The sequence below is a fragment of the Pseudoalteromonas sp. MSK9-3 genome (genome assembly GCF_003590335.1).
In the GTDB taxonomy this organism is placed as follows: domain Bacteria; phylum Pseudomonadota; class Gammaproteobacteria; order Enterobacterales; family Alteromonadaceae; genus Pseudoalteromonas.
In genome coordinates, this window is record NZ_MIET01000042.1 from 1 (window position 1) to 57,671 (window position 57,671).

The window sequence follows — 57,671 nt, forward strand, 5'->3', positions numbered from 1 at the left end:
TTTCGGTATTCTGCCACTTTGAGATGGCACTATCACTTAGCCAAATATTGATGTTACCGCGTTGAACCAAAGCACGGTTGTACTGTGACCAATTCCTAATTTTCTTCTTCATTTCGCATCATGGGTTAAGGCATTTAATGATCTGATCGCACCAAACCAAAGAAGTTCAACTATTTAGGAAACAACGCCTTTTCTATTCCAAAACCCTTATCCAAACCTGAGGTTATTTAACTTGAGCTATTCAATAAAGTAGCTCGCAGATTTATTAAAAATCAAACGTTTCTGCATCGTTTTACACATATTATTACAAAGCAAGAATCGGAATTTACCTCAATATCAGAAATACGATGAAAAACTTAATCTATGAAGGCGGTATGACTGAGAAAAGCCTTAGCAGACGACTTCTATAAACCTGCCCTATTCCTACTTTAATAAAAAGTAGCGGCCACTTCAGGGAGCGTTCGCTCCTTCCCTTCCTTATTCTTGCGCTAAGACGTTATGGCAAAGCGAAAGCTCCTCACGAAGGGGTGAGTACTAATGCAATTATGTGCATCTAATAGCACAAGTTTATTTTATATTAGTTTACGATAGGAGTACTCACTATGAGATCACGTAACCATTCTGATCCTAAAGATAATAATGCAGATATAGCTGAGAAAAAACAATCAACCACTTCTCATAACGACAAAACAAGTTCTACATCTACATTGCCTCAGCAAGGCATTGTGATGGTTTTTATTGGTAAGTGGGCCATGCCTACCACTGTCGTATTGGTACTTATTACATGCTTATCCGGATATTACCTTGATGTTGAGGCCTTTACGCCCGTTGTGGGGATGATAGCCCCGGTGATCATGGCATTAATTATGGTGGTTAAAGAAATATTGATTGGAAAAGGAGGGAATGAAGCTAAGACTGATGATCATAGTGAGCATTATCAAATCGAAAAAGAACTTGAGCTGGCCAAACTGGCGTTGGAAGAGCAAAGGTATGTGCAAGAACAGGCTGAAAAAGCAAGGCAGTTTGATTTATCGCAGGCGGCCACCAAAGATGTGGTAGAGCTTGCACGTGAAATGAACATGCAATTGGTAGATATTATGAAAAAAGACACTCCCCCGCAGAAACAAAGTGTACATATTGAATGCTGTGAAAAAAAAGACAAGAAAAATAAGGGTCATACCAATAGCTCACCTTTTTCAAAGTAAACTAATGTTTAGGCTTATTGCGCCTGTTATTAGCCCAATACTTTTGTATTGGGCTTTTTTGGTTTTAGTAAGCGGGGTAGTAGTAATCAATAAAAAGGAAAATAAACGCAATGATCAGGGTGAATTGTAAGCAATCTATGAGTAGTAGCTGTGCTAAATAACTCCTTTAGTAACTGATTTATTCTCAGTTTATTTGGTTATAAAAGATATCTTATTTCTGTCCTTAATTACGATTTGTTAAATTGTGTGCGTGTGTTGTTTTTATAGTGTATTAGTTTTGTTCAAGTTTTTTGTTATTTGTTTGTTCGATTGTTGCAACTTTGTGTTTTCTTTTCTTTGGTGATTGTTTTTTTATTGGGGACTGTTAGGTTATTAATGTAATTGTCCCAATAAACGGGTTGAATTTCGATCTATTATAGCCTGATATGTTTTTTTTATGTTCTTTTTATTATTTATTTTAGTATTTTATGATCGAGAACAATTATTAGAATAAATCATGGGTTTTAGTTATAAGTTATATTCATTATTAAAGCTTATGGGAGTAAAATCATAAGCGCTTTTATAATCTAATAGAAAGGAAGTATAAGCGCTGTCATGTTTTATAAAGAAACACAAAAAAATCAGTTTAAAAGAGCGTTGTTTGGCCCTTTTACACTTGATAACCGATCCCAGACACTAAAGATTGATAATACTTTGGTTAAAGTTGAGCCGCTCATTTTTGAGTTGCTTGTATACTTTATGCTCAATCCTGATCGAGTGATTTCTAGAGACGAGCTGGGAGAAAAAATTTGGCAACAAGAGTTTGTAGATAACAATTCAATCAATCGCGCGATCTCAGAATTAAGGAGGATTCTATCGCATGATGCATTGCCTGAAAATGCTATCAAAACTCATTACAGAAAAGGGTACAGTTTCAATATTGATGTAAAGTTTGACCCACAAAATATACTTGATTCGATGCATGGAGGTTTACGGGCTTTAACACGCCACAACGTTCAAATATTTCTACTACTATTATTGCTCATAGTTTTACAGTTGGTGATATACCTTTAGCGTTCACAATGACTTTTTTAACTAACTTTAAATATTAATATTTTCATAAAAGAGGCCTTTGGCCTCTTTTTTTGTTTGTTTTTTAGTCCATAAGCTTTTCCTAAGGCAAAATTGTCATGTCATAAGCAAAAATATGCCCTTCATAAGCGACATTTTTGTTGCATTAAGCAATCTTGTGCCCGTCGAAATTTGAGCCACTTTTTATTCAAATATTACAAAGAGCACAACACTATGGAACAACAATTTGTTGATAGAAGAGCGTCGTTGTTAGCTAATAAAATTGCCCGTACCAACTTATTTATGCAGCGACAAAACATTCAAAAAGTCCCTGTGACATTTGCCGGTGAGCAGCTTGATTTTATTCGCTTAGCAATGGTTGATGGTATAAACGAAGATGCTTTAAGAACCATTGATTTTCATCAGCGCTGTATTGGTGCCGACATTGATAATGGCCGTCAATACTGGTGTATGAAAAAAGACGATGAAATTATTGGCCTATCGGGGTTTCATTATCGATTATGGGATCCTAAAAGTATCGTATGGGGAGGGTGGTTTGTTGCTCAACCTAATGCGTCGGCGATGACCAAAATCGCGATGCTATTAGATACCTTAAAAGTGTTACTAGAAGAGACCGATTATAAGCAGCTCTACATAGAAGTATTTGCAGATACAACCCAATCGAACATTTTAGGGATATATCAATCTTTACTGTTTACGGAGCTGTCTCGTTTTGAAAACTTCTATGGGCCACAGCAAGATATGGTGGTGATGAAGCTAGAGCTTGATGAGCTGCGTCAACATTGGTTATCACTGACCAGTGCTCAGTTACAGGTACAGTAGCTGTGTTGATCTTGTATGTGGAGTCTGGGGCAGGCTCAAGAGCATTGGCATTAACCATGCAACAGCGATTGCAGCAACGTGGTGAGCCTTCTACGCTGGTGTCGTTGTCTGAAATTTTACCGGTTTGGCTAACTAAGCTGTTGTTTGATCAATACTATGACTGGTGCTTAGAGGGTAAGCAGCACCATAGCAAATTATACGGTAGTCGTTGGTTTTATCCTGCATTGTATAAGCTATTACCACTGATGTTATGGTTTAAAGGCAATGACAAAAAAGCCAAAGCGAAAGCGTTATTCACCCAGCATCAACAAGTTTTAGCATGTAGTTATTACGGGGCATTTTTTGCGCGTTACTACTGTAAAAAACTGGCTATTAAGCGCCCTATTCATGGGGTGTTAGGTGATTACAGTATTTCATCTGGTTGGCAGACCCCTGTCGATAATTTATTTGTGTCGCATGCTTATGACAACGCTGTTTTTGAGTGGCACAAAACGCGCAAAACCCCCGTGCATGCCAGTGGGATCCCGGCGCACATTCTTGATGATAAACAAGTACGGTGTACGCAACTTGGCCGTATTTTATTGTGCGGTGGGGGTTGGGGCTTGGGGATCACACCGACCACAGTGCAGACATTACTCAATGCTCAAAAAATTACCCGATTACAAGTGGTTTGTGGACAAAATGCATCACTTGAGCAGCAGCTTACAACGATGTTCAGTGAAGATATAGCAACAGGCCGCTTAGAAGTGTTGGGTTTTGTTGATGACTTAACGCATTTATATCAAGAAGCGGAAGTATTAATCACTAAATCGGGCGGGATCACCTTAACCGAAGCATCGTTAACCAATACATGTGTGGTTGTGAGCTCTGCGTTGCCGGGACAAGAACAGCATAATCGAGACGTATTCAAAAAAGCCAAGGCCGTCGTAACGGCGCAGTCACCCGAGTCATTACTTGCGGCGGTTGTCAGGCTCATTGGTAACACCGAAGAAAAACATATTTTAACTAATAATGCCGCTGCATTAGTGCGTCACGATGCGCCTGATTACATCTGCAATGTGCTTTTAAACCATCACCAGGAGAACCGTCATGTGGACTAAAAAAGCCACGCATTTAGAAACTGCCGATTTACCTCAGGGGCACCTGAATTTTATCGAGCGTAACCCAAGCTTTATTAAACATCACAGAGCCAGCTCTGAACGTGTTGCGAATGCGCTATCTCGCTATGCGGAATCAGAAGTAGTGGAAGAGCAGAATATTTGTAAGTTGGTCGTTAAAATGACCAGCAGTTGTAATTTACGCTGCGAGCAGTGCTTTCAATGGCGTGAAGGCGGCTTTCATAATGGCCTCGATCCGACGGCGATTCCTTATGATGAAAGTGGTAACTTGTTTGATTTTATCGACCGCAATAAGTGCGACATTATTTTAACGGGTGGTGAGCCTACATTACACCCTGATTTTCCTAAGTTCTTTAGACGTTTAGCAGAAGCTGGGTGTTTTATTTATATCTGTACCAATGGCTTGCTGATAAAGCGTTATTTTGAGTTATTCAGTGAATTTTCAGATCAGCTCGCATTTTTAATCTCGATTGATGGCCCAGGTGAAATCCATGATTCTATTCGTGGTAAAGGCACTTTCAGAAAAACCATTCAAGGTATTGAAATGCTGGCCAAGGGCAAAAAAGAAGAGGGTAAAGGCTGGCTGATTGGGGTTGAAAACACCTTGATGGCAAAGAATCTAGACCAATCAATTGAGTTACTGCAAATTTGTGAAAAACATGGCGTAGACTGGATGATTTTCAATCATTTGTGGGTTGTAGATTTATTTGCCCGCAGTGAATATCACAAGTTTTGTGAAGACTATGACGTGGTGCCGAACTCGTATACGGGTTTTGATATGGGGGATTTTAGTCCTGAATATATCGAAAAGGTGATTGCCACACTGAGTGCATTACGTGAATACCCTGCACAGATCCCAGTATTGTTTGGGCCCGATTATAGCGATGATGAATTGCGTAAATACTACCGAGGCAAGATGCCAGCCCGTGAAAACTACTTAAAAATGGGCGTGAAATTAGACGTTGATATCGGTGGTAAATTGGTCATGACTAAGCAGTTTCCAGATTTGGTTTTTGGCAGTGTATTAGACGACACCTTAGAAGATTTAATGGCTTCTGATGCATACCAGCGTGCAGCCAAATCTATGAGAGAGGGCTCATTACGTGTGCTCAATGCCTGCCCTGATGCGCATAACTTTTTAGTTTAGGGGCATTGATGTTATCGGTCATAGTGCCTGCGCATAATGAAGCGCCTGTGTTGTCAAATACACTGGCGTTCATAGTTGCACAGTTAACCTCAGAAGATGAACTCATCGTTGTGGCTGATACCTGTGGTGATAATAGTGCTGAAATTGCCAGCACTTTTACGCCACGGGTGTATTGCGAACAACTTGGTAGTGCGGCCCTCGCCCGTAACTTAGGCGCCGAAAAAGTAAATAATCCCATATTGGTGTTTGTTGATGCGGATACACAGTGCGCGGATAACTATTTTTTAGCTATTAAAGCGGCAGTGTTACGCGGTACAGACTATGGCTGTGCTCCGCTACTGAGTGACTCAGGCCATTGGCTAGGAAACAGGGTGGCAAAGGGCATCAATAAATTCAATCAGCGCCATGGTACTTTTGGCGGAAACTGCTTTGTTAAAAAACGCTTATTTACACAACTAAGCGGATTCAATGGCGCGCTGAAAAAAGGTGAAGACACTGATCTAGGGGAGCGACTGGGTGAATTAGGAGCTTGCTTTGGTTGGTTAGACGACAGCCATATTGTGCACAATGAGCGCAAGTTCAAAGAGCATGGGTATTTCCGCTATTACAGTAAATTATGGTTAGAGTCTGCGTTGTGGCAGCTTTGCCCAAGTTGGTATCAACGCTTTGTGGGAATTAAGTCATGATCACGGCATTTAAGTTACTTTTTGCAGATATAAATGGCCGTTTGATGGCAGTCAGTGCTATCAGTGCCATTACCACATTGGGTATTGTACACAGCATTAATATTGCGCTGCAAAGTGCGTATCACGATACGCAAAGTTTATATCAAAGTGGCTTGGTATTTAGTGTGGCGTTTATTGCCTACTTTACTACGCAGCTGTTTTTTCAACGCCGTACCTTAACACTCACCGAAAACACCATTATGCGGGTGAGGCTTGCGATTTTAGATGCGGTACGCAGTGCAAAGCTTGCCAACGTTGAAAAATTAGGCCCGCAAACGATTTTATCTGCCATTGCGTATGATGCGAATGTGATGAGTCAGCTTAATCGATTTGTGGTGGTCAGTGTTGGTCAGCTATTTACCGTGGTGGCCGCGTTGTTGTACTTGTGCGTGGTATTGCCGGTGGGGGCGCTGATCGCGTCGGTCTTGTTTGTACTTGCGGCATTGGCATACAAATACCGATTGAGTGCAATTGAGCAAGCCATGGCTGATGGCCGTCAAGCCGAAGATGGCTTTTTTGGCGCGATGCATAGCTTACTCACCGGCATAAAAGAGAACAAACAAAACCAGCAGCGCAGTGATGCGTTGTTTGACGATATATCAGAGCAAGCGCATAAGGTCAGAGACAATAAAGTCTGGGCCGATACGCGCTTTATTAACAATCAAATGATTTTGATGGCGACCATGTATTTAGTGGTCGCGGTGGTGGTGTTTATCGTGCCGTTTTATGGTGTGCTAAGCCCTGAGCAGCGTATGAGTTTTGTGATCATCATTTTATTTTTGGTGAGCCCCTTTCACAGCAGTATGGAGTTATTTAGGGTGCTGGCGCAACTGCGCGTGTCTAAAGCCACCTTAGATAACTTGTATGAACAAACTCAGCAAGCCAAAGAACCAGTTGCTGAAATAAATACTGCATTTAACTGCTCGGTAAAAACCTTGAGTTTTGAACAAGCCCACTTTCAATACGACAGCGATGGTGCTTTTAATATTGGGCCAATCAATTTTAGCGTTAATGCCAAAGAGATCATTTTTATCTCTGGAGGAAATGGCTCGGGAAAAACCACGTTACTGAAAATGTTAACGGGCTTGTATGCGCCAACGCAAGGCAACATACGCTTAGATGGCAAGGTGTTAGAACAAGCTCAGTATGCACACGGCTATCGACAATTATTTGCCACTGTATTCGCCGATAGCATGGTATTTAAGCCTTTTTATGGGGCGCAAAATACCGATAAAGCAGTGCTATTACACTGGCTGAATCAAGCTAAGTTGGCAGACAAAGTGCACTGGACAGATCAAGGGTTTTCAACCACAGAGCTTTCGACGGGGCAACTTAAGCGCCTTGCTTTAGTACAAGCTTTAATGGAAGACCGGCCCTTTTTGGTATTGGATGAATTTGCCGCCAACCTTGATCCTGAGTTTAAGCACACCTTTTACCATTTATGGTTACCACAACTAAAAGCCGCAGGAAAAACAGTGTTCGTGATCACGCACGATGAGCCCTATTTTTCGGTGTGCGACAAACATTATTTAATGCGAGAAGGGCAGTTACATCCGTATCTTTCTTCTGGGCAATCACTTATTAATGCAATATAGAGCAATGAGCTGATGAGTTATTCTTTATCTTGGTTACACCAAAATACCGGCGCGAATACCACCGCGATATTAGTGCCATTTTTCAATGAAGCGGGCGACAGCGAACATTTTAAACAGCGCCTTGCTTATTTTGATGAGTTGGCAAATTCGTTGCCAGAACAAGTTGATATTATTCTCATTGATGATGGGTCAAATGATGCGCCGGCAAATTATGTACAGCAAAGTTATAGGCGCTTGAGTGTTGCTCAAGTAAGCCCGAACGGGCAAAAGATTGGTGCTTTACAGCGCACTATCGATGAGTTGAGCCACGACTATATTATTTTTACTGACTTTGATACTGAGCTTGAAAACTTAGCGTGTTTAGAGCAAACGTATGAAAAGTTAGCCGCGGATGATAACTGCATGGGCTGTTATTTTAAAATGATGCCGATTGCTAATCGAAAACCGGTGGTGCAGTTTCAAGTACTAGAATATGCCTTAGAGCGTGCCGCGTATCATTTTAACGCCCATGAAGGCAGTGTGCCCATTATGCCTGGCGCGGGCTGTTTGTATAAGCGACCTATCATTAAAGCGTTATTGGCTCAGCACAGTGGGCTTCGCAGTGGTGAAGACCGAGAAACCTGTTTATTGGGTATAGAGCAAGGTTACACGGTTTTTTACGAGTCAGATGTGGTTGCTATGACGGCACCGCCACAATCTTTTTGGGCGCTCTACCAACAAAGAGTGCGTTGGTCGCGTGGTTTTATTGAAGTGGCCATAAATAAAAGTGACTTTTATAAACAACAAATGCGCAGCAAAACCATTCTTGGGCGTCGCCATTTACTCGATATTATTTCGGTGAGTACCTTCTTAATTGCTCCCTTGTTATTGCTACTGATGTTTAATGTGAGCGACACCGTAGGATGGTGGCTTTTGGCTATATGGAGCGCAATTGGTATCGCTGAAACCTATTCAGTATACCGGGTAGCCAAGCAAGAATTTAAACAAATCCCGCAGCACCGCTGGCAATTACTATTGATGCCATTTGCGCGTTTGATGTTGGAGGTGCCCACTTGGTGGAGCGTGACCAGCACTATGGTTTGGCAGCGGCTTCGTCGTGGGAGGGTATCATGAGTGAGCATCTAGCTGTGACTGAGTTGAGCCCTGCGGCAGGGGAGTATGATTGTGTTTATAGCTTAGGCATGGACTGCCGGCCTCGTCATATTATGAAACATCTTGACTTAAAAAGTCGACGAGGCCCATTTGATTGGATTGGCGGTCGCTCAGTGGCGGCGTTAATAGAGGCGCTGCAGAGCCAATGTCAGCATGTGCTCACAAAAGAGCACTTAGAACCTTACGATACCTTATGCCAAGAATACAAAAAGTATTGGGATCCGGTGTCACAGTTTTTATCAACCCATGACTTTGCGCTAATCGATGGTGACTTAGAGCGAGAGTACCCGGCATTTAGGGCTAAGTTTGATGGGATCAGTGCGCGATTTTTCACTCATATTAAGCATAGTAAACGGGTGCTGTTTTTTTTAAGCGTTGGAATGGAAAATCATCCTGATTTTGAACCTGAGTCGATAGCCGAACTGGTGGTGTTGCTACCAAAATTACAACGCTGTTTGACCGCTTTATGCGCCGGTGAAGCCACCTTGTTAGTTGCCACATATTATGAAGAGTTGGCACAGTCTGTTATGCCGAATATTCACTTTGCAATTAAACACAGCTTTACGACGGATACACCCTGGATGGAAGGGGCTGAATACCAATTATGGGAAAGCATGTTAGCAGGTGTGTGTGTGCCGCAAGATAACACGCAAAACCTTTTTGGCTCAGCGTTTAGCCATTGTGATAACAGCGGCTGAGCAAGTCTTCAGTCTACAGGCAGTTTTTAATCAGATTTTTCAAGGAAAATAGGGATAGTAAGTATGAAAAGTGATAATGCACCACTGGTGATTTTAGGCATAAACGGCGTGTATCATGAGTCGTCAGCAGCAATCGTGATTGATGGTAAAACACAATTTGCCATAGAAGAAGAGCGTTTGAATCGTGTTAAACATGCCAAGCCCGCAGGGCTAGATAACCCGCATGTGTTGCCCCACAACGCCATTGCGCAGTGTTTGAAGTTTGCTGATATTACCTTACAAGAAGTAGACATCATTGCATTTTCGTTTAACCCTGCAAAACGCCTAGCCAAGCACCGTAATTTGGTTGAGCCTAGTGAGCCCGGTAGCTGGGGCACCGCTACGGCTGAACGCGCTTATTTTGAAAAGTTGATGACGGTTCCGCGCCAACTTGCTGAGCAAGGGTTTGCCGGGCAATTTATGTGGGTAGATCATGAAATGGCCCATGCTGCATCGGCATTTTACCCTAGCCCCTATGAACAAAGTGCGATAATTTCAATCGACGGCATTGGCGAGTTTGAATCGGCCTCAATAGGGTATGCGCAAGGCAATAACATTCAATTTACCCACCATATAGACTATCCAAATTCGATTGGTTTTTTATGGGAAAAAATGGCCAAGTATTTAGGCTTTTCTGAATACGATGCCTGTAAAGTGATGAGTGTAGGGTCGTTTGGCGACAGCGCTCGTTATAAGTCACAAATGCAAACGTTACTTTACCCAGAAGGGTTTGGCTTTGCGGTCGATGCCGACAAACTGTGTTTTAGATTAGAAGATTACAGCCAGTTAGAAGTACTTTTTAACGTAGCTCAACGTGACATGCATGACCCACTTTTGCCTGTACACCATGATATTGCCGCAGCACTGCAAAGTGTGACCAGTGATATTCTTTTACATTTAGCGCAATCAGCACATGAATTAACGGGCAGCAACAATTTATGCATGGCAGGTGGCGTGGCACTAAACTGCGTGGCGAATACGCGATTATTTGAAGATGGCCCGTTCGAAAATTTATACATTCAACCGGCTGCAAACGACGCTGGAACCGCTCTAGGTGCCGCTTTATGGGCCTATCATAGTGTGTTGCAACCAAATACACGAGTAGCACAGCCGGAACATACTTATTTAGGTGCACGTTTTAGCGACGAAGAAATACTCGCCGTGCTTGATAATGCCGAGGTGTCTTATACCAAGCACGACAATTTAGCCGAGCAGGTTGCGCCATTATTAGCGCAAGGCAAAGTGGTGGGCTGGTTCCAAGACGCCATGGAGTTTGGCCCAAGAGCCCTGGGTAATCGATCTTTATTGGCCGATCCGCGCGACCCAGAAATGGTAAAGCGCTTAAATCGGTTAGTAAAACACCGTGAAGATCACCGGCCTTTTTGCCCTTCAGTGTTAACGGAGTATGCCGATCAGTGGTTTGATATTAAAAAAGTTGCAGAAGCATCTCGATATATGTTGATGGCATACCCCGCCAATAGCCAATTAAAAGACCAAATTCCAGCCGTGGTGCATGTGGATGGCACATCGCGTATTCAGCGCGTCGATAAGGTCAGTAACGCCAAGTACCATGCGTTGATAAGCGAATTTAATCGCCTCACGGGTGTACCCATGCTCCTTAATACGTCATTTAACGACCGAGAGCCTATTGTGTGCACGCCGCAAAATGCTGTGAATACATTGATGCGGACCAAAATTGACTATTTAGCGATTGGGTCATATTTGGTAGTGAGTGAGTCGAAAGCGCGTGAGGCCGACGTAACAGCGGCACAAAGCGTTGAAATTTAACGATGTGGGTGACTTGTAAAAGTGACCCATTTTTTAGGCCGGATAAACCGCGCGTTGTTTGTCTGGCGATGATGAAATTGTATTGTTCTGAGTAGAAGTATTATGCCTAAAATGTCAAAGCAGCCCGAGCATCCTAGTGAGGTCAATCACCGCCATGTAACACTTGATCAGTTGGTGTTAGATATTATGACGCAAAACCCAAATGGCCTAGCGATAGTGAGCCAGCGATGGCAGTTTAGCTTTGCACATTTAAGGCAGCAAGTTGCACAATGCTTGAGGTTAATGGATGACAATTTGGTGTGCCATACTCGCCCAATTGGCATTTATAGCAATGATAAGCGGGTTGTTTTGGCAAGTATGCTGGCCTGCATTATCCGTCGTACGCCGTTTGTCTGTTTAGACCCAAGCTTTCCGCAATTGCGCACTGACTATATGTTAGAACATAGTCGAGCTGGCTGGGTATTGACTGACTGTCAGCATTTGACCTTTAGTGCGCCCAGTTTGTATGTGCCGATCACGGAGCCTGACAAAGATCATGATAGTTTGTCGTGCTTAGTGGGGCAGAATATTGCGTGGGGACGGCATCAGCATGATTACAAATACCAAAATGAAGCGGACTTGGTCGCCTACATTGTGTATACCTCAGGCACGACCGGGCAGCCCAAAGGCATTGAAATATCTCGGGCGAGCTTAGCGCACAAACTAGAATTCGCACGTAACTTTTATTCTCTGAGTGAGTCAGACCGTTCATTATGTATGGTGTCGTGCTGTACAGATACCTTTATTCAGCAATGCATGATGACGTTACTCGGAGGGGCCAGCTTGCACTTTAGTGACCGCTCTTTGGTTGACCCAGAAGACTTTGTACAGTTTTGTCAGTTGCACCATATTACGTTTACCGATCTAGCCCCTAGCTTTTGCTTATCGTTATTAAGTGATGAACGCGCCACCATGTGGTGGCAGTATTTATCACTTAAAATATTGGTGCTCGGTGGTGAAGAACTTAACCTCAGTATTGTTAAAAAGTGGCATACGCTGGGCTTGTTTACTCGGTGTCGTTTGGTGAATGAGTACGGGCCCTCTGAGGCGACAATTACTTCTGCAATTCATGAAGTACAGCCTGATGACAGGCATTTAAACCGTATTCCAATTGGCCATGCTGTGGGTGATAGTCAGTTACTTGTGCTTGATAAGGCTGGGCAACCGGCTAGTGAAGGAGAGTTATACATTGGCGGTACCGGGCTTGCGATTGGGTATTTACATGATGAGGCTAAAACCCAAGAAAAATTTGTTGAACTTCCCAGTGGTAATGGCTTTACGCGGTACTATCGAACGGGTGATTTGGTTAAGCAAGATAATACAGGTTGCTTAACGTTTTTAGGCCGATTCGATAATCAAGTACAAATCATGGGGCAACGTATTGAGCTAGACGGCATTGAGGCGGTGCTTGAGAAGTACCCACAAGTAACGTTGAGTGCGGTTATTTGCTTTGAAAGCCAACTTATTGCTTATGTAACCTGTGCCACCGAATTAGACCATGCGCAACTGCGAGCGCATTTACACGCTCAGTTACCTGCGTACATGCAGCCAAACCTCATAGAAGAGTTGCATGATTTACCTCTGACACCCATAGGTAAAATCGATAAAAAAGCATTGTATGCCAAGTATGAACAATTGGCAGACGCACGGCGTACTCTGGAACAATTGGCGCAAGAACACCAGCCAAATACGGTATTGAGTGCAATTGCGGGTGTGTTAAATATTCCCATAGCAGAACTCAATACATCGCGCAGCTTTAGAGACAACGGCGGCGACTCACTGCGAGCATTAGCAGTACAGGCGCGCTGCAAACACAGTGATGTGCCGGTAAAAATATGGCAATTGCTGTCTGACTCACCATTAGGCTCATTACCACAAGCGCACTCGGAGCAGCAACACAGTAAATTTGATAGCGCACTACTCAATTACGCCCTGCCCAATAAACTTTCTATGATTGAAAACCCAGAATTGGCTAAATGGTTAGTGACCTTCAGTTTGTATTGCGTACAGGCGTTTGAGGTAAAAAAAATCACCACCGTATTGAACATACTGCTGCGTAAATACCCAAGCTTAAGATTGTGTTTTAACACACACCCTGAGCCATCTCAGCAGCTCACTTCGTTTACGCAAGTGGGATATCATTCATTAGATTGTGAAAGCGACACTGAATTTAAAACCTTAGTCACACAACGCTTTAGTGCACACGTTGCGCAAATGGGCGTTAGCGATAATTTGTTGACTGTGCAGGTGTTTGATAGTGCATTTGGGCAATATATTTGCTTTGCGATTAATCATATGCTGGTGGATGATGTGAGCTTAGCGCAGCTATCGAGCGATATGATGGTGCTGCTGCATTCGCCAGAACAATTTTGTCGAAAAACCGATTTAGGGTTATTTCATTGGCAAAAACAGTTACATGATATTGCGCTAGAAGGCGGCTTTAATGACCAAGCTGATTACTGGCTTAATGCCCTTGATCATGCATCGGTGTTTTTTGCGCAGCTAAATGGTCGAATTGAGCAAAATACCCGCAGCGCGCAGTATGTAGCTAAAAAAACGGTATTTTCAGCCACTCAAATGGCCGACATTCGTACGCAATTAGCAGCGCAAGGAGTAAACATTGTACATGGCGTGTATGCGGCATTAGCCGAGACTTTTTATTGGTTAACCGGAGAAAGTGAGCTGTTGTTATCACAAGATGTACATGGGCGTACTTACCAAGCAGGGTGTGTGGATGTTAGCCAATCAGTTGGGTGGTTTGCTAACAGTGTGCCGTTGTTAATTACGCGCCACGCAAACCCTTCATTACAGCTAACACAGGCAAAGCAAGATGTGGCGCAGTTACCAAATGGCGGCCATAGCTTTTTACAGCTCCTTTATTTTGCCCAGCATCACACCTTGGCGGAAAAAATAAAAACAGCACGGCCTTATGTACATGTGGTATATGAAAACAATGCCTTGTTTAATCTCGACACGCTATTTGAATCAGCCCGCCTTGGGATCAGCGCGGATAAGTTGCTTGACGAGCTGATGTTATCGCCTGATGAGGTGTTGTATCACTTAGTACAAGTGACAATCACTGAATGTGAAAATGCAGGTTTGAGTATCAGTTTTAAAGCGTCAAAACATATTTTAAATGAGCAGATCATTGAGCGCATGTTACATAATACCGTGGCTGCACTGACGAAATTGGTGTAGTTGAGGGGGGATGTGTTTATTGTGTTGTATTGTGTTGGCTCGTTGAGAAATTGTAGCGAGATAGGCGGCGTATAGTTGTGAGTTTTTATTTTAGGGATATAGGGTGGGCGTTCACCTGCAAAAAATGGCCCGTGGTTACGGCTAAAACTGATAGATAGTTGTTTTAAATTGCAGTGATACGGTATTGGTATCGAGTAGGCCTCATTAAAAAAGTGCCGATAATGGACTCGTGACACAGTTAGCACCGCGTTCTAAAACATGGGTGTAAATCTGTGTGGTTTTTACATCACTATGACCTAGCTGTTCCTGTACAGTTCTAATATCAGCACCACTTTGTAGTAAATGGGTTGCAAAAGAGTGCCTCAATGTATGGCAGCTAACATTTTTGGTGATTAGTGCTGTTTTAGCTGCGCTTTTAATGGCCTTTCGTCAGCTCCTAAAATGTAGTTGGTCGCGCATTTACATTAGTAGAAACTGAGAAGTGTCTTATTTTTATCTAGTTTTTATACGTGGTGCACTTGCATGTTGAATTCGGGTCTGATCATACAGACCCAGAGAAATTCAATGATTTAGGAAACAACGCGATATTAGCTTAAATTTAGGTAATTGTGGACACAAGGGTGGCATTCATGTAGGTTGTCCCTGTAAAGATAACATTAAATATAAGGAATATGAAATGTTGAATAAAAAAGTGGTACTGTTTGCCTTATTGTCTTCGTGTGCTTCAGTACAAGCTAGTAGTGGGTATTGGCAAGAGACAACTGTTTGTGATTATAAAATAATACAAGTTCAAGAAAAGTTCACCCAGTGCTCTTGGGGAGGCCAACTCAATGGTTTTGCAGGTAATCAGTATTACGATGATGGTTGGGTTGAAGTTACTAAACATTTTAATTCTCATACATCATGTGCTAATTCTATCACGCACACAGTAAGAAAAGGCGGAGGGAGCTCAACTCCTGGCTATAGTTTATCTGGAACATTACACTTATTTGAAAGTGAGCTTGGTTATAATCAAGTTAATAAAAGAGTCAAAGATGAAAACTCTTGTCGGATTGAAAGAGTTTGGATTAGCTGTGATGGCCCTTATACTTGTGAGTAAATAATTCGTATTAACTCTAGGGTGTGTTGATTTTTCACATTGGTAATCAACACATAATACAAGCCAAAGCGACCATACGTTTATAATTTGCTTTGAGCTTATCGTACCGAGTTACTATCGCTCGGTACTTCTTTAATTTTTCAAAGGCATTTTCAACTAAATGCCGATACTTATATAAACAAAGTTAAAGTGGCATATATGGACACTCCCAGTAGACCTTGTTGATCAAATAGCTAACTACTAATCAACTTCTCAGTTTTGGCTCTGTTGCTGATATTTGGGCATACCTAGCCCAGTCATTTTATTTATTGCCTTCACTTTAATCATCGTTTCAGTATGTTGGCTATTATGTTGGCACAGAAACCTTAACTGACATATATGGACACTCACAGTGTGTCAAACAAAATTGTGATAGTAGACACCCAACGTAAGTAAAAATTTAGTAGACACCCAACGTAAATCAATTGTCATACGACGTTCAGCATTGACTTTTGAATAGATGTCACTTATTGCTAAAAAGAAAAAGTTTGAAGCAGCATCATCATCCCCTGATTAGCCTTGTGAAGTATGCAAAATCGAGGTCTTACGATTTATTCAAATGAAGAGGCAATGAAATTAGCACGAACGAGTTAGTAACTGAGCTTGCTGAATTAAATCAACGGGTTAACTTGCTTAAGTGTTCGGGCTAGAAAAGAGCGTGTGTGGTAAAAATATCATTGATAAATCAGCGAAAATTAGTTCTAATGGCAGGATAAAACGTACTGAGTAGTTCAGGGATGGTTTAAGCGCGAAAGATAAGCTGATAAAATAGGCGTAAGGCACCTCATGCCACTAAAAGCAAATTCCCATAACATAAATAACATCAACTCTGACACATCGAGCAGTTAGCGGCTCAGTCCAACAAGCGATTATGCAACATAAACAACGTGCTGCATAAATACTAAATAGTTATATTTTCGGGAGCTCTGTGTGAAGCTTTATATCATTATACTTACTTTGGTTCTTACAATAACCGGCTGCGCAACGACAAGCCCAAGATGTGAACTACCAAAAGCATCTTCTTCATCTAACGAGACGACACTTGTTATATATCGCCCAGATGCTTTCTACGGCATCTTATATTCAACTCCATTTTCTATCAATGGGTGTCGAGTTAATGATCTTTCAAACGATAGTTATCATGTTTATAAAGTTCCTGCTGGAGTTCATAAAATTGCTGCGGAAGAAAAAGCATATGCTAATGGAGGTGATGGTGTAGTTTCAGGTACTTTTGAAGAGGGTAAGGTTTATTATATTCACTACTCTATGGCAGCAGGTGATTTTTATAGTATTGCAGGTGCAGTTGGATTCACTACGACTACCCAAATGGGAGTAGTAACCAAAGAATATGCATACAAGGTAATGCCTAAATTAGCTGAGAAGAAAATATAACAAATAAGGATAGGTGTCGCGCAGCCGACACCTTATCTGGGTGTTGAACAAGCCCGAAGAGCTTGATTTTAGCTGAAGCTGATTTTAGCTGACACCCATCCAAAATAGATTGCTCATGTTGGGTTTTTCGTCTCAAAAATCAACAAAATTTTTGGGTGGACCCCACTTGTTACCTGTTTATTTTTTAATGACAAAATAATATGGCCCATTTCTCGACTGATGGCGGTCTACCTCACTTTATGTTTTTTATCCTCGATTACTAAAACTCTCAGGCAGGCAAGCCTCTAATAAGTATCTTTTATTGCCCGATAAACCGCCTGAAACGGACTCAATATGTGACGGCTATAGGAAGAGGGAGCCAATAAGCAGTTTATTCCTTATCAGTACTTACTCATAAATGGTTCGCTTATTGTTTGGGTTCGGGGTTTGATTTACTGCCTAAATTATTGCATCACGATACCTGAGAAGCTCAATGGCTTAGGAAAAAAGAAAAATAAAAAGTGTAAGGATTTCTTTTAGATCACCACTAATTGAAAAAGCAGGCAAAAGTTAAAGGGTATTGTAATGAATCAGATAGCAGAAAAGATGCAAAAAAGTAAATTGTTTCAACGTATTTTGAAGGTTGGGTTAGTCTATGTTGTTTTGGAGGTGATCGTGGCATTCAGTGCTGTTTTCTTTGTGGCGCATAAGATCATAACCTAAATAGTATGAATCTTGACTTTTTGTACCCAAATTTACTTTCATTTAAAAAATGATAGCGAGTCAACAATAATAAACAATGGATTTACCCATTTATAAAACTTATCAGTAAAGTATGGATAAAGATAAATTAATCAATAATTTTTGGCCTCGTCTTTCACGAATTGCGTCAACTTATGAAGTTATACCTGAATTACGACAGGAGCTTGTACAGGAAATGGCAATAGCAATATGGCAGTCATTAAATAGCTTTCGTGGTGACAGTTCAGTAGAGACATTTATGTATAAAGTTTCGCATAATATTGGGGTTAGTCATATAAAAAAACAAGTGAAACAAATAAGAACAACCAATGAAGATTACAACATTTTGAACACTCCTTCGTTAGAGCAAAAAGCAACTAATGAGCAAAATTTAAAACGTTTAATGAAAGCCATTTGGCAGCTTCCATTAATTCAAAGACAAATTATCACTCTATATCTTGATGGCGTAAAACAGCAAGATATCGCTGAAATTGTCGGAATGAGTGAAAATAATATAGCAGTAAAAATAAGCAGAGCTAAGAAATTACTAGCACAATTAATGTCTAATGGTTAAGTGTTGAGTTTTATACTGGAGTACAAATTATGAAAGATGATTTAGATTTAGAGTCTTTAACTGCAGCTTGGCAATCTCAAAGTGCCAATGAGCAACTTACGCAGACACAGATAAAAAAGAAAATACTGAAAAAGCGAGTAAGCTTACTGTCTATAACTATGATTGAATTAGGTATTATTATTTCGGTAACTTGGCTGTTAGTCAAGGCATTTAGCGAATCTTGGGCGCTATATGTAAAAGCAGGTCTATTTTTTTCATTCTTAATAGGCGTTATTACCTTTATATATATGTCTAAGAGCCGATTAAATAGTTATCGCATGGTACATGTTTCAACGTCTGTGAAAATTGATTATGAGGAAAAAGTGAGCTTAGAAGCACTAAAGCGTGGTAAGTATACCAAATATGTTATTGCAATTTTTTCAGGTATGTTCATTACTTCTTTTACTTACGAGTACTTTTATCTCGGGTTTACTATGAACGATTTGTTATGGCGTTATTCTTTTAGTGTTGCTTGGTTGATGTGTGCTTGGTTTTTAAATTCTAAAGTAATAAGTAGGAATGAATTTTTTCTAAATAAAATAAAGTAATTTTTCTGTAAGGTTTAATGAAAAATATCCACTGTATATATAGAGCTTAATTTAAAGTTAAATAGTGGAGTTTTTATGAGATTTTTAGAATGTATTACAACAGCGGTATTCCTATGCTCTTCATATTCAGGATATGCTAACCAAACATCGAATTACGCTATAAAATCTTTTAGCAATGCAAATATTGTTGACGTCAATAACGGCGCTATTATCGAAAATAGTTTTTTAGTGCTAAATGGAGACACGATTGAGTACGTAGGCCAAACGTTACCAAAGCGGTATTTGCATCTCGATACCTTAGATGCTCAAGGTCAATACGTTATGCCAGGGTTAATTGATACACACGCTCACATTTCGTTGGGTGAAGTTACCTTAAAAGAAACACGAGGTAGACTTGCTATCAATGCGAACAGTAGTGATGAATTGTCAAAATGGAATGCGAAAGAGCTGTTACGCTGGGGAGTAACCTTTATTAGAAACCCTGGTGGAAGCAGCATACACAACCTGAAGTACAAGCAAGAATTAGCAGCTGGAAACATTATTGGTCCTAAAGCTTTAATTGCAGGAGAAATAATTAATCGAGGTGAATTTGATGGTTTAACTATTGATATAAATAAGAATATGTCATTACAAACCGCTATTGGGCAACAGAAAGACGCGGGTATTGATATTATCAAATTGTATGCAGGTTTAAGTGATCAGCAGGTCAAAGAGGCCATAAAGATTGGGCATAAATTTGATATGAAAGTAATTGGTCACCTCGAAGAAGTAAGTTGGACTGATGCAGCAAATTGGCAAATCGATGGGTTAGTCCATGCAATGCCTATTTCATCAAAGCTGCTTCCTAAAGAAGCAAAAGAACAATACGAAAAACATAGTCGCCCCGGCGCTTTTGCTCATTTCGAATGGTATGAAAGTGCTGATCTAAACTCAATACCTATGCTAGAACTCTACCAAGCTTTACGTGAGAACAAAGTTCACGTAGACCCTACATTAATCGCGTTTAAAAATAGTTTTTATGGTGATAGCCAACATGTTATAGGGCATCCAAATCTTAAACACGTACATCCAGAGTTACTTAACAATTGGAAAACGTTCTTTACTTTTAACATAGGCTGGAAACCAGAAGACTTTAGCCGAGCAAGAAAAGTATGGCCAAAGGTTTTGAGTTTCGTAAATCGGTTATACAAAGAGGGCGTGCCATTAACAATAGGTACTGATTTGGGTAATCCATGGGTGATCCCTGGCTTCAGCGTTCATCAGGAAATGCAACTATTTGCTGATGCTGGTATCCCTAATAGTGATATTTTGAGGATGGCAACAATTAATGCGGCCGAGCAACTTAATATTGCTGAGCACCACGGTTCTATTGAACAAGGGAAAGCTTCTAATTTATTATTCCTAAAAAATAACCCACTAGAAAATATCGCTAATACAAAAACCATCACGAAAGTTTTTCTCGCTGGTAACTTAGTAAATGACCAGTTCGATCAATAAGTACGTTTTTTAATAAAAATGAGCAATCAGGTGGTTATATTTAAGAGAAGCAACTATCTAATCGTGCCCTTGTACTTTATCTCTCGATAAATAGATAATTGGTACTAGAGAGGAGGAATAATACAGTGCTACATTCACCTAGCTTACAGTTGATTTTTTATTTACACAATAATGATTACTGTCTGTTTATAATGACTGATTTATAAAAGAATCTAAAAAGACATATATGGACACTCCCAGTGTGTCAAACAAAATAACTCTGGCGGGGTAGAATAAATCACCTCGTTTTTTCACTTCGTCGCTTCCACTATTTGACGTTTGATCCATTTGCAATAACGCGTTGCTCTGACATATACCCGGGCTTAACTGTTATTTCAGTGCCCCTAATGAGCTTCTAGCCTATACGGCCTAATTTGGATACTTATATATCGTGTCTTTGTCGGTGCCTTATGTATGCGTATGAGTTCAACTTTAGGTGTGTTTTTTATTGTATGGACATTCGGTAATAAAATTTATTTTAGATATAAAACATTGAACTTAATTCAAAAAAGTTCAATCATAGGGCCAAAAAATAATGGCTGACGTCAGACTCATGATTCGTTTGATAGCGCTCATATAAAACTTGGATTGCTTTGTTATATTATGAACATTAAATATATTTTTGTTAGCATTACATCAGTACTCGCTTTGTCGGTATGTTCTCACTTTTTTGCAATTGGTCACAACTTAGCTTGGGTTGGATTCACTGAGCCGCAACAGTTCTTTTTATTATTGTTAAGGTTACTGTTTTTATCACTCATCGTAGAGCGCATTGTTGAGTTATACGTGATTGCTTATCGGCAGCCAGGAAAAATTAAACTCGTAAATAGAATTGATAATGGAGACACAGCTGATCGGGTTGTAGCGACAGAGTTACTCGCTAGCTACCGGGCAGAAACAACAAAACAAGCCGGCATTGTTGGGTTTTTAATAGGTTTAACGATGGGATTAGTTGGAATACGTATTTTTTCAGATGTGTTTTCTTTTTCTGGGATCCCTACTTTACAGCTCATTTTGTTCAATGCATTTGAGTTATTTACGATGGGAGCACTCATGGCTGGTGGGTCTAAAGGAATAAATAAAATTGTTAGCGGTATTGAAGCATTTGCTAGTATAGGTAAACACAAGTCAGTGCGATCTGATTGAATAATCGCCATTCTTATTTTTTAACGGGAAAATTTAAAAAACACCCAACGTAAATTGGTTATGGCACGAGAACCTGCATTAATTTTTGATTGGGTGCCATTTACGACATTTACTTTAATATTAAACCAATCAAAAGCTGTAGTTTTATGAAATATTTTAGAAAAATGATTGAGCATTATATTCCGGTCAATGATGAAGAGTGGGCTTATGCTTGCGGAATGTTTGATATAAAACATGTTAAAAAAGGAACAATGGTCCATCACGCAGGTGACGTGTTTAGTGAAATATGGTTTATTAAACATGGGTTAGCCAGATCATATTTAAGTGATATGAATGGCAAAGAACATACTTGGCAACTTTATTTTCGTGGAAAAAGCAAACATGGGTTAAACCATTTTATGGATGATAGTGTTAGTTTTTCTGAAAAAACAGGGTCAATGCTTCACTTTGAAGTTCTTGAAGATTCTGTTTTTTATGTTGCGTCACTGGTAGATCTTAATAAGTTTATATCACAAGAAAAGAAGTGGGAGCGTTTGGCGCGAATATGGATACATGACACGTATTATTGTGCAACATATAAACGTGTCCTTTCACTCATGTCGGAGACTGCTGCCCAAAGATATGATCGTTTGCTCGACGAATACCCTTTTATATTTGATCAAGTTAAATCCTATCATATCGCTTCTTTTCTCGGTGTTGCTCCCCAGACATTGAGTAAATTAAAAAATGAATCTAGGTGAATGAAGTTTAGTATTTCGTTGCTTACCATGTGTTTTTTCAATGGAGAGTAACAATGAATGCTTGTAAAAAATTAAAAAGCAAACATGAACAAAGTTCCCCGCTTAACGCTGGCAAGGTTTGGAATATGAGTAGCGCTATTGCACCTAGTGTTATACATATATGGGGAATATCATGCTAGAACTTACACAAATAGGTGAGCAACTCATCTTTATTGGCATTGCCTTTTTCCTCGTCGGTTTGATACAAGGTGCTTTGATACCTGCGGTTAAAAATTCTCGGATGGCTCTGTCGGGTCACTTGACTGCTGTTCAGTGTGGAATGGCTCTGGCTATCTTTGGTGTTATCTGGTCTCTGGTTGTGCTGCCTTTATTTGTGGACATTTTTGTGGCGTATGGTTGCGTGGTAGGATTCATCCTTATTTGGTTGGGAATAACGATTGCGTCTGTAACAGGGGCAAGTAAAGCCCTTCCAATCGCTGGCGCTGGGTTTTCAGCAAAGGTTACTACCGAATTTACGGTTAAGATTATGGTGCGTACAGGGTCACTGCTATCACTAATCGCGTGTACTACGTTAGTTTTTGGCTTACTGCCAACACTTGGGTAGTTGTAATAAATGTATAACAAAGCTATCAAACGGACTGTGATCTTCCCCTATCTCGGTTTTTGAGCTTGGTGCAAGCGCCGGTTTAGCCCATAAGTGCCCTGGTTATCGGTTGATGGCGGCGTTATATCTAAGAGGTAAAATTATGTCTATTAATTTAATAACTGAACACTCTTGGTGTGATATTCTAAAAATTCAAGAGGAGGCTTATCTAGAAATTGAGCCCGAAGATGTAGATATTCTCAAAAGTAAATGGCTTTTATCACCTAACACTTGTACAGTGTATAAAGAAGGTGACACTATTTCAGCCTATTTATTAGCACACCCGTGGCCAAGTGAAATACCTCCTAAATTACATGAAAAATCCCCTATAACTGCTAGTTTAAATTTGTACTTACACGATCTAGCTTTAGCGAGAGAATCAAGAGGCAAAGGGATTGCAAAAAAATTGGTGACCAACCTAGTTGATATAGCCAAAGCACAAAGGTTCAATAAAATACTATTGGTTGCAGTTCAAAATTCAAGTGGTTTCTGGAGTAAGTTTGGTTTTAAAAATCTGCCAGATGCAGTAATTTGCCCAAGTTATGGTCATAATGCAAAACTAATGGCATTAGAGCTAAAGGCATAACGTACGATCAGAGGCCACTTGTTATGTCGTGATCATGTTTAATTTTCTTAAACCTATAGGCGGGCTAGTCAAACTAGCACGCAGTCAGAATATAATTGATAGGGCGTTTAAAGTTAGGTGTTATTAAAGACTTAAAAGCACCGAGTAATATGGTGATAGTTCGAAGCGATAGGTGGATTGGCTAAGTAGACTTAATGTTCGAATTCAATATCGAAGTGATGAAGATAAAATACACCTTCCCAAAAAATTGACTGCTTTTTATTCATTATCTGTCTGGGCTTCTCATATTATGTTTCCATTAGAATATTCATCATTTTCTCATGGTGGTTTAAGAAATCTTTTGTAATTTTATAGTGTTCAGTATCTTCATAGGCAACTTCAGAAATACCAGAATCCGAGAACTGGTATATTTTCGCTCTAGGATAGGCCAATAGTATTGGAGAGTGGGTTGCTATAATAAATTGAGAGTTTTTTTCTACTAACTGATGGATCGCAGATATGGCAGCCATTTGGCGTGCCGGTGATAATGCGGCTTCAGGTTCATCCATAATGTATAGGCCATTGCCTCTTAGTTTATTTGTGAGCGTTGCCATAAATGATTCACCGTGTGATTGCTCATGTAAAGACTGACCTCCGTATCCTTGCAAGTACCCTGTTTCGTCCATCATAGTAGCGACATTGTAAAAACTTTCTGCACGAAGGAAGTAACCATCTTTAGGGTGCTTAAAGCTTTTAATAGACTTGATCTGCCCATGAAGTTCAGAGTGAGTTTGGCTCGTAGAGAAGAGTGAGTTTTTTGTTCCTCCTTCAGGGTTGAAGCCTTGAGCTACGGCGATGGCCTCAATGAGTGTTGATTTACCTGCACCATTTTCTCCAATGAAAAAAGTAACATCAGGATGAAATTCTAGGCTTTCTAGCTCCTTTATGGCTGGAATACAAAAAGGGTAACTATCGAAGTTTTCAATTTTATCACGTTTGAGTTGGATCTCTCTGATATATGGTTTGTCTTCTAGGTTCATATGGTCCTTTAGAGTCTAGGTATTTGGTGGTTTTTAACGGTATTTTAGGTGAAATAGAATTAAAGCAATGTGCCAGAAAAGATGCATATTTTTTGTATTAAATTGCTGTTCTATAAATTTGGCGGCTAGGGTACGCTATGTCAGTGTTACCGGCAACAAGATTAAATTTAGAGAGGAGTATATGGATTTTCCCAGTATGCCAAAAAAATAACTGTAGCGGGGTAGAGTAAATTGCTTCGTCTTTTTCCGCTGTCGTCGTTACTATGGGAAGTCCATTGTTTATGTCTTTACCTATTAGATCTTCTATGAGGTTGACTAAATAGGCTTGATGTAAGTAAAGTCACTAAAAGTAAATATCTGTAGCAAAAATAGCTCCATCCCTGACGTGCTGAGCAGGTGGTAGCTAGATACAATGCGCGATTATTCAGCATAAATACTAAATAGTTAGGTGAATAGGTGAATATGAAGCTGAGATTGCTATTCGTTGTTTTGATTCTAAGCCCATTGGTTTTTTGGTTCGGATACAAACCTATCCGTATATTGGCGCCTGAGCTTAATGGCGTGGATTGTGTTAGTGCTACTATCTGTATTGAGGCGTCCTCAAAACTTGATACTGCATCAGAACTTTATGCATCAGCACATGCATTCACTGAAAAACAGGTGACCTCGTTTGAGAACAACCCTAGAGTCATTTTTTGTTCCACCCCTTCGTGTTTTAATTCATTTGGCTTTAATCAAATGAGAGCCGCAACGTTGAGCACGTTTGGGATTATTATTGGTCCTAGCGCTTGGGATTCTAGTTTTCTTTCTCACGAATTTATTCATCACTTACAGCATGAAAAACTGGGCAACTTAGAGGTATGGTTTGATACTCCTCAATGGTTTATGGAAGGGATGGCTTATTCTCTCAGTGACGAACGTGAAGTTTTAGGTGAGCCATGGGAAAGTTATCGTGAGAAGTTTACGCACTGGAGCGAGGGCTCTAATGCTCGTAATTTCTGGCAAAGTGCGCGTTCGTTATAGGCTTATATAGCAAAACAACTAACTACATACGTAACATTTAGCTGGTACTAGAGTCTCGCTACTACACGTACCGGTTGGTAGCGTAGGCATTCCCTTTATTACTTTCAGAGCATGAGGTGCAAACCCCAATATAAACACCTACTTGTCGAAACCAATGAGGTCGCGCTTAATGAGTGTTTTGACTATACCCCATCAATCGCATATTAGGTTTTCTATGGGTGTACGGCCAAAGCCAGTTGGTCGCATTTTTTGTACTTATTTAATACTTTAAAATATATTTAAGTTTAAATGCTTTTTCATTGTTATGAAGAAATAAACTTGAATATTTTAAATGTATATTTTAGTCTTACGACGACGCTTAATAGATAAAAAGGAGAAATAATGAAAAAATTAATTGGGTTAATTACGTTACTGGGATTTACTTCCTTTGTAAATGCGAGTGATACTTTTGTTGTTACCACGAAAATCTATAATGGTGAAAATTTAGTGAGTTCACCGACATTGACTGTGAGCCCTAAAGAGGAAGCATTAATTTCAGTTGATGATTTATATAGCTTTGCACTTAAGGTAACTCCTGAGGGAGAGTCAACAGTGAACCTCAGTACTAAGCTGAAAATCGATGGGGAAAGCATATCTCCATCTATAGTTGTGGAATTAGACAAAGAAGCAAAAGTCAGTGTTGGTAATACAGCACTTTCAGTGATGGTCAAAAAATTATAATATGCATAATTTTCCTTTTTTATTTATGAAGTTTTAAAAAAATAAGTAGCCACTTTTCTAGTGAAAAGATACTTAGTAAATCTCTTATCCCCTTATAAATATAGCTTCGAGACGCTTGGTTTTTTAAATTTCTTATAATGGGATTTGTGTTTGTAATGTTAGTGTTAGGCTTGTTATTAGTAATGTTACCTATAAATTATTTTTAATTACCCTTTGTTTTTTTACTGAAATTAGTTTTGGGAAGCTCTTATAATGAAAGGATTTGTAATAGATGAAGCGCCTAAATTTGGGATTGAAATAAACCCAAACTGCCAGGTTGAATTAATAAAGTTTGGGAAAGAAAATAACCTATTGTTAATTATTGATGATTTACTCTGTGATCCGGAGTTATTTGTTTCCTATTATGCTGCTGATAAAGAGTTCTCTACAGCAGAGAAATCAGGTAATTTTTACCCAGGCATTCGAACTCCAGCACCTAATTTTTATATAGACAGTGTCTTTAAACTACTTAGCCCAATGATCAGTCGTTACTTTAATTTACCCGGAGCTTATCCTAACTGGATTAGTAGTGACTTTTCATTATTGACCTTACCACCTGAGCGCTTAAATACTAAGCAAAGTATTCCTCATTTTGATGTGTTGGGCCCACGACAACTCGCTGTCTTGCATTACCTTTGCGATGAAAAGCAAGGTGGCACTAGTTTCTATCGACATAAGCAGACGGATTTTGAAGTTATAAATAAAGAACGTTTTGAGCAATATCGAAATCAAATTAGAGCTGAATTGACTGAGTATAAACCAACTGGGTATGTGAGCAGTAGTACAAATTACTTTGAAAAAATATTTACGGTTCCGGCAAAATATAATCGTTTAGTGGTTTATCAATCTCAGGTACTCCACTCAGTCCAATTTGACTCGCCATCATTACTTAATGATGTAATTAACGGTCGCTTGACGGTCAATACATTCATTAATTATTAGGTGATACGGCGTTGTTTCCTAAATAATTGAACTTCTTTGGTTTGGTGCGATCAGCTCATTAAATGCCTTAACCCATGATGCGAAATGAAGCAGAAAATTAAAAATTGGTCACAGTACAATTGTGCTTTGGTTCAACGCGGCAGCATCAATATTTGGCTAAGTGATAGTAAAGACTTTAGCTGATATCCACCCAAAACAGATTGTTTATGTTGGGCTTTTCGTCTTAAAGTTAACAAAATTTTTGGGTGGGTGTCAGTTTTAGTAGTTTATTTGATGACTTTTTATTAGCGTTATATGGTGTTCACCCGTTTTAACAGACTCTTTCAGATTGTTCATACAAAAAATTATAACCCTATTGACTACGTTTGTAATCGGTCGTAATCTGAGCTTTCTAATAAATACGGTTTAAGAGGGCTTTTTCATGGTGAGATTTATTGCATTAAGTGTTGTTATAGGGATTTGTACTTTTAGCGTGTTAGCGCAGACGCTTAAGTTTGACGCCGTTTTACAGTGCCATAACTCACTGAGTGAACCTGGGATGGTGGTGAGATTAGAACAATGTGACAAACTGATTTATAGTGGTGCAATTGGTATTGCAGATTTAAAAACGATGAGGCAGCTTCAAGTTGATGATGTTTTTCAGATCGGTTCAATTACTAAAACATTTACAGCGGCTGCAATATTCAAGCTATTGGAAAGTAATAAACTGTCGTTAAAAGACCCTGTAGGCAAGTTTATTCCTAATATTAATCCTCATTATAAACATCTAACATTAGAGCATATTTTAAGTCACACGTCGGGCTTACCGGATTACCTGGATGATCCCACTGTACACAAAGTCTGGGGTGAGTATGCATCGATTGAAAATGTTATTAACAGAATAACGAGGAAACCTGTTCAGTCTAAACCCACAGAGGAATATTCTTACTCAAATCTAGGCTATATTCTGTTAGGAAAAGTGATAGAAGTGGCATCAGGGCTACCTTACTCAGCCTACTTGGAGGAAGTATTTTTTAAGCCATTACAGATGAAAAATACATTTGTTATGACCAAAGGTTTGAGCGTAGGAAATGTTCAGGGTTATACAGAGCGCGATCCTGCTGAAAAACAGTATATTAAAGCGGAACAATTAATATCGCGCTCATGGAAAGTTGATCGCAGCTGGATCTACTCTTCAGGGGCTATTGCTTCAACGCTTGCTGATATGAGCCGGTGGAATAAAGCTTTATCGTCAGGAGAGGTAATTACACTTCAAAACTTTACTCTAATGGCGACTAAAACGCGCTTAAATAGTGGTAAATACATCAAATATGGGCTGGGATTAAATATACAGCCATTAGCTACAATAGATAGCTTAAGCCATGAAGGAATGGTCCCTGGATTCTTTTCATGGAATGTTCATTTTCCTGAGCATAATTTATTTGCTACTGCATTTAGTAATGCTGATACAAAACATCCTGGCCCGATGTTACTCGATATGATTGCACTGCAGCTAAAGTTATCACCTGAACCATTAATTGATTCACAAAAGGTTAAGCAATTAGCTCAAAAATTGGTTGGTCGTTATCAGTCTTCAAGTTCCAAAGTTTTAACTATTTCTCTTGAGGGTAATACATTGTACGCCCAGTATGGAGATGACACTAAACGTAAGATTATTCCCCGAGAAGATAGCTCTTTTTCTAATGAATGCACTGAAAATTATTTTCAACTACGAGAAAACGCTGGAAAGCGTGAAATAGTACCTATTTACTTGTATCAGGGTGAGCAAGAAGCCTTGATTAAGTTATAATTATGAAGCAGATGGATTAACCTTGCTGATAAATTTACTATTTTAAATATGGTTATTGTATGACAAGTGTTGATGTGTAAAGCCGCCTAATGCGATAAGCCCCTGAGATAAAAGTAACGCTGCTTCACTCACAGTGCAGGCATTATCCTTATACCTTTTATGCTCTCAAACGGCGTTGTTTCCTAAATAGTTGAACTTCTTTGGTTTGGTGCGATCAGATCATTAAATGCCTTAACCCATGATGCGAAATGAAGAAGAAAATTAGGAATTGGTCACAGTACAACCGTGCTTTGGTTCAACGCGGTAACATCAATATTTGGCTAAGTGATAGTGCCATCTCAAAGTGGCAGAATACCGAAAAACACGGTGGCCGTGGTCGTTCAAATTACTATTCTGATTTAGCAATTGAAACGTGTTTAACCTTAAGAGCTGTATTCCATTTGCCACTTAGGGCCTTAGAGGGGTTTGTAAGTTCCTTGCTCACTATGATGGATACCTCATTGCAATCACCGGGTTATAGCTGTTTATGCAAACGCAGTAAAACACTTGATGTGCAATATAGAAATAGCGCAAGCAAAGGCTTCATAGATATCGTAGTCGATAGCACAGGCCTTAAAGTGTATGGAAATGGTGAATGGCATACGAGAAAACATCGAGCGTCTAAGCGCCGAACTTGGCGAAAACTGCACTTGGCCGTAGATGCGACAAGTCACGATATTGTGGGTGCTGAGCTGTCGATGGTCAATGTGTCAGATGGTGAAGCCCTTGCCGATTTAATCAGGCCACTGCGTAGGAATATAGACAGAGTCACAGGTGATGGAGCATATGACACACGCAGTTGCTATGAGGAGGTCGCAGCAAAAGGTGCGATTATGCGGGTACCGCCAAGAGACAATGCCCAATACTGGGAAGAAGGACACCCCAGAAACAATGCTGTATTTATGATGCACCAAATAGGGTTATCGCAGTGGAAAGAGAGTTCAGGGTACCATCTTCGTTCACTTGCTGAGACAGCGATGTATCGTTTTAAACAATTAATGGGTGATAAGCTAAAAAGTCGTCAATTCAATAGTCAGCATACTGAAACGATGATTAAAGTGAAGGCAATAAATAAAATGACTGGGCTAGGTATGCCCAAATATCAGCAACAGAGTTAAAACTGAGAAGTTGATTAGGAGTTAGCTATTTGATCAACAAGGCCCTCTCAAACTCATAACAAAGGCCTTGCGCTTGTGTTTTTATAGGTACAAACTGTAACTGTTAGGACAAAAAGCATACGTAAGCGGTTTTTCATGTAGTCAGTATCGACTTACGTTTTAATTACTTACATTTGCTGGAGAATGAATTGAGTATAGAAGTTTGGGCTTCATTTATCGCGGCTGCAATGGTTTTATGTTTTTCACCTGGGCCGACTGTATTTTTAGTGATGGGGCAAGCATTAGCGCATGGCAAAAAGTCGGTAACTCCATTAGTTGCGGGTACATTGTCAGGTGATCTTGTTGCTATGACCTGTTCATTTTTTGGCATGGGCGCGATTTTAGCAACTTCTGCTACATTGTTTAATCTCTTTAAATGGGCGGGAGCGCTCTATTTATTTTATCTTGGTATCAAAGCATTTCGCACTAAGGTAAGTACTAGCAACATAGAACATACCGCAATGGAAAAAGGTGCTGTTTATCGCCATGCTTTTTTGGTCACTGCATTGAACCCTAAAGGCGTAATATTCTTTCTGGCATTTTTTCCTCTATTTATAGATGTGAGCTTACCTGCTTTACCGCAAATGCTTATTATGGGTGTGAGCTTTTTATTCGTATCGACTTTAAGTGTAACGTCTTATGCCCTATTTTCTGGCGTACTCCGGAATAAAGTCAGCTCGGTTAGATTTCAAAACGGCTTTAATAAAGTCAGTGGAGGGCTGCTTGTGGGCGCTGGAGCCATCACCGCGACACTGCAGAGTAAAGGGGCTTAAAGGCTTTACGTGATTGGGTAAATCTAAAATATCTTGCATTATATGGATTATCTATGATTGGCTAGCGAACATAAGGGCATCAGCTCTAATGATAATGGTTTGTGGACAGTTGATATGGGAACTATTGGCGCTGAACAGGCAAGGCAAAGAGGGCGAACTATAAACGTGTCTTGCGTATGTAAACTCATATGGTTTGAATAGGACGTGATGAATGGACCAAGCTGTTAAATGTCGATTTGATCAGTACCCGAAAGAAGCAAAAATGCGTTTGGTTGCACTGCGTAACTTGATTTTAACGGTGGCCACATCTTTAGAGCTGGGCGAAGTTGAAGAGTCGCTGAAGTGGGGAGAGCCCAGTTATAGCGTAAAAACAGGCAGCCCAATTCGTCTAGATTGGAAGTTGAAGTCTCCTGAGTATTACTATCTGTTTTTCAATTGTAACACTAAGCTGGTTGACACGTTTAGAGAGCTGTACGGTGACTCATTAGCGTTTCAAGGCACTAGGGCTATTCAACTTACTTTATCAAGCCCTCTTCCTGAGTTAGTGCTTACGCACTGTATAGAGCTTGCTCTAACTTACCAGCAGCGCAAGCATTTGCCATTATTAGGGGCTTGACCCCCTGCTATGTCGTTGTATTGTGGGGTGTTATTATATCAATGAGCTTATAAGACTAAGGCAATTCTAGATTGTATTCTATAAATGAAATTGATGGTGTTTTATTGGGATAACAACTGCACATTAAGTACAGTTGTTATGTTGGCTGGCGAGTAATACAAACTTTGAATTTGGGCTTCTCAACGTAAAGTTTTAAGCCCTTTGTAATCCGGCACTTTTATCTTTTATCCACCCTACTCTGGAAACATCTCTTCAATTTTTAATCCAGAAAGTTTTTTTATCGAATTGAGTAGATAATAAAAAGCAATAAAAAACACGATCATGGTCGGTACTGCGATGATTGGGTAGCTTAATGCCGTCATGCGACCTAGTTCATTATTATAGGCTTCAGTGCCTGCTGGGCTCACCACAATTATTTTTGCGAGTACGTAATTCAATACAGACGATAAAAAGAAAGAACCCGCTAGAATATTTGAGGCAACGATTTGTACTTTTGGCAGTTTATTTAAGTTTCCTTTTGCTTCTAAGGCCTGCTCAATACGATCTATATCCATGGTATTGGGGTTAAATAGCAAGGTTTTCAGTAAGGGGTATTTCGTGTATTGGCTAACAATAATGGCGGTGCCTATTAAGCCTGGGATCAATGCTTCTTTGATTGCGATATATTTTACATCCAATTCTAACAAGCTGATCCCGCCTGTGAGTAATACCGATACGATCCCAAGTCCGGATAGAAAACTAAATTTCCCCGTCTTTTTCAACTCCCAACAGCCAAATAGAATTGGAAAGGCCAAAGCGACGATGACGCCCAATGTGGGGCCTAAATCCGTTTCCCCTGAAAAGCGCGTCAAAATGACCACTGGAATAATAATATTAAACAGAAGCTGGCTAAAGACGCCAGTTGGTTTAGTTTGTTGTTGTGCCACTGCAATCTCTAAATAAGTAACGTATACATAGTGCTGAGTGTACGGTAGATGATATAGACAAGCCAAGTAGTTTAGATTGTTTGCTTTGAATATGTAGGCAAACAGCGTTGGGGTAAGGTTTGGCGGTAGTAAAGTATATCTCGTGTATTACTAAACAATCGATAATCCATAAAGCTATTAGCAGTGCAATGCAGCTAAGCAAGATTTTAAGCTCTGTTGCTGTTCTACCGTCACTTTTTGAAGTACTTCTTTTGCCCAGTCGGGGAGCTCAGGGTTTAATTGGTAATAGATCCATTTGCCTTTACGGCTAGAGATCACCAAATTACATTTTCGTAATTCGGCCAGGTGACGTGAGATTTTAGGTTGGCTCAGATTTAAACAGCATTGTATATCACACACACACAGTGACTCTTTTAAGCTGATCAACATCAATGCTTTTAGCCGAGTTTCATCTGCTAAACATTTAAAAAATATCAATGGTTCCATTGGGTAAAGTGATTGATTACGGATTCATGATGCACTTATACCGCTGACAGCTCACATCTGTCAAATCATATATGACTTTACATATATGGTAAATCGAATGTGAATTTTACAAAGTGAGAACCGCTGTTATGAACAAAGATTTGTTGTTACAAGAGACCTTAAATATTAAAGAAGCTGAGTTTGCTGCATTAACTGGCAAAGAATTACGCTTACCTGAAATTCATGAAAAGCCAAAAATACTTTTACTCTATGGTTCTTTAAGAGAAGGGTCGTATAGTCGAAAGGTCATTGAAGAAGCCGAGCTATTACTTAGAGAAATGGGGGCTGAAACATACATATTTAATCCAGAAGGATTGCCGCTACATAGCGCGACCGAGGGAGCCCAACACCCTAAGGTGCAAGAATTAAGAGAGTGGGTAACTTGGTCTGATGGTATGGTGTGGTGCTCCCCTGAGATCCATGGCAGCATGTCGAGTGTGATGAAAACACAGATTGATTGGATCCCTCTGTCTATACACGCAATACGGCCTACGCAAGGCAAAACCTTGGCTATCATGCAGGTGTCAGGTGGATCCCAGTCTTTTAATGCGCTCAACCAATTACGAGTGTTAGGCCGTTGGATGCGTATGTTTACCATACCTAACCAATCTTCAGTGGCTAAAGTGTATCAAGAATTTGATGAGCAGGGACGTATGCGAGAGTCGTCTTACTATGAGCGTATTGTTGATGTAATGGAAGAGCTGATGAAGTTTACATTGCTGACTCGTGACAATAAGCAGTATTTAACTGACCGATATTCTGAGCGAGTACACAAAAGCAATAAGCTTGCAGAAGTATTAAAAAACGAAAACATTAGTGAGTGATGGGTAAGGTTAAGTATATTCATTAACAGGGTTTAGTTTACTATACGTTGGTGGGCTGTCATGAAATTGAAGTGCATGATTTTGTACTCATAACCTTCCACTTGTCACAAGGAATGTGATTTGAATTTACTCGCCAAAGTGAGTGCTATAGAGGCGCTTAGTATACACTTATTAGCATGCTCATAGAGTGCCTAACATGCAGCTCCTGATTTAAACCTCAGAATATGATTAAGCAATTTAGTACACAAAATAGCCCCGTAGCCTTCGTAGATGCAACGCATAATAACTTTTTGATGTTAGGTGGGCGCTATACCCCATTTGGTCAGGTGCTAAAAGCAGGTTATACGGTTAACGCCAGTAATAGCCGTTTTACCTTAGCACATTTGGAACGTGCGGATATTACGTTTTAATACGTTAGTCTACGGTACTAAACAGACCTTCACTAGTGAGCTACGCGATGCTTATTTCGCTGTTCAAACTATTGTTTAGCATGGTTTTTTTACTTTATAAGACTTTAAGTATTATGTTATTGTACCGATTGTTTTTACGAAGTTATTAAAAGGAATAATATGAAAAAACAAACATTTACTCTATGTGCTTTATCTATGTTAACAACTCTATCGGTTGCTTCATCTGAATACATTTATACATTCGACTCTAATTTGGATGGTATTGATAGTAAAACTCATGTTGGTTATATCGATCTTAAAGTTCGAGGTGAAATCATTTTTGGCACTAGCCCTGATGGAGGAGTTTTAGCTGGTGGCATCGAAGAAGTTAACAATAGCCATACAGGGTCTGGCAGTACAGCTCGATTTTCTTTTAAGTCCGAGGAAAATGGCAGAATTAAGTGGCTATCAGGTAATGTTACAAATGGTGTATGGCAAGGAACTTGGTACGGTTCTGAAGGTGATAAAGGGGACTTTAGTCTAACATCACCATTGAATAATAACACGACCCCGACGGCTGCTGATGTGATTGAGTTTAATGCTGATCCCATTTACTCAGGCAGTGGAAGATACGATCAGCATAACTTATGGAATGTAGACTTCTTAAAAAGCATTTATGGTGTTGGAGAGTTTGCATTTGCAGAGATAGATCAAACGAGAGGTATACTTGTTCAGTCAGATAGTGGAGGGCTGCCTTTCCCTATGTCGTTTGACCTGAGTTTTTCGAATAATTTCACGTTAAGTTCATTTAGGCTCGGTTCTATAAATAATGGACAGGGAACAAGACTAACAACATTTAACTTGGATATTTGGCAAGGTGGAGAGTGGGTTACTAAAGGCAATTTCGAATTCCCCAATATCGCAGCATCTCGAACATTTGCCATACACGAATTTCAACTTCCTGAAAGCATAACTACAAGTAAAGTTAGAATTTCTGCAACAGGAACCAGTGATCATTATAATGGTGGACGTGTATTTATGTGGGGCTTATCATTTAATAATTAGGTGATGTAAATTGCACTTTTATAGTATGAAGCGGTCAATGCTTCATACTATTGTTATAAACTTTCTATTCTATTTCAATTCTAACTTGGCTGTTATCATTTGGCATATCAACACTGCCTTGAGATGCAACAGCCTTATAACTGGAGCCTCTCACTTTTCGGATATATGTATAGTCTCCGGCCACCGTATCTTTTAACTGCCACGAGCTGCCAACTTTCTGAAAGTAATTAATATCACCGCCAAAATAGGGTTTATTGTTGTTGCCATTAACTAAAACTCCTCTGACGTGCCAACCAAACCGATCTGTAATATAACTTGCAGCTGAGTAATTATGGTTAACTTGGGCAATGGTATTTATTTGAATGTCAGTTCGGCTGCGAATATCGAGATCTTTAGTGTGGCGCGTGCCTAAGGTTGGGTTGTAGGATGTACTTTCTGTGAATAAGACATGTACGCCTCCACCTGTACCTGTTTCTTCTGCAACGATGTCTTTCACATAGATATAAGTCCCTTTTGCTTGTGAATCATAGACACGTGTTCTTGGATCATTCTCCGCCAGAGGTAATGTTAACTTCTCCCCTTTGATGTTGTACCAGACAGATGGGTTCCATGTATATGATTTAATAACATGAAGGTTTGATCTTCTATCTAGGTTGAGGTTTGGGTGATAGTTGTATGCGACATAGAGTGCACCATCGTCGTTAGTGTCGCTCACGGCATAGTGACCCCCTTCAACAAGTTTCTTTTCAACGCCATTATTATCTACCCACAACGTGCGTGCTGAACGGTTATTTATGTACTCATAACGGGTAAAAATGGCGAGGCGCTTACTGGTATTATCTAAGTGAATTTGTGGATAGGATTGATTAAAATCCCCGTGATCAGGCAAACCTTTTAGTTTTTCAAAGTCAGTGCCATAGGGGGATGTTGATTTGTATAGGTGTCCACTTTTGTATTTTTTAGCGACGCCTCGAGAAGACACTTGAACATGCACATAACCATTACTGTCAATGTCTACGACTGCATTGGTATGTGGGTCATCCCAATTATATTCAGTGTGAACTTTTATTTTTTGATTGTAGTTTTTAACTAAATAAGTGACTAAGTGACCACTTTCGTTACTGGAAAAAACCTCAAAGTGATTGTTGTTTTTTTCTACTGCAACAGGGATATGTTTGTATGTGTAAGTGCCCGTGGCACCACAATATTTGGGAACGCCGTTATATAACTGTTTAGTGAGACAAAAATAACTTGATTGATAGCCACTGTCGTAAACATGAATGTTGTTTGCGAATGATGCTGCAGAGGTAAGTAAAAGCGCAAGGCTGATTGTAGATTTCATGAATATCCTTTCATATAATGGTTGTTAACCTATACATTACATTTAATTGTTGTTTTATCTATGACTAATTATTGATTTCTTTATGACACTTGTATTTGTTTGACAAGGTTTCGGCTTTATAGGTTATCTTTGACTTGATGGGAACTCTATTGTTTTTTCATTCGCTATTATTCAGTGCATGGCTCACAATACCTAAAGGGATCATGTTTTGTGCTTTATAGGTAAATCTTTAATGCGAAAAAAAATAGCAGGGGCTGCTGTATTTATTCATCTTTTAATTTTTTTAACTGCCTGTCAGTCCACACTAAACTTAGAGTCTGCGAAAGCGCTTAAGACGATAACAGAGAAAATTCAGCAAAACCCACATGATGTTGCAGTGATCGCTGAAGGCATTAATAAAAGCGAACAAGCCATTAATCAAGATATTGCAAAAATACAGCGTTTATTTGGCGACTTAGAGGCAATCATTGAGCAGGTATGGGGTAAATCAAATAAAGAGTTACCCAGTAATACCCGTTATGTGAAGTATTCGAATGATTATGAAGCGCGGGCCATTGTCGATTTTGTTCAGGGTTCAGTAACCATAGAAACGATTGCGACGGAGAATATAAAGCCTAAGCTCTCTCAGGCGATATTCGAAACATTATTAACCTCAGATGATCCCAGTCAAACAGATATATTCTCCAGTCAATCGCCAACGCTATCAGGTGAGCCATTTTTATATCCGCAAGTACGTGATCAAGACGGGCAAGTGGTGCGTTATGAATGGCGTGCAAAGCGCTATGCAAGTTACTTGGTGGCTAATAACTTAACGACCTCACAGCAAAATGGTCGGAAAATGACGCAAGTGACGTTTAACTTAGTGACGGATCACAAGCATTTACGGCACTTAAAATACAGTGATTCGGTATTGGCGTCAGCAAAAAAATACAATATTTCACCAGCACTGATCTATGCGGTTATTGAAACCGAAAGTGCTTTCAACCCGTATGCGGTGAGTCATGCAAATGCGTACGGATTAATGCAAGTTGTGCCAGCAACAGCGGGGCGCGATGTTTACAAGCTGGAGAAGAACCGTGCAGGGCAACCGACTAAATCCACCCTTATGAGCCCACAGCAAAACATTGATATTGGTACTGCTTATTTGAAAATACTCAATACCCGTTATTTAGTCGGAGTGAAGCATCAACTGAGCCGCGAATACACCATTATTTCAGCATATAATGGTGGCGCGGGGAACGTGTTTAAAACTTACCACCCAAACCGCACTACAGCGGTCAAAAAAATTAATCAACAATCACCGGCTAGCGTATATAAACAGCTGCGTTATGACCATCCTCGCGATGAGTCACGCCGTTATCTTGAAAAGGTGACTGAAGCGAAGCAAAAGTATTTGTAGCGTTTTTTATTTTTAACTCTAGAAGAGCGTTGTTCTTCACACTCACTCTACGACGGTTTGATCCTCTTTAGCGGCAGCAAGTGCTATTTTATCTTTTAATTCAGGTAAGTGGTTGCTGCGTTTTCTATTAATAACCTGTCTTACTATAAAAAAAATTAATAATGTCAAGCCATGTCCGAAAGTTGGAAGCCAGATCTAAACTTCGCCGAATGATAACTTTGTAATCTAAGATAAGATTTCTGTTACATTTACTAGCTTATACAGTGACTTTATTGTGGGAAATAAGCTTCAGTGGCTTGGCCACTGAAGCTCTCAAATACTAGTATACAGAGTGGAATTTATATTTTTAAGCACGTTAACATATATACTGTTTTACTTTACAGTATTATAGCAAGTCTGAAATGTCGTTATACATACAATCAGGGTACCCTTCAGGTATATTTTTAATGGTTTTACTATTTGGACTGTAAGTAACAGTATTTTCGATTGAATTGTCAAAAATATTGCTTATACAATTAGCGACTGAAGGCGTTTGACGTATAGTTTTTGGGGATTCAGCGAAAAATATAGCAGGAACTCTCTGATTAGCAATAAACCTCTCGAAGTGACGAATAGTTTCATTAAAAATTTTGATATTTCTAATCCTTTGTTCTGTTGTGGTATATTCTTTTCGATAAGCGTTTATCAATTCGATATTGACCCCTATTTTTGTAGGGAATCCAGAGAGTCCATTTTTTGTAGGTGTAATCCCTGATACATTTTGTCCATCTACCCAGTCTTCAATTTTTGAAAGTGGTATATAACTTTCCTCTTTACCTAAGTTTCTAGAAGAATAAAACATCACATTGGGTTGAATGTAAATTTTGTCGAAAATAAATTTATTATTTATCCAATATGATATTATTTTTTTATTATTGGCTTCTAGCCCATAATAAGGGGACCAAGTTAACTCTTTGTTGTATGAGTTTGACGAGTTATACTTCTCATCTATAACTTGGCGCGCTCTAATAATATAGTCATGCTGAGAACCACTTACGGAAAGAGACTCATCAGCCATATAAAAACCTTTAATATTATTATTCCAGAAAGTATTTCCAAACTTTTGCGATACTGCTTTTTCTAAATCTATAAGGTAGCTTCGAATGTCAGTGCTTTGTGGAATCCTATAATATCTAGAACTTTCAATTCCTGTCTCTGTTTTTGGAAGAGCGATCCAGATTTTCTTTCCTGAGTGATTACTATCTCTTATTACAGAAATAGTTTTAACAGCTTCTTGGATAAATGGTAGGTAGTCATAGTAATTACTAGTAGAAAAGTTGTAAGTAGCAAAGCCTGAAGCTGAATTAGCATTCCCTGTAGGGGTAATAATAAACCCATTTATGTTACTTAGTAAATTTAACCTTTCTTTATTTACTTCATTACCAGGGTCATCCTTAGCGTCAACGGTTATTATGTATAGTTTGTCAGAGCTGAGAGTTTTGAAGTGAGGTATAAGTAATAATATCAACATCAATGTAATTATTTTGTTCAATTTATTAATTCCTTTTGGTTTTGTGATTTTCCTTTTTAATTTAATGCTTGTTGAAGTGTGTATCAAGTTTTTTATTTGTTACTCCTGATTTCATATAATAAGTGCGACACTCATAGAAAGGTGTAGAAGAGGAAGCCAGCTGCTGAAAGTGGTAAGCTTTTCTCGCCAAAGAAACAAGCTCTACTATGAGTTATCAGCAGTTGACCAAGGGGAGTAGATACCAGATTTCCACCCTTTGGAACTGGGGGTTTCAATTACTGAAATTGCCAAAACAGTGAAGTACCATCGTGCAACGTTATATCGTGAGTTAAAAAGAAACCAAACACATGGGTAGTATTGCCTTACGAAAGTGCCTTCCAAATCGTCGGATGCAGTGACAAAGGCGACAATAGAGATGCTCATGCTATTTGAAGACTGTGTGCACACAATTACCGCAGACAATGGTAGTGAATACGCTGGTTATCAGGAGATTGGAGGTGCACTGGATGCAGAAATATATTTTGCTCATCCGTATAGCTCTTGGGAGCGAGGCGCAAACGCGAATGGTCTGTTGAGAAATATGTGAAGAAAGGCACAGACTTGAGAAAGGTAACGTATGAAGATATTCAGTTTGCCCAATCAATAATTAACAACCGTCCTAGAAAGTGTTTAGGGTTCAAGTAGTCAGCAGTTATTTTCAAAGAAGTTACAATGGCTGCTTGATATTAGAGGGTGTCCCACTTCGATGTTGAATTCGGGCCTATGACTGGCATCGCTCCCGGTTCAGGAATGTACTTTTCGCTGATGTATGATTAAATAGCGCTTTGCAATTACTGGGATAGCCAATGAACCTGATCGAACACCAGACTGCTGTCAAAGAAATCCGCTCAGATATTAACAAAAATTGATTCAGTCGATGTCATATTCCTTGTCATAAGTGCGCTCACTCACCGCTTTTTTAGTGCGCCAGTGGTGTTTGTTTGCCATGATATCCCCACTAAAATAGTCTCGTTTAATATGGAATTGCTTGCGCTTGAGAGTAAGCTGACATGCATGGGTGCATGGGTGCATGGGTGCATGGGTGCATGGGTGTAATAAATCACCGAGTAAGGCTTTTTAGCGTTTTTGTTATATCCATCAGGTAAAGTGATGAAAAGCTCGTATTCGCGCGCTAATTGAGTGTCATTAATTGGCACTATGTGGGTGTTGGGTAAACGAAACTCTTTTGCTTGAGCGACTGAAATAGTTAACAGGGTTATTAAATAGCAAAGCACGACGATTAAGTGTTTTTGTATAGTCATGATTGTGTTTCCTTTTGTATCAGTTTTTTGATAAATGGCTGACGACTTAACGTTGAACCTGACTGTATACGCAAAAATATGGAAAAACCTGATGTTGCGCTGATTTATAAATGATACATCAGAGATTTAAATTAATAATATATTTATCATATGTTTATAAGCTATGTTTTGGAATGTTCAATTGATATGCTAGGATGATTTTTCGTTTAGATAGCGTATTAATTCACCTTTGGAAAGCGTAGATATGTCTGTTCAATATTGGGTAGGGGATTTTTTTATCGACCTCTCTCGAAATCAAGTTACCTATGATCACCAAACTCAAACAGTGCCGCCTAAGGCCTTAGCTGTACTCACGTGCCTTGCCAAAAATGCCAATAAGGTGGTCAGCCAAGATGAGTTATTGACCGATGTATGGCCTGATACCATTGTAACGCCAAACACGTTACAAAGAGGCATCGCACAATTAAGAAAAGTATTAGGGGCCAACCTTGAATCGCAGTCGTATATAAAAACGCATGCAAAGCAAGGGTATAGTTTGGAGTGTGAGGTACGTTGGCAAACAAATATAACGACTCCTAAACTAAGTAAGCGCAGTGCGCAATCAGCTCATGAAACGCAAGCACTTGCTGGGGAAAACGAGCGACAAAAAGGTAACGGATCTTGGCGCCGTATTTTTGCTGGTTTTATGTTAACTCTTTTGTTTGGGATAGGCATTGGCTTGATCAGTATGGGTTACTTCAATGGCTCTAAAGCCTTTGAATTTGAGGTAACAGAGCTACGCTCATTGACCGCAACAGATGATAAAGAATATGGTGGTGTGTATTCAGCGGATGGTCAATATGTCATATTTCAGCGCTATCCTGAAAAACTGTGTCGCAGTAGTATTTGGGCCAAGCACCTTGAAACTGGGCGAGAAACCCCGCTCATGGATAAATTAGGCACGTATGGCGAGCATAGCCTGTCTAATGATGGCAAACAGCTTATTTATATTGAAGCCAACGACTGCACAACACCAGTCACCCAAAAGCAGTGTTATACATTACAGCGTCTTGATGTTGCAAAGGCATTTGAGGGGCATAATCAACCGACACAAATCATGGAGTGTAAAAATACCAAAATAATCAAACCAACCTGGTTAAATGGCGATCAAGTGTTACTCATGCAGCTGAGCGATAAACGTTGGAAGTTGATCTTATATTCCATTACTGACAACGAAAGTCAGACTATTTATGATGTGCCTGATGGCCGTTTCATTGATTATGATTACTCCGTTAAAGAGAACCTAATTGCATTAATTGTACTGAGAAATGATCACCAGCGATATCTTGATATAGTTAAGCCAAGTGGTGAACTCGTGTCGAGTCAGACAGTTGAAAACATACCTGAAATATCCCCTTATCGACGTATTTTACCTAACTTTACCCCCGATAATGAGCAGCTTATTTTTAGCACTGGCCGACAGTTATTTGGCCTTACCTTTGATGGTAAAGTGTCGAATATTAGTATTCCGTTAGACACCTCCATTGGTACACCTACTTTTCACCTCAATGGCCAGCGTGTATTAGTGGTAAAGGGGTTTTATGATAGTGATATTGCGATGATGGCGCTATCAAATGTACACGCTGACAACTATGTTACCCTCGACCGTTCAACTCAATTTGAACACGCCGCGCAGTTTCAGCCTGGTGGTGCTTTAATCGCTTTTCAGTCGAATCGCTCGGGGGAGGCTCAAATATGGCTGTACGATGGTAAAGGCTCACAAAAGCTCAGTAATTTTCCAAAAGACAGCTACTTCAATGGCATTAGTTGGGCTCAAGATGGACAGAGTGTGTTAGCGAATGTGAATTCTGAGTTATTCAGGGTGTTATTAGATGGCAGCCAAATGCATGTGCAGATGAATTACCCCATTCGAGAGTTGTTTCAGTGGAACAGTAAAGATGACAGTGCATTGGGGTTAGTCAATATCGATGGAGAGCCCATGCTTGTTGCGCTTAATTTGAGTAATTCAGCTTATACGATAGTTAGTGAAAAAGGCGTTAAATGGGCACAAAAAAGTGAGGATGGACGTGTTATTTACACGGATCAACTCGACCGTTTTTGGATAACAGGCTCGGTTGAAGATACCTTAATTCCACCTTTGATGTCTCAAGGCAGTGATAAGCGATTTGTGATCACACATAATGTAATTTATGGGGTAAATGAGGCATCGCAGTTATGGTCTTATGATTTGAACTCGACAGATTTTCAAGTGTTAGGTGCTGTGCCAAAAACCATAGATTATTTAACCGATGTAAATCATACGAATGTGTTGTTTAGTAATCATGTTGCGTCAAAAAAATCGCTGGCTGAGTTAGTATTGGCAGATAATTAGGCTCATTTACATGTGTTTAGCTAGTTTATACAGTTAGCGTCATTGTCAGGTAGTGCTGTCTTATAGCTGGCTTAGTAGTGAATTGACCGTCGTAAATAAAAAGCAAGGTAAACATGGCGTCGTCAACGGAGCATAAAAAGGAAACTCAATGAATAATGTAAACACGCAAAGATATGATATTGCTCAGTTGGGCGCACCAGTATTAAGACAGCCCGCGGCTGAAGTAGAAGATATTCTTGCTGATGAGTGTCAGCAATTAATTACCACCATGCTGCTCGCGGTATCACAAGCGGGTGGTGTGGGGATTGCTGCTCCTCAAATACATCATAGTAAACGCATATTTATTATGTGTTCAAAGCCGAATGCGCGATACCCTGATGCACCGTTAATGGAACCCACCGCTATCATCAATCCAGAGGTTGTATCGTATTCAGAAGAAAAAGTGAAAGATTGGGAAGGGTGCTTAAGTGTACCCAGTATGCGGGGGTTAGTGCCTAGACATACTGCAATCACCGTTAAATACCTTGACCAACAAGGTAATGAGCAACATAAAACTTTTCATGATTTTGTCGCACGTATTTTTCAGCATGAACTTGATCACTTAAATGGACTGACGTTTATTGATCAATTAGAGTCAACGCAAGATTTAATCAGTGAAAGTGAATGGTATAAGCAGTTTGCTAATAGGTAATTCAAATTAATTCCACCTTGCAATAACCGTTACAAGAGGTGATATCTGCTACCCTTGTATATATTAAAAGTTCGGTTATGAGCGCCAATCAATGCTGATTGGCGCTATATTTATTTACTGACTTATTTTTGCTTACGGCGGCGAAGTATTGCAAAAGGTATTGCAAACAGAGCAAGCCAAGCAAAAGCGCCCGAAGATTCTGAAGATGAGTCTGTTGATGCTGTTGCTACAGGTTGTTCTGTAGTTTTCTCAGGTACGTCTTCGATGTTAATGGTTATTTCCGTAGCGGCTGAGGTATTGCCTAAACTATCAGTCGCGACGACCATCAGTGTTGCTGTATTATTGCCAAGCTCGTAATCTAAATCAGTCGGCTCGGTGACAACGATTTCTCCTTTTTCATTTACCTCAAAAGCTGAATGCGATGAAGAGGTAAGTTCATATGACACCACGTCTAATGTATTTTCTTGTGGTTCCAGTTTTAATTTACCCACAACTGTGCCATAGGCTACATTTTCATTTATCGAGAAAGCTTGAGCACTCAGTTTTGGGGGAGTAAACTCGGCTGCACTGTCAGGGATGTTTTCTATATTAATTGTTATAGGTACTTCTTGAGAAGTATTAGCCATAGAATCAATTGCCATAACCATCAACGTAGCAACATTTTTCCCCATTTCAAAATCCAGTTCACTAGAGTTAACAACGACAATTTCGCCCTGTGAATTTATCGAAAATGCAGAGTGCGAAGAGGTGCTTACTTTGTATGAAGTCACTTCCAGAGTGTTGTCTTGTGATACCAATGTTACTTGGCCGATGACAGTGTCGTTCGGTGTGTTTTCAGTAACTGAAAATTGCTGAGCTATTAGCATTGGCGGGGTATATTCTGCAGCAGTATCAGCAACGTTTTCTATATTGATGGTTACCTGAGTCGGTTTGGAAACGTTATCAAAAACATCGGTGGCAATTACAGAGAGTGTTGCTTGATTGTTTCCTATTTCATAATCCAGTTCATCTGAGTTAGTAACAACTACTTCACCACTGGTATTGATTGAAAATGACGTATGTGTAGAAGACTGCACTGCGTACTGCTTGATAGCCCTATATTTATCTTGCTCAGCTAACTTCAACTGGCCAATAACAGTGCCTTCAGTTGAGTTTTCAGTGACAGCAAACTCCGCAGATAAAAGCGTAGGTGGTGTAAAAGGATTTACTTTTTGTAGTATTTCGGGAGTGATGAGTGCCATTACTCCTTCTTGTTCTGCCGAAGTAATAGCAAATATAGATTCTGTAGAAATGAAGACCTTTTCACCAGGCGTTATAGATGTAACCGTTGCGCCGGAGGCATCAGTGAACGTGGCTGGCGATGTAGCAAATGTTGTTGAACCTGTTAGCGTATCAACGACACTGTAGGAGCCGATATTATAGCCATACCCTACAGAAGCTTCTACTGTTATAGTGTCTTTTAAGTCACTCTCAGCCAGACCAATTAAGTCCGAACAGCCTGAGAATGTCACCGTATTTGACCCCGCAGTGTGGTACATATTAGTTAAGCTCTTCCAAGAAGGTTTACCATCTATAATTTCACCACTGACTGTACGAGAGCGCCCTGGTACAGCTGCATTCTCTCCTACATCACTATATTGAGCCAATGCATAATCAAAGACGCCATCATTATCAATGTCTAAGTTCATAGCGTAACCGCCAGCTTGGCGTAAGTGAATTAACTCATCACGCAACACAATAGAGGCTGTAAATGCCACACCAGTCTTACAGCTATTAGAGTTTATGGCGTTAAATGTGGTTGCTAAAATATTGAGTTCTTTTTCTGCCTTACTTACCTCGGTGCCTATTGCGATCAATTGCTCAGAAACAGGAGTTATAGCTTGAATGCTATTATTTGTTGCACTGATTTTATTATTGGCACTGTCGTACGCTAAGTCTAAACCAATATGTGCTTTGGGTAACATGTGATACACCAAATGCAAATCATGGTCACCTGCTGTATTTGGATCATCAAAGATTAATGCACCATCAAATTCAGACAAGGTGAGCGCAGGACTTCGCTTTGCTAATTCGTCTGTGTTGAGTGGGTTTTCTAAGTTCCATTCTGGCAATTTTGTAGGATCAACTGTCAACGTGACATCAAACTGAATGGTTTCTCCCGCTGGAACTGATATTGAGGTGGGGAACTGCCAGCTAATAGCACCAGTATCAGAGTCATTTTTATAGCGGGCATGTGCGCGCAGGTTGTAAGTTTTATCTTCAGTTGAAAAGCTTTTTACGGTCACTGCTTTTGTATATGAAGTGGTTTTAGAAATTGCATCAAAACCAAATGACAAAGCTGCTTGATTAGTATCGAATTCTGGTTGGTGTACCCATGCTGCCACTGGTAAATTAACCGCTTTTTCGACATTAACTAAGCCGGCTCCGATTAAGCTTATAGGTGCTAATGGCGAGTCAGGGTTAACTGATGTTGCTTCTACTGTAACATTAAGGTCAGCCGTATTCATTAATGTTGCTTTTATTTCTGAAGCGTTGCGTTCAGGTAAAGCCTCACGAATGAGAGCGACTGCACCTGCAACCATAGGGCCTGAGAACGAAGTGCCCGTCGCGCCCGCCATTTTATTTTGCGTGCCAGCTGCAGCTACTTGAATGTTAGTGCCCGGAGCTGTGATCTCCGGCTTTAAAAGTCCATCGACTGATGGTCCACGGGAAGAAAAATCAGCGACTGCACCCGCCATACTTTTCATAGTAACTTGAATTGTGTACTCAACGACTGCGTTAGCTGCTAATTTGTTTTTTATTGTTTGGCCCGCTTGATAGTTCACCCCGACAGAAGGAATCGTGATTTCTGTCGATGCACCCCCCATTGGTGCTGGTGTGCCGTCATCTGTATTATTCACAATTATAACGAAAGCGGCACCTCTATTCTGTGCGTTCAACACTTTCGTAGTAAATGCACACCCACCACGGTCAATAAGTACCGCTTTGCCCGTAAAGTCTATGTTATCTGCAAATACATCACAGCCACTTTGATTCACTTTTGGGTAAACTAGTTCTGCATCAGTGTGAGAAAATGAAAATGCATTTTGGGGGCCAAAGCTGGCTGATTTTATAACTGCTGTAGCACCTGAGATAGTCCCGCTTGCAAAGCCCTTCTCCAAAGTCGGGTGTGTCATTGCACCGACGGATAGTGCGTTAGGGGTCGTACTTGGGCCACCAATACGGAATGGGTGATCACCATCATTCCCAGCTGAAACGACGACGTTCACACCTAACTCAGCGGCTTGCTGGATAAGGTACTGCGTACCACTGCCAGTGTAAGTATTTCCAAACTCTCCGCCAAGCGACATATTTATCACATCAACACGGTCGGCAATATCACCGTCTCCATTAGGATCCATGGCAGATTCAAGGGCAGCTGCTTGTGCTGCGCTTGGGCAACTACCACCGCATACGGAATAGGCATACAGTTCTACATCTGGCGCGATGCCCGTAACTGAATGAGAGACTGATGTACCATGATCTGTTGGTTGGTCATCGTCAGTCACTACCTTAGGATCATTCTCAATTGGATCTGCATCATCTCGAATATAATCGTAACCACCGATGACTTGGCCTTGAGGCCAGGCAACAGTTGTCGGATCTGCTTGGGCTGCTTCATAAGCTTCAACCGTACCTGCACTGTCGTTGAATACGATATGGGTGTAATCAATACCAGTGTCTAATACGGCGACTTTTTGGCCAGATCCAGTCGTAATTCCTTGAGCTTTTAAAGGTGTCGCTTTGATATAGTCTGATGATTCGCTGATGTGAAGCTGAGAGTCGAACATCGGTAGTATCCGCTCCACTCTATCATCTTTTGCAATTGCGCTAAGTGCACTTTTTGATGCAGTTACAATCAATGTCGGCGCTAAAACGCGTGTTTGGCCAATGATTTTGGCATTAAAATCTAAGCTGTTGAGCTCAAACGTTAGGTCTTGTTGTAGTTGTGAGATTTGAGCCATCGTTACACGAGCGTCACCAGCTTTATAGGTACCTTCGGCATACAAATTAGCGGCAGAGGTTGCTTTTAAAACAATTAGGTAAGAAGTTGGCTTATTTTTTTGAGAGTCGGTTGCTAAAAACTTTGTAGCATTAAAGTTTATATGGCTATTGACCGTATCAGTTGTTTTAGCTGAAACATTTGCAGTTAATAACACGCTGGCAATCGCAATTGAAATTGTTGTTCTTTTTATATGTTGAGGCATACTTTCCCTGAATAGCTTTGTTAATTCTGATTATTTTTTGTTTTCAACGTTGATACGCTGTTCCTTTTATTATACCAAAAGAAACATGTGTTAATACAAGGTTTACTGATTTGTGCTGCTTTTTATGTGTCTTTTTTACAATAATTCTTAGTATATTTAATATTTAGCGTTTCTGTATTGCATGACACACAGTTAATTATTTGGCTATTCTTGCGTTTTTGTTTTTGAGGAATAAAAATTTCAATGTGTTGCTAATGGTAGTATTGCGTCTGCCATTGAGGCATGAAAATTAAGCTATATGTTTATAAATCTATTTCCTATTGGAGAGGTTTAGGTCGCGAGTAGCCTTAAAATAGAAAGATGATTCAATCATTTTAAAAGTTTTAGGGCTGTAATCGGGTGTAATTTAAATCATTATTTAATCGTGTGACAATATATCTACTGTTATACATTTTAGAAGCTTAGCTATGGAACGCCGCACCTTTTTAAAATCAACCTCTGCGCTTTTTTCTGCAGGGTTTCTTGGGTTTACAGCTCATGCTCAAGAGCAAAAAAATAATACCCATGTTGACCAAATGACACAACGACTGTCGGTTGCTGCCTTGCGTAAATTAAATATCTCTTTTCCTAGCATGGTGGTTATTACGCCAACAGGAGAGACGGTTGAGGTTCAGCTAAAGCCGCGAATAATTCGTCGTTACGCACATTCTATCTATGTGTATTTTGAGCAGGTGAAAGAAATTAGTATTTTTACGTTGCAAGGCGAGAGTGCCGGTAAAATTCATTTACCAGACTCTATGGAGAGTATTAAAGACTTCGCCATTGATCACACGCTCCAATCAGTACATATATTAGAATACGGTAAGCATAGCATTTCAACCCTTGATTTTTATGGCCAGACTGTAGCAAGTATTGGGGATTTTGGGATTGAATTAATGCAAGATCTCAATGGACCAAAAAGCTTGACGGTCGATGAGCAAAGTAATATTCACGTTCTAACCGGTAATGACAATATTATACGTGTTTACGCTGCAAATGGTGTATATGTGTCTTCATATAACCATATTGGCCGAAATATAGGGCATATTAGGCAAATAGATGGTTATAAGGTGATCAGCGGTGTCGGTGGTAAATTTAATGACAAAGTGACGGTGCTGTCGGGTCATTAATCTGTATAAGTTGCAGTGATAAAGCATCATATATTCCACTGTGTATGATGCTTTTAGTTAAGTGCTTATATTTTTTCTGCTAACAGCTTTCGCCAACCAACCACATTTGCCGGACCTGTGCGGCGAATAATAAAGTTTCTTACTAACCGACCTATAAAGTTTTGCCCTAACCCTGCAAGCTTTATAATTTTATTTGATTCTTGGACTGTCCAAGCGACTCGTGCGCTGCGGGCTTGTTGATAATTTTCCAGCGCGAGCTTTATATCTACCTGATTATCAGCCAGTTGATCAGCTAAACAGTTTACATCTTCTAAAGACATACCTGCGCCTTGTTGCAAACTGGGTGGGCAACCATGCAGGGAATCACCAATTAATACTACATTGTTATAAACAGACTCCGTTTTAGCGACACTCTTTAAGCCACCTCGAATAATATGGTCATTGTCTGGCATGTTATCTAGGCAATGTTTTATGGGGGCTGCATAGTTGGCAAATACGGCATTTAACGCAGTTTTGACGGGCATAGCAGAGTATTGACCTGTGGGGTCGATAACATGACCATAGCAGTACACTTCCTCATTACTAATGGGGTAAATCATAAATAATGACGTGTCACCTACGTAGTACACGGGCTGAAAGTCTTGTGAAGGCTTTTGAGTGATAAAACGCCAATTTGTCACGGTATGCTTTAGTAACGGCGTGTCAGGTTGGATAATTCCCCTAACTTGTGAGTAAATTCCATCTGCGCCGACCACCAAATCGTAGTGCTGAGTGTGCCCGTTATTGAACGTCACGGTAGCACCTTCACCGGTTTGTTCAATATGTGTCAGGCAAGTATCAAGCGTGATTTCTTCGGTGATGTCTTTTCGGAGTATATTCATCAGTGCATCGCGCTTTAGAGCGACAAAGGGCGCTTTATTTAATGGGGCATCATTAAGCGACGCTTTAGCGAGTGTTTTGCCATTTGATAGTGCATACTCAATTTGATTTACTTGATGCGCGCACGCCATAACTTGGTCAACTAAGTTTAGCTTTTTAAGCTCAATCATTGCGTTGGCAGGCAAACAGATGGCGGCGCCTTCATTGGTTAAACTAGGCGACTTTTCAATAATATCAACTTGATGGCCCTGTGCTTTTAAACGACGAAATAAGGCACTTCCAGCGATCCCCGCACCAACAATCAGTATACGTATATTTTCCAATTTACTCATAACCTCAATAAAAAGATCAATGTTAAAGCGTTTACCAAAGACTTTTTTGATAACGACTGATCTGGAAAGTATCATCGTTTTGAGTTGCGAGTAAAGAGAGAGCCTACCCTACATTCAGTTAGCCTAAATATTGTGTTTTTGATTGGCGAGTATGTAACACGTTTTTTATATCAAGCCGTTTGGTTTCATTAGACGCTTTGACATAAATGCCCTCATGTTCGAGTAACCATAATTTACGTTCTATCCCCCCTGCATACCCTGTTAACTTTCCACTGCTAGCAATAACGCGATGGCAAGGCACAATAATACTGATTGGGTTCCTGCCATTGGCCCCCCCAACAGCTTGCGAGCCTTTTGGACGGCCCACTTGCTGGGCAATATCTAAGTAAGAACGCGTTTCACCAAATGGGATGTTATTTAAGGATTGCCATACTTGCTGTTGAAAATCAGTACCTACCGGGTCAAGTGGTATCGTAAAAGTGTTGCGTGACCCCTGAAAGTACTCAGTGAGTTGTTTAATACACATATGAGTAATTTTATTAGGGTTTGCTGCGTTGACTTGCTCACCACAAAATATGACGTGTCTTAGGCCTTTTTCAGATGATACACACTCGATTGTACCAAGGGGGGTGTTTAAGTAATCAACGAACATTAATTCGGTTCCTCAAAGAATTCTAGTAATACAGCTTATCATACTCGAAGATTTCAGAGGGTTCTGGCCGCAACTCGCACTGACTGTTAGCAAGTGTTCTGGACAAAGTTAGAACAATGAAGAGTTGTTGCATTTAATAAGTAACGCAAGGCATAAGTTCATTTTAAATCGCATGTTATTTGAGCGTAGTGTAAATGAATGTAAAAATTGTATCGTTCCAAGTTGTTTATTATAGGTGTAAGTTGTATATAAAGTGTGTTTATTTTGTTTTTCCTAACTCTCTCCATTTTATTTTTTACATTAAAACTAGAAGGTTATTTATGTTTAAATTATATTTAAATTTAATTTAATCAGTGGCTTAGGTTTTTGTTCTCAGCCTTTCACTTGTTAATTTTTATCGGGGTTTTTTGTTGTAAATTCGTGTCGAGTAATTGATTTAATTTTAATAAAAAATTCATAATACATTATTATAGTCCCAGCCCATTTTGTGAATGGGCTTTTTTGTATAAAAAGTAAGCTAATAAATCTCGGTTTTAATAACTTCATTAAAACCAAAGAGATAAAATACACACACGGGAATATTATGTCTAATTACACACGCGCTTACAGGCGATTGCGATATTTAAAACGCAGTATGATCGCCGGGGTATGTGCGAACCTTGTTATGGGTCAAGCGACAGCTAATGTTATTTTTACTGAGTATGTTGAAGGAGGCGGAAGTAACAAAGCACTGGAGATCACCAATGTTGGCGCATCTAGCGTCGATTTAACTCAGGTTTCAATTGCATTAACCACCAATGGTAAAGTTCACGCTGATGTAACGCCAATTACACTCTCTGGTACTTTAGCCGCAGGAAGCAGTTATGTATTGACTAATGGTGGCGCGGTCGATGCGCTAAAAGCATTCAGCGATACAACCAGTAATGCGACTAGCTTTAATGGTGATGACGCGTTAACACTATTTTTTAATAGCAAAGTGGTTGATAGCTTTGGGCAAGTGGGCACTGATCCGGGTAAAAACTGGGGCAGTGGTGATACCAGCACACTCGATAGAACTTTGCGCCGTAAAACTGGCATCATTGTGGGAGATACGGTCTATGATGATGCGTTTACCCCCTCTAATGAATGGGTCGGTTTTGCTAAAGATACCTTTGATGGCTTAGGCTGCTCTGGGGTCGCGGCATGTGGTGGAAATGGTAATATACCCTCTAAAATTAGTGGGGCCGCGAAAACCGTAGTTAATGCCGGCACCCGCTATGACTTTACGCCAAGTGTGACCAACCTTGATAACGACTCCCTTATTTTTACTATTGAAAATAAACCCGCATGGGCTGAATTTGATGCAACGACAGGCCGGCTTTCAGGAGACATTACAGCTGCTGATATTGGAAACCACACTGATATTGTGATAATCGTCAGTGATGGAACCGCTTCTGATGCACTGGCGTCTTTCTCTATATTAGTGAGGCCAGCAGGGACAAATGATGTACCACAAATAACCGGCACCCCTGCATTATCGATTCAAGCAACTCGGTCTTACAACTTTACGCCGAGTGCGACGGATACTGAAAACGATACATTGGTTTTTACGATTGATAATAAGCCGAGTTGGGCCGTATTTGATACACAATCAGGAAGACTGAGCGGTGCGCCCAGTGACTCACAGGTTGGGGCGTATGCTGATATCACCATCTCTGTTTCTGATGGGCATAATACTGCGCAAAGCCTGCCTTCGTTCTCTATTACGGTGACAGATAAGCCAGGCAGTAATTATGATTACAGCCAATACTATGCCTCAGCAATTGGCAAAACTGATACGGAACTTGAGCAGGCTTTGGCATTGGTTGCACGTCAAGGCCAGCAGCAAATGACTTATTCGCAAGTATGGGACGCACTTAAGTATTCAGATGAAGATCCGCAAAACTCAGAGAATGTGATTTTGTTTTACACTGGCCTCAGCCAAGCCAAAAATACCAATGGTGGTGGAACAACACAGTGGAACCGAGAACACAGCTGGCCAAAGTCTCATGGCTTTCCTGAACAAAATCAATATGGTTACACTGATATACATCATTTGCGTCCTACCAATGTCAAAGTAAACTCTGCGCGCAGTAATAAAGATTATGATGAGGGGGGGGCTCCGGTAAGCGGTGCTCCTGGTAACTTTACTGACGATGACTCGTTTGAGCCACGTGATGCAGTCAAAGGTGATGCAGCACGTATGATGTTTTACATGGCCGTACGCTATGATGGTACAGACGGCAACATGCCGGACTTAGAATTGGTTAACGCGGTAAGTGGCAGTAAATCACCAACGTTAGGTGTATTGTGTAATTTAATGCAATGGCATCGTCAGGATCCTATCGATACCTTAGAGCGTGATCGCCATCAACGCATTGTAGAGCAGCAGGGTAACCGTAATCCGTTTGTCGATAATGGCGATTTCGCTGAATTATTGTTTGGCAAAACCTGCCCAAAAATAGGCCCGACAGCGCCAGTTATTGGCGGCTCCCCGGTACTTAGCATCGGTGCTGGCAGTGCCTATAGCTTTGTGCCATCAGCAAGCGATGTGAATCGTGATACGTTAGCGTTTTCCGTGGTGAATAAACCAACATGGGCTGAGTTTAACAGCGTCACAGGTGCATTGACTGGGACGCCTGAAATAGCTGATATTGCGACATATCGTGATATTCAAATCTCCGTGAGCGATGGTACATTCAATACGAGTTTGACAGCGTTTAATATTGACGTGGTTGACCCAAAAACCATTAAGCACCCCCCGACACTCTCAGGTGTACCAAGTACAGGTGTGTTAATTGATCAGGTATATCGTTTTGTGCCTACTGCGCATGACAGTGATAATGATAGCTTAACTTTTAGCATTGTTAATAAACCAAGCTGGGCTGCATTTAATACCAGTACGGGTGAGCTGTCTGGCACACCAACGAATTCGGACAAAGGGAGTTATACCGCGATTGTTATCAGTGTGACCGATGGTAATACCGCAGCGGTTGAACTTGCGCCTTTTTCAATTTTAGTCAGTAATGATGCGCCTGTGAATAATGTCATTTTTACCGAATATATTGAAGGCAGCAGTAATAATAAAGCCATTGAGATTACAAACTTCACTGGGGATAACCTAGATTTAAGTCGCGTTAAAATAGTGCTTGCGGACAATGGTAAACCATTGGCAACTGCAGGACTACGCACGCAAATCTTATCAGGGGTATTAGCCGATAAAGCAAGCTATGTGATTGCCAATAGTGGTGCCAATGAGGAGATAAAGGGTCGTCAAAATAGCACCAGTACAGTGACTTATTTTAATGGTGACGATACCTTGGTGCTCATGGTCGATGAGAAAGTCACCGATGTGTTTGGCCAATTAGGGACAGATCCAGGCAGTAGCTGGGGCTCAGGTGATACATCAACAAAAGATAAAACGCTGCGACGCAAAGCGGGTATTACAGCCGGTGATATAAATGCCACTGACGTATTTAACCCCAGCGCCCAATGGGAAGGCTTTGCTAAAAATCTTGCTGATGGCTTGGGGTGTAGTGGCACTGGAGCATGTGGTTCTAGCGGTACATCACCGGTTGAACTGGGCAAATGTGGCGATAGCGCGACCTTGATCAGTACTATTCAAGGTGCTGAGAGTACAAGCCCACTGGTTGATAAAAGTGTTGTTATTGAAGGTGTTGTGGTGGCAAGTTATCAAGGTGCAGGCCAACATGGTGGCTTTTTTGTACAAGAAGAAGACACACAAAAAGATGATAATAAAGCCACCTCTGAAGGCATATTTGTGGCGTATACAGGCTCTGCGGTTACCGTGGGTCAGCAAGTTCGCTTTACAGCAAAAGTGGCTGAACAATATGGTTTGACTCAACTTAATGACGCTGCAAACATAACCACATGTGCCACCAATGTATTGACGAAGGTAACGCCAACGCAGGTTAATCTACCGTTTGCGGAAAACTTCATGCAAGAGTCTTTAGAAGGGATGTGGGTAACGCTTCCTCAAAAGCTGCATGTCACTTTGAGTCATAACTTCACAAAGTATGGGGAGATATTATTATCTAACGGCATGCGTGTGCAACCGACCAATAAATACCCTAAGGACGACCCAAAGCGTCAAGCACTGGCAGATTTGAATGCTCGAAATGTATTATTGGTAGACGATGATTCTACACAACGAAACCCAGAAAGCATTAGTTACTACCCGCAATTTAGTGCAGACAAACCGCTTCGTTCAGGGGCGCAGGTTTCAGGTTTTAGTGGTGTGATCCATTACGGGTTCGGCAAGTATAAGTTACTGCCAACCAGTGTGCCTCAATTTGATAATGTAAATGCGCGGCGTAGCAAACCTTTTGCCCGAAAATCATCACCACATATTCGTGTCGCAAGCTTTAATGTTTTGAACTACTTCCTTGATTTTAAAGGAAGAGGTGCTAGTAACGAAAAAGAATTTAAGCGTCAACGCAGCAAAATTATTCGGGCTATTACAGCCATGGATGCGGATGTTGTGGGCTTAATGGAAATAGAAAATAGTGGGTTTGGTCGTAGCAGTGCGATTCAAAACTTGATTGATGGGTTAAACGAGCGCGATCAGCAACACACTTGGCAATTTGTTAATCCTAAATTAGAAAAAGTCGGCTCTGATGCGGTTACAGTTGGGATTATTTATCGTAGTAATAGAGTGCAGCCAGTTGGCGTACCACAGGTGATAACTGACGCGCCATTTGATGAACAAACCAAAGCACATCGCCCGCCAATGATGCAAAGCTTTAAGCCGATCAATGGTGGTAAAGAAATAAAAGTGATTGTGAACCACTTCCGCTCGAAAGGGGGCTCTTGTGGCGCAGATATGGATGATGATGTGCAGGGCGCATGTAATGGCCAGCGTGTATTGGCATCAAAAACATTACTTAAAAGCCTCGGTAAAACGGCAAAGTTGAATGTCTCAGATCTGAAAGCGCGCAGTGCAATGAGTACTGAGGTTTATAGTAATGATGAACCAATATTTGCCATTTTAGGAGACTTTAATGCCTACGCCTATGAAGAACCTATGCTGGAGTTTTATAACGCAGGGTTTACTAATTTAAATGTAGCCAAAGGCTCGGGTGAGAATTATTCATATTATTACTCAGGCGTGGCAGGGAGTTTAGACCACTTATTAACCGCAAACACCTCAGTGAATAGCGTTGCGCAAGTCATGCATTGGCATATTAACGCTGATGAAGCGACAGCACTTGATTACAATATTGAGGATAAAACTGAGGCTCACCAAGCCAAGTGGTTTGGTGAAACACCTTATCGTTCATCTGATCATGACCCTGTGATTGCAGACTTTGATTTAGCGGCTGTGGTATTACCGGTAAACCAAGCACCGATTGCGAATGATGATACCGTTGAAACGGTGCAAGGTGAGTCGGTTAATATTAATGTATTAGCCAATGACCAAGACCCAGAAGGCAATGCGCTTTTTATTACCTCTGCAACGCTCTCAAATGAGGTGGGGTCGGTGAGTTGGTCTGGGGCAAATATATTATTTACGCCAAATGCAGACTTTGTGGGGGAGGTCTCGATAAACTATGTGATCAATGATGGTGCCAGTGGCACTGCAATTGCCAGAGTAACAGTGACTGTTACCGCAAAAAATCAAGCGCCAGTAGCAAAAGATGATGCCGCGACAACCAATGAAGATAGTGTTGTCACATTGTCTGTTATTGACAATGATATCGATGAAAACACCGCATCATTGAAAATTAGTGCGGCGACTGTTTTGTCTGGGAAAGGCGTGGTTTCGCATAACGCTTCGACCTTGACTTACACGCCGAGCGCTCACTTTAACGGTATTTCAACGCTAAGTTACACCATTGAAGACTCTCAAGGTGCCACGTCGAGTGCTATTGCAACGATCACCGTACTGCCGGTGAATGATGCACCGCTGTTAAATAATGACACGGCACTTGCCTCTGCGCGCAATGCAACGACAATCGATGTACTAAGCAATGATTCTGATATCGATAATGACACATTAAATATTGTTTCTGCATCGGCTGATGTTGGTGCAGTTAGCATCAGTAATAACACCCTTATTTATCAAGCGCCTCAACTTAACACTGGCAGTGCGACACTTAACTATACCGTAAGTGATGGCACGGTGACTGGCGCTGCCATAGTGCATGTCACTATTAATACTAAAAATGTATCACCTATCGCCCATGACGATACTTTTGAACTTGATAGCAATGACAACTCTGTACTTATTAACGT

46 protein-coding genes and 3 pseudogenes (1 of these 49 running past the window's edge) are annotated in these 57,671 nt (G+C 40.4%); 38 read left to right on the forward strand and 11 right to left on the reverse strand.

Annotated elements, in window-relative coordinates:
* Positions 1-602: 602 nt before the first annotated feature.
* From BGP78_RS17815 to BGP78_RS17865, 11 genes are all read left to right on the forward strand, one after another.
* The gene (locus BGP78_RS17815; protein ID WP_119862642.1) at positions 603-1,205 is read left to right on the forward strand and encodes a hypothetical protein; all 603 of its coding nucleotides are present in this window, start codon (positions 603-605) and stop codon (positions 1,203-1,205) included.
* A gap of 594 nt (positions 1,206-1,799) precedes the next feature.
* A complete protein-coding gene (locus tag BGP78_RS17820) occupies positions 1,800-2,258 on the forward strand; it encodes a winged helix-turn-helix domain-containing protein (protein WP_119862643.1) in 459 nt (152 codons plus the stop codon).
* Positions 2,259-2,489: 231 nt separating this feature from the next.
* Positions 2,490-3,098 (forward strand): hypothetical protein, encoded by a 609-nt coding sequence (locus tag BGP78_RS17825; protein ID WP_119862644.1) that lies wholly within the window; start codon positions 2,490-2,492, stop codon positions 3,096-3,098.
* Positions 3,099-3,100: 2 nt separating this feature from the next.
* Positions 3,101-4,198 (forward strand): glycosyltransferase, encoded by a 1,098-nt coding sequence (locus BGP78_RS17830; RefSeq protein ID WP_119862645.1) that lies wholly within the window; start codon positions 3,101-3,103, stop codon positions 4,196-4,198.
* A complete protein-coding gene (locus BGP78_RS17835) occupies positions 4,188-5,363 on the forward strand; it encodes a radical SAM protein (RefSeq protein WP_119862646.1) in 1,176 nt (391 codons plus the stop codon). Before BGP78_RS17830 ends, BGP78_RS17835 begins: the two co-directional genes overlap by 11 nt.
* Before the next feature lie 8 nt (positions 5,364-5,371).
* Positions 5,372-6,049, forward strand: coding sequence for a glycosyltransferase (locus tag BGP78_RS17840; protein WP_119862647.1), 678 nt, complete (start codon positions 5,372-5,374; stop codon positions 6,047-6,049).
* Complete coding sequence (locus BGP78_RS17845; protein WP_119862648.1) at positions 6,046-7,683, forward strand: ATP-binding cassette domain-containing protein; 1,638 nt, start codon at positions 6,046-6,048, stop codon at positions 7,681-7,683. Before BGP78_RS17840 ends, BGP78_RS17845 begins: the two co-directional genes overlap by 4 nt.
* A 12-nt stretch (positions 7,684-7,695) precedes the next feature.
* A complete protein-coding gene (locus tag BGP78_RS17850; protein WP_119862649.1) occupies positions 7,696-8,796 on the forward strand; it encodes a glycosyltransferase family 2 protein in 1,101 nt (366 codons plus the stop codon).
* Complete coding sequence (locus BGP78_RS17855; protein WP_119862650.1) at positions 8,793-9,533, forward strand: DUF1796 family putative cysteine peptidase; 741 nt, start codon at positions 8,793-8,795, stop codon at positions 9,531-9,533. Before BGP78_RS17850 ends, BGP78_RS17855 begins: the two co-directional genes overlap by 4 nt.
* Positions 9,534-9,596: 63 nt before the next feature.
* The gene (locus BGP78_RS17860; protein WP_119862651.1) at positions 9,597-11,360 is read left to right on the forward strand and encodes a carbamoyltransferase C-terminal domain-containing protein; all 1,764 of its coding nucleotides are present in this window, start codon (positions 9,597-9,599) and stop codon (positions 11,358-11,360) included.
* A gap of 102 nt (positions 11,361-11,462) precedes the next feature.
* Positions 11,463-14,597: an amino acid adenylation domain-containing protein gene (locus tag BGP78_RS17865; RefSeq protein WP_119862652.1), complete on the forward strand. Its 3,135-nt coding sequence runs from the start codon at positions 11,463-11,465 to the stop codon at positions 14,595-14,597.
* 204 nt (positions 14,598-14,801) lie between these two features.
* Here the strand turns inward: BGP78_RS17865 and BGP78_RS17870 are convergent.
* Positions 14,802-15,026, reverse strand: a pseudogene (locus BGP78_RS17870) (tyrosine-type recombinase/integrase); the annotation flags it as partial.
* Positions 15,027-15,273: 247 nt separating this feature from the next.
* On the opposite strand from BGP78_RS17870, the gene BGP78_RS17875 reads away from it, so the two are divergent.
* On the forward strand, positions 15,274-15,696 hold the full coding sequence (locus BGP78_RS17875) for a hypothetical protein (protein WP_119862653.1): 423 nt from the start codon (positions 15,274-15,276) through the stop codon (positions 15,694-15,696).
* A 46-nt stretch (positions 15,697-15,742) separates the two neighbouring features.
* Here the strand turns inward: BGP78_RS17875 and BGP78_RS17880 are convergent.
* Positions 15,743-15,877, reverse strand: a pseudogene (locus tag BGP78_RS17880) (IS5/IS1182 family transposase); the annotation flags it as partial.
* A gap of 788 nt (positions 15,878-16,665) precedes the next feature.
* On the opposite strand from BGP78_RS17880, the gene BGP78_RS17885 reads away from it, so the two are divergent.
* The 9 genes from BGP78_RS17885 (at position 16,666) to BGP78_RS17920 (ending at position 23,659) form a co-directional block, all read left to right on the forward strand.
* Complete coding sequence (locus tag BGP78_RS17885; protein WP_119862654.1) at positions 16,666-17,127, forward strand: DUF2846 domain-containing protein; 462 nt, start codon at positions 16,666-16,668, stop codon at positions 17,125-17,127.
* A gap of 564 nt (positions 17,128-17,691) precedes the next feature.
* The gene (locus BGP78_RS22705; RefSeq protein WP_182912319.1) at positions 17,692-17,829 is read left to right on the forward strand and encodes a hypothetical protein; all 138 of its coding nucleotides are present in this window, start codon (positions 17,692-17,694) and stop codon (positions 17,827-17,829) included.
* Between the two features lie 112 nt (positions 17,830-17,941).
* Positions 17,942-18,421 (forward strand): RNA polymerase sigma factor, encoded by a 480-nt coding sequence (locus tag BGP78_RS17890; protein WP_119862655.1) that lies wholly within the window; start codon positions 17,942-17,944, stop codon positions 18,419-18,421.
* 29 nt (positions 18,422-18,450) lie between these two features.
* Entirely contained in the window at positions 18,451-19,008 is a 558-nt protein-coding gene (locus BGP78_RS17895) for a hypothetical protein (protein ID WP_119862656.1), read from the forward strand.
* Positions 19,009-19,083: 75 nt separating this feature from the next.
* Entirely contained in the window at positions 19,084-20,505 is a 1,422-nt protein-coding gene (locus BGP78_RS17900) for an amidohydrolase family protein (protein ID WP_119862657.1), read from the forward strand.
* 642 nt (positions 20,506-21,147) lie between these two features.
* A complete protein-coding gene (locus BGP78_RS17905; RefSeq protein ID WP_119862658.1) occupies positions 21,148-21,690 on the forward strand; it encodes a hypothetical protein in 543 nt (180 codons plus the stop codon).
* 146 nt (positions 21,691-21,836) lie between these two features.
* On the forward strand, positions 21,837-22,430 hold the full coding sequence (locus BGP78_RS17910) for a Crp/Fnr family transcriptional regulator (RefSeq protein WP_119862659.1): 594 nt from the start codon (positions 21,837-21,839) through the stop codon (positions 22,428-22,430).
* Positions 22,431-22,602: 172 nt separating this feature from the next.
* Entirely contained in the window at positions 22,603-23,034 is a 432-nt protein-coding gene (locus tag BGP78_RS17915) for a hydrogenase (RefSeq protein ID WP_119862660.1), read from the forward strand.
* A gap of 142 nt (positions 23,035-23,176) precedes the next feature.
* Positions 23,177-23,659, forward strand: coding sequence for a GNAT family N-acetyltransferase (locus BGP78_RS17920; protein ID WP_220475522.1), 483 nt, complete (start codon positions 23,177-23,179; stop codon positions 23,657-23,659).
* A gap of 287 nt (positions 23,660-23,946) precedes the next feature.
* On the opposite strand, the gene BGP78_RS17925 is transcribed toward BGP78_RS17920, so the two are convergent.
* Complete coding sequence (locus tag BGP78_RS17925; RefSeq protein WP_119862662.1) at positions 23,947-24,678, reverse strand: AAA family ATPase; 732 nt, start codon at positions 24,676-24,678, stop codon at positions 23,947-23,949.
* Positions 24,679-25,140: 462 nt separating this feature from the next.
* On the opposite strand from BGP78_RS17925, the gene BGP78_RS17930 reads away from it, so the two are divergent.
* The 7 genes from BGP78_RS17930 (at position 25,141) to BGP78_RS17960 (ending at position 31,776) form a co-directional block, all read left to right on the forward strand.
* Positions 25,141-25,701: a hypothetical protein gene (locus BGP78_RS17930; RefSeq protein WP_119862663.1), complete on the forward strand. Its 561-nt coding sequence runs from the start codon at positions 25,141-25,143 to the stop codon at positions 25,699-25,701.
* A 381-nt stretch (positions 25,702-26,082) separates the two neighbouring features.
* Complete coding sequence (locus BGP78_RS17935) at positions 26,083-26,421, forward strand: hypothetical protein (protein WP_119862664.1); 339 nt, start codon at positions 26,083-26,085, stop codon at positions 26,419-26,421.
* Between the two features lie 252 nt (positions 26,422-26,673).
* Positions 26,674-27,402, forward strand: coding sequence for a DUF6445 family protein (locus tag BGP78_RS17940; RefSeq protein ID WP_119862665.1), 729 nt, complete (start codon positions 26,674-26,676; stop codon positions 27,400-27,402).
* A gap of 421 nt (positions 27,403-27,823) precedes the next feature.
* Complete coding sequence (locus tag BGP78_RS17945; protein WP_119862666.1) at positions 27,824-29,191, forward strand: serine hydrolase; 1,368 nt, start codon at positions 27,824-27,826, stop codon at positions 29,189-29,191.
* Between the two features lie 248 nt (positions 29,192-29,439).
* Positions 29,440-30,348, forward strand: a complete 909-nt coding sequence (locus BGP78_RS17950; RefSeq protein ID WP_119862667.1) for an IS5 family transposase — start codon at positions 29,440-29,442, stop codon at positions 30,346-30,348.
* Between the two features lie 188 nt (positions 30,349-30,536).
* Positions 30,537-31,160 (forward strand): LysE family translocator, encoded by a 624-nt coding sequence (locus BGP78_RS17955; RefSeq protein WP_119862668.1) that lies wholly within the window; start codon positions 30,537-30,539, stop codon positions 31,158-31,160.
* Positions 31,161-31,371: 211 nt separating this feature from the next.
* On the forward strand, positions 31,372-31,776 hold the full coding sequence (locus BGP78_RS17960) for a DUF1801 domain-containing protein (protein ID WP_119862669.1): 405 nt from the start codon (positions 31,372-31,374) through the stop codon (positions 31,774-31,776).
* 233 nt (positions 31,777-32,009) lie between these two features.
* Here BGP78_RS17960 and BGP78_RS17965 read toward each other — a convergent pair whose 3' ends face one another.
* Positions 32,010-32,702 carry a VC0807 family protein gene (locus BGP78_RS17965; RefSeq protein ID WP_119862670.1) on the reverse strand — a complete coding sequence of 231 codons (693 nt, stop codon included), beginning with the start codon at positions 32,700-32,702 and terminating at the stop codon, positions 32,010-32,012.
* Positions 32,703-32,879: 177 nt separating this feature from the next.
* Positions 32,880-33,188: a metalloregulator ArsR/SmtB family transcription factor gene (locus BGP78_RS17970; RefSeq protein ID WP_119862671.1), complete on the reverse strand. Its 309-nt coding sequence runs from the start codon at positions 33,186-33,188 to the stop codon at positions 32,880-32,882.
* A gap of 128 nt (positions 33,189-33,316) precedes the next feature.
* Here BGP78_RS17970 and arsH point away from each other — a divergent pair, with 128 nt between their 5' ends.
* The 3 genes from arsH (at position 33,317) to BGP78_RS17985 (ending at position 35,505) form a co-directional block, all read left to right on the forward strand.
* Positions 33,317-34,051, forward strand: a complete 735-nt coding sequence (gene arsH / locus BGP78_RS17975; RefSeq protein ID WP_119862672.1) for an arsenical resistance protein ArsH — start codon at positions 33,317-33,319, stop codon at positions 34,049-34,051.
* Between the two features lie 224 nt (positions 34,052-34,275).
* Positions 34,276-34,461 carry a hypothetical protein gene (locus BGP78_RS17980; protein ID WP_119862673.1) on the forward strand — a complete coding sequence of 62 codons (186 nt, stop codon included), beginning with the start codon at positions 34,276-34,278 and terminating at the stop codon, positions 34,459-34,461.
* A gap of 159 nt (positions 34,462-34,620) precedes the next feature.
* The gene (locus BGP78_RS17985) at positions 34,621-35,505 is read left to right on the forward strand and encodes a hypothetical protein (protein ID WP_119862674.1); all 885 of its coding nucleotides are present in this window, start codon (positions 34,621-34,623) and stop codon (positions 35,503-35,505) included.
* Between the two features lie 64 nt (positions 35,506-35,569).
* Here the strand turns inward: BGP78_RS17985 and BGP78_RS17990 are convergent, their stop codons facing one another.
* The gene (locus tag BGP78_RS17990; RefSeq protein WP_119862675.1) at positions 35,570-36,847 is read right to left on the reverse strand and encodes a hypothetical protein; all 1,278 of its coding nucleotides are present in this window, start codon (positions 36,845-36,847) and stop codon (positions 35,570-35,572) included.
* 232 nt (positions 36,848-37,079) lie between these two features.
* On the opposite strand from BGP78_RS17990, the gene BGP78_RS17995 reads away from it, so the two are divergent.
* Positions 37,080-38,246 (forward strand): murein transglycosylase domain-containing protein, encoded by a 1,167-nt coding sequence (locus tag BGP78_RS17995; RefSeq protein ID WP_119862676.1) that lies wholly within the window; start codon positions 37,080-37,082, stop codon positions 38,244-38,246.
* 385 nt (positions 38,247-38,631) lie between these two features.
* Here BGP78_RS17995 and BGP78_RS18000 read toward each other — a convergent pair whose 3' ends face one another.
* Positions 38,632-39,777 carry a DUF4855 domain-containing protein gene (locus BGP78_RS18000; RefSeq protein ID WP_147386094.1) on the reverse strand — a complete coding sequence of 382 codons (1,146 nt, stop codon included), beginning with the start codon at positions 39,775-39,777 and terminating at the stop codon, positions 38,632-38,634.
* Positions 39,778-40,012: 235 nt separating this feature from the next.
* Here BGP78_RS18000 and BGP78_RS23055 point away from each other — a divergent pair, with 235 nt between their 5' ends.
* Positions 40,013-40,111: a helix-turn-helix domain-containing protein gene (locus BGP78_RS23055; RefSeq protein ID WP_220475523.1), complete on the forward strand. Its 99-nt coding sequence runs from the start codon at positions 40,013-40,015 to the stop codon at positions 40,109-40,111.
* A pseudogene (locus BGP78_RS22985) lies at positions 40,112-40,440 on the forward strand (IS30 family transposase); the annotation flags it as partial.
* Positions 40,441-40,703: 263 nt separating this feature from the next.
* Here BGP78_RS22985 and BGP78_RS18010 read toward each other — a convergent pair.
* Positions 40,704-41,057, reverse strand: a complete 354-nt coding sequence (locus BGP78_RS18010; RefSeq protein WP_182912320.1) for a hypothetical protein — start codon at positions 41,055-41,057, stop codon at positions 40,704-40,706.
* Between the two features lie 244 nt (positions 41,058-41,301).
* On the opposite strand from BGP78_RS18010, the gene BGP78_RS18015 reads away from it, so the two are divergent.
* The gene (locus BGP78_RS18015; protein WP_119862678.1) at positions 41,302-43,428 is read left to right on the forward strand and encodes a winged helix-turn-helix domain-containing protein; all 2,127 of its coding nucleotides are present in this window, start codon (positions 41,302-41,304) and stop codon (positions 43,426-43,428) included.
* A 148-nt stretch (positions 43,429-43,576) separates the two neighbouring features.
* Entirely contained in the window at positions 43,577-44,119 is a 543-nt protein-coding gene (gene def, locus BGP78_RS18020; protein ID WP_119862679.1) for a peptide deformylase, read from the forward strand.
* Positions 44,120-44,241: 122 nt separating this feature from the next.
* On the opposite strand, the gene BGP78_RS18025 is transcribed toward def, so the two are convergent.
* Positions 44,242-48,366: a S8 family serine peptidase gene (locus BGP78_RS18025; protein WP_119862680.1), complete on the reverse strand. Its 4,125-nt coding sequence runs from the start codon at positions 48,364-48,366 to the stop codon at positions 44,242-44,244.
* 467 nt (positions 48,367-48,833) lie between these two features.
* Between BGP78_RS18025 and BGP78_RS18030 the strand changes: the two genes are divergently transcribed.
* On the forward strand, positions 48,834-49,535 hold the full coding sequence (locus BGP78_RS18030; RefSeq protein ID WP_119862681.1) for a hypothetical protein: 702 nt from the start codon (positions 48,834-48,836) through the stop codon (positions 49,533-49,535).
* Between the two features lie 65 nt (positions 49,536-49,600).
* On the opposite strand, the gene BGP78_RS18035 is transcribed toward BGP78_RS18030, so the two are convergent.
* Together BGP78_RS18035 and BGP78_RS18040 are read right to left on the reverse strand one after the other, a co-directional pair.
* Positions 49,601-50,746, reverse strand: a complete 1,146-nt coding sequence (locus BGP78_RS18035) for an FAD-dependent monooxygenase (RefSeq protein WP_182912321.1) — start codon at positions 50,744-50,746, stop codon at positions 49,601-49,603.
* Between the two features lie 118 nt (positions 50,747-50,864).
* Positions 50,865-51,398: a methylated-DNA--[protein]-cysteine S-methyltransferase gene (locus BGP78_RS18040; RefSeq protein ID WP_119862683.1), complete on the reverse strand. Its 534-nt coding sequence runs from the start codon at positions 51,396-51,398 to the stop codon at positions 50,865-50,867.
* Between the two features lie 583 nt (positions 51,399-51,981).
* Here BGP78_RS18040 and BGP78_RS18045 point away from each other — a divergent pair.
* Positions 51,982-57,671: the 5' portion of an ExeM/NucH family extracellular endonuclease gene (locus BGP78_RS18045; protein WP_119862684.1), read on the forward strand. Its footprint extends 2,344 nt past the window's final position; the window shows 5,690 of its 8,034 coding nt (coding positions 1-5,690); its start codon is at positions 51,982-51,984; its stop codon lies off the right edge, out of view.

What these genes read in the sequence shown, in the direction of transcription:
- BGP78_RS17815 (WP_119862642.1), top strand. Translation starts at nt 603, where the DNA reads ATGAGATCACGTAACCATTCTGATCCTAAAGATAATAATGCAGATATA.
- BGP78_RS17820 (WP_119862643.1), top strand. Translation starts at nt 1,800, where the DNA reads ATGTTTTATAAAGAAACACAAAAAAATCAGTTTAAAAGAGCGTTGTTT.
- BGP78_RS17825 (WP_119862644.1), top strand. Translation starts at nt 2,490, where the DNA reads ATGGAACAACAATTTGTTGATAGAAGAGCGTCGTTGTTAGCTAATAAA.
- BGP78_RS17835 (WP_119862646.1), top strand. Translation starts at nt 4,188, where the DNA reads ATGTGGACTAAAAAAGCCACGCATTTAGAAACTGCCGATTTACCTCAG.
- BGP78_RS17840 (WP_119862647.1), top strand. Translation starts at nt 5,372, where the DNA reads ATGTTATCGGTCATAGTGCCTGCGCATAATGAAGCGCCTGTGTTGTCA.
- BGP78_RS17845 (WP_119862648.1), top strand. Translation starts at nt 6,046, where the DNA reads ATGATCACGGCATTTAAGTTACTTTTTGCAGATATAAATGGCCGTTTG.
- BGP78_RS17850 (WP_119862649.1), top strand. Translation starts at nt 7,696, where the DNA reads ATGAGTTATTCTTTATCTTGGTTACACCAAAATACCGGCGCGAATACC.
- BGP78_RS17855 (WP_119862650.1), top strand. Translation starts at nt 8,793, where the DNA reads ATGAGTGAGCATCTAGCTGTGACTGAGTTGAGCCCTGCGGCAGGGGAG.
- BGP78_RS17860 (WP_119862651.1), top strand. Translation starts at nt 9,597, where the DNA reads ATGAAAAGTGATAATGCACCACTGGTGATTTTAGGCATAAACGGCGTG.
- BGP78_RS17865 (WP_119862652.1), top strand. Translation starts at nt 11,463, where the DNA reads ATGCCTAAAATGTCAAAGCAGCCCGAGCATCCTAGTGAGGTCAATCAC.
- BGP78_RS17875 (WP_119862653.1), top strand. Translation starts at nt 15,274, where the DNA reads ATGTTGAATAAAAAAGTGGTACTGTTTGCCTTATTGTCTTCGTGTGCT.
- BGP78_RS22705 (WP_182912319.1), top strand. Translation starts at nt 17,692, where the DNA reads ATGAATCAGATAGCAGAAAAGATGCAAAAAAGTAAATTGTTTCAACGT.
- BGP78_RS17890 (WP_119862655.1), top strand. Translation starts at nt 17,942, where the DNA reads ATGGATAAAGATAAATTAATCAATAATTTTTGGCCTCGTCTTTCACGA.
- BGP78_RS17895 (WP_119862656.1), top strand. Translation starts at nt 18,451, where the DNA reads ATGAAAGATGATTTAGATTTAGAGTCTTTAACTGCAGCTTGGCAATCT.
- BGP78_RS17900 (WP_119862657.1), top strand. Translation starts at nt 19,084, where the DNA reads ATGAGATTTTTAGAATGTATTACAACAGCGGTATTCCTATGCTCTTCA.
- BGP78_RS17905 (WP_119862658.1), top strand. Translation starts at nt 21,148, where the DNA reads ATGAACATTAAATATATTTTTGTTAGCATTACATCAGTACTCGCTTTG.
- BGP78_RS17910 (WP_119862659.1), top strand. Translation starts at nt 21,837, where the DNA reads ATGAAATATTTTAGAAAAATGATTGAGCATTATATTCCGGTCAATGAT.
- BGP78_RS17915 (WP_119862660.1), top strand. Translation starts at nt 22,603, where the DNA reads ATGCTAGAACTTACACAAATAGGTGAGCAACTCATCTTTATTGGCATT.
- BGP78_RS17920 (WP_220475522.1), top strand. Translation starts at nt 23,177, where the DNA reads ATGTCTATTAATTTAATAACTGAACACTCTTGGTGTGATATTCTAAAA.
- BGP78_RS17925 (WP_119862662.1), bottom strand. Translation starts at nt 24,678, where the DNA reads ATGAACCTAGAAGACAAACCATATATCAGAGAGATCCAACTCAAACGT.
- BGP78_RS17930 (WP_119862663.1), top strand. Translation starts at nt 25,141, where the DNA reads ATGAAGCTGAGATTGCTATTCGTTGTTTTGATTCTAAGCCCATTGGTT.
- BGP78_RS17935 (WP_119862664.1), top strand. Translation starts at nt 26,083, where the DNA reads ATGAAAAAATTAATTGGGTTAATTACGTTACTGGGATTTACTTCCTTT.
- BGP78_RS17940 (WP_119862665.1), top strand. Translation starts at nt 26,674, where the DNA reads ATGAAAGGATTTGTAATAGATGAAGCGCCTAAATTTGGGATTGAAATA.
- BGP78_RS17945 (WP_119862666.1), top strand. Translation starts at nt 27,824, where the DNA reads ATGGTGAGATTTATTGCATTAAGTGTTGTTATAGGGATTTGTACTTTT.
- BGP78_RS17950 (WP_119862667.1), top strand. Translation starts at nt 29,440, where the DNA reads ATGAAGAAGAAAATTAGGAATTGGTCACAGTACAACCGTGCTTTGGTT.
- BGP78_RS17960 (WP_119862669.1), top strand. Translation starts at nt 31,372, where the DNA reads ATGGACCAAGCTGTTAAATGTCGATTTGATCAGTACCCGAAAGAAGCA.
- BGP78_RS17970 (WP_119862671.1), bottom strand. Translation starts at nt 33,188, where the DNA reads ATGGAACCATTGATATTTTTTAAATGTTTAGCAGATGAAACTCGGCTA.
- arsH (WP_119862672.1), top strand. Translation starts at nt 33,317, where the DNA reads ATGAACAAAGATTTGTTGTTACAAGAGACCTTAAATATTAAAGAAGCT.
- BGP78_RS17980 (WP_119862673.1), top strand. Translation starts at nt 34,276, where the DNA reads ATGATTAAGCAATTTAGTACACAAAATAGCCCCGTAGCCTTCGTAGAT.
- BGP78_RS17985 (WP_119862674.1), top strand. Translation starts at nt 34,621, where the DNA reads ATGAAAAAACAAACATTTACTCTATGTGCTTTATCTATGTTAACAACT.
- BGP78_RS17990 (WP_119862675.1), bottom strand. Translation starts at nt 36,847, where the DNA reads ATGAAATCTACAATCAGCCTTGCGCTTTTACTTACCTCTGCAGCATCA.
- BGP78_RS17995 (WP_119862676.1), top strand. Translation starts at nt 37,080, where the DNA reads ATGCGAAAAAAAATAGCAGGGGCTGCTGTATTTATTCATCTTTTAATT.
- BGP78_RS18010 (WP_182912320.1), bottom strand. Translation starts at nt 41,057, where the DNA reads ATGACTATACAAAAACACTTAATCGTCGTGCTTTGCTATTTAATAACC.
- BGP78_RS18015 (WP_119862678.1), top strand. Translation starts at nt 41,302, where the DNA reads ATGTCTGTTCAATATTGGGTAGGGGATTTTTTTATCGACCTCTCTCGA.
- def (WP_119862679.1), top strand. Translation starts at nt 43,577, where the DNA reads ATGAATAATGTAAACACGCAAAGATATGATATTGCTCAGTTGGGCGCA.
- BGP78_RS18025 (WP_119862680.1), bottom strand. Translation starts at nt 48,366, where the DNA reads ATGCCTCAACATATAAAAAGAACAACAATTTCAATTGCGATTGCCAGC.
- BGP78_RS18030 (WP_119862681.1), top strand. Translation starts at nt 48,834, where the DNA reads ATGGAACGCCGCACCTTTTTAAAATCAACCTCTGCGCTTTTTTCTGCA.
- BGP78_RS18035 (WP_182912321.1), bottom strand. Translation starts at nt 50,746, where the DNA reads ATGAGTAAATTGGAAAATATACGTATACTGATTGTTGGTGCGGGGATC.
- BGP78_RS18040 (WP_119862683.1), bottom strand. Translation starts at nt 51,398, where the DNA reads ATGTTCGTTGATTACTTAAACACCCCCCTTGGTACAATCGAGTGTGTA.